General features: G+C 65.7%; 58 protein-coding genes and 1 tRNA gene (1 of these 59 running past the window's edge). 29 read left to right on the top strand and 30 right to left on the bottom strand.

Translation table 11 applies throughout. From position 1 onward, the window contains the following. The 3 genes in view from FQU96_RS12970 to FQU96_RS12960 are tightly spaced (each overlapping or abutting the next) and all read left to right on the top strand, a layout consistent with a single transcriptional unit that may run on beyond the window. Window positions 1-235, top strand: partial view of an SURF1 family protein gene (locus tag FQU96_RS12970; protein WP_255468017.1) — the end only. Its footprint begins 647 nt before the window's first position; the window shows 235 of its 882 coding nt (coding positions 648-882); its start codon lies beyond the left edge, outside the window; it ends in the stop codon at window positions 233-235. After that, window positions 235-1,611, top strand: coding sequence for an ATP-binding protein (locus FQU96_RS12965; protein WP_255468016.1), 1,377 nt, complete (start codon window positions 235-237; stop codon window positions 1,609-1,611). Before FQU96_RS12970 ends, FQU96_RS12965 begins: the two co-directional genes overlap by 1 nt. Beyond that, window positions 1,601-2,134, top strand: coding sequence for a response regulator transcription factor (locus tag FQU96_RS12960; RefSeq protein ID WP_146541699.1), 534 nt, complete (start codon window positions 1,601-1,603; stop codon window positions 2,132-2,134). Before FQU96_RS12965 ends, FQU96_RS12960 begins: the two co-directional genes overlap by 11 nt. 134 nt (window positions 2,135-2,268) lie before the next feature. On the opposite strand, the gene FQU96_RS12955 is transcribed toward FQU96_RS12960, so the two are convergent. Continuing rightward, window positions 2,269-2,362 (bottom strand) — tRNA-Ser (locus tag FQU96_RS12955). 478 nt (window positions 2,363-2,840) lie between these two features. Between FQU96_RS12955 and FQU96_RS12950 the strand changes: the two genes are divergently transcribed. The 8 genes from FQU96_RS12950 (at window position 2,841) to FQU96_RS12915 (ending at window position 11,137) form a co-directional block, all read left to right on the top strand. Continuing rightward, a complete protein-coding gene (locus tag FQU96_RS12950) occupies window positions 2,841-4,070 on the top strand; it encodes an ABC transporter substrate-binding protein (protein WP_146541698.1) in 1,230 nt (409 codons plus the stop codon). A 216-nt stretch (window positions 4,071-4,286) separates the two neighbouring features. Next, window positions 4,287-5,153: a branched-chain amino acid ABC transporter permease gene (locus FQU96_RS12945; RefSeq protein WP_146541697.1), complete on the top strand. Its 867-nt coding sequence runs from the start codon at window positions 4,287-4,289 to the stop codon at window positions 5,151-5,153. Further along, window positions 5,150-6,313 carry a branched-chain amino acid ABC transporter permease gene (locus FQU96_RS12940; protein WP_255468015.1) on the top strand — a complete coding sequence of 388 codons (1,164 nt, stop codon included), beginning with the start codon at window positions 5,150-5,152 and terminating at the stop codon, window positions 6,311-6,313. Before FQU96_RS12945 ends, FQU96_RS12940 begins: the two co-directional genes overlap by 4 nt. Next, window positions 6,310-7,029: an ATP-binding cassette domain-containing protein gene (locus FQU96_RS12935; protein WP_146541696.1), complete on the top strand. Its 720-nt coding sequence runs from the start codon at window positions 6,310-6,312 to the stop codon at window positions 7,027-7,029. Before FQU96_RS12940 ends, FQU96_RS12935 begins: the two co-directional genes overlap by 4 nt. Before the next feature lie 9 nt (window positions 7,030-7,038). Next, window positions 7,039-7,746, top strand: coding sequence for an ABC transporter ATP-binding protein (locus FQU96_RS12930; RefSeq protein WP_178130485.1), 708 nt, complete (start codon window positions 7,039-7,041; stop codon window positions 7,744-7,746). Window positions 7,747-7,776: 30 nt separating this feature from the next. After that, window positions 7,777-9,300 carry an amidase gene (locus FQU96_RS12925; RefSeq protein ID WP_146541694.1) on the top strand — a complete coding sequence of 508 codons (1,524 nt, stop codon included), beginning with the start codon at window positions 7,777-7,779 and terminating at the stop codon, window positions 9,298-9,300. Between the two features lie 90 nt (window positions 9,301-9,390). After that, a complete protein-coding gene (locus tag FQU96_RS12920) occupies window positions 9,391-9,690 on the top strand; it encodes a putative quinol monooxygenase (protein ID WP_146541693.1) in 300 nt (99 codons plus the stop codon). Window positions 9,691-9,859: 169 nt separating this feature from the next. Further along, on the top strand, window positions 9,860-11,137 hold the full coding sequence (locus FQU96_RS12915) for a hypothetical protein (protein ID WP_146541692.1): 1,278 nt from the start codon (window positions 9,860-9,862) through the stop codon (window positions 11,135-11,137). Between the two features lie 112 nt (window positions 11,138-11,249). On the opposite strand, the gene FQU96_RS12910 is transcribed toward FQU96_RS12915, so the two are convergent. From FQU96_RS12910 to FQU96_RS12890, 5 genes are all read right to left on the bottom strand, one after another. Beyond that, the gene (locus tag FQU96_RS12910; RefSeq protein WP_146541691.1) at window positions 11,250-11,540 is read right to left on the bottom strand and encodes a hypothetical protein; all 291 of its coding nucleotides are present in this window, start codon (window positions 11,538-11,540) and stop codon (window positions 11,250-11,252) included. A 29-nt stretch (window positions 11,541-11,569) separates the two neighbouring features. Further along, on the bottom strand, window positions 11,570-12,187 hold the full coding sequence (locus tag FQU96_RS12905) for a glutathione binding-like protein (protein ID WP_146541690.1): 618 nt from the start codon (window positions 12,185-12,187) through the stop codon (window positions 11,570-11,572). Between the two features lie 78 nt (window positions 12,188-12,265). Next, entirely contained in the window at window positions 12,266-13,468 is a 1,203-nt protein-coding gene (locus FQU96_RS12900) for a cytochrome-c peroxidase (RefSeq protein ID WP_146541689.1), read from the bottom strand. Then, window positions 13,468-13,887 (bottom strand): FixH family protein, encoded by a 420-nt coding sequence (locus FQU96_RS12895; RefSeq protein WP_146541688.1) that lies wholly within the window; start codon window positions 13,885-13,887, stop codon window positions 13,468-13,470. Before FQU96_RS12895 ends, FQU96_RS12900 begins: the two co-directional genes overlap by 1 nt. After that, a complete protein-coding gene (locus FQU96_RS12890; RefSeq protein WP_218574707.1) occupies window positions 13,884-14,708 on the bottom strand; it encodes an amidohydrolase in 825 nt (274 codons plus the stop codon). The genes FQU96_RS12895 and FQU96_RS12890 overlap by 4 nt, the downstream gene beginning before the upstream one ends. Before the next feature lie 180 nt (window positions 14,709-14,888). Between FQU96_RS12890 and FQU96_RS12885 the strand changes: the two genes are divergently transcribed. Together FQU96_RS12885 and FQU96_RS12880 are read left to right on the top strand one after the other, a co-directional pair. Further along, complete coding sequence (locus tag FQU96_RS12885) at window positions 14,889-15,275, top strand: PRC-barrel domain-containing protein (RefSeq protein WP_146541687.1); 387 nt, start codon at window positions 14,889-14,891, stop codon at window positions 15,273-15,275. Window positions 15,276-15,536: 261 nt separating this feature from the next. Then, window positions 15,537-15,824 (top strand): hypothetical protein, encoded by a 288-nt coding sequence (locus FQU96_RS12880; protein ID WP_146541686.1) that lies wholly within the window; start codon window positions 15,537-15,539, stop codon window positions 15,822-15,824. 4 nt (window positions 15,825-15,828) lie between these two features. On the opposite strand, the gene FQU96_RS12875 is transcribed toward FQU96_RS12880, so the two are convergent. From FQU96_RS12875 to FQU96_RS12865, 4 genes are all read right to left on the bottom strand, one after another. Next, window positions 15,829-16,812, bottom strand: a complete 984-nt coding sequence (locus tag FQU96_RS12875; RefSeq protein ID WP_146541685.1) for an EamA family transporter — start codon at window positions 16,810-16,812, stop codon at window positions 15,829-15,831. Window positions 16,813-17,052: 240 nt separating this feature from the next. Then, window positions 17,053-17,370, bottom strand: a complete 318-nt coding sequence (locus FQU96_RS12870; protein ID WP_146541684.1) for a hypothetical protein — start codon at window positions 17,368-17,370, stop codon at window positions 17,053-17,055. 175 nt (window positions 17,371-17,545) lie between these two features. Further along, window positions 17,546-17,689 (bottom strand): hypothetical protein, encoded by a 144-nt coding sequence (locus tag FQU96_RS42185; protein ID WP_178130484.1) that lies wholly within the window; start codon window positions 17,687-17,689, stop codon window positions 17,546-17,548. 132 nt (window positions 17,690-17,821) lie between these two features. Further along, complete coding sequence (locus FQU96_RS12865; protein ID WP_146541683.1) at window positions 17,822-19,165, bottom strand: sorbosone dehydrogenase family protein; 1,344 nt, start codon at window positions 19,163-19,165, stop codon at window positions 17,822-17,824. Between the two features lie 115 nt (window positions 19,166-19,280). Between FQU96_RS12865 and FQU96_RS12860 the strand changes: the two genes are divergently transcribed. The 5 genes from FQU96_RS12860 to FQU96_RS12840 all read left to right on the top strand — a co-directional run bounded on the left by FQU96_RS12860 (window position 19,281) and on the right by FQU96_RS12840 (window position 22,470). Continuing rightward, window positions 19,281-19,610, top strand: coding sequence for a DUF1330 domain-containing protein (locus FQU96_RS12860; RefSeq protein ID WP_146541682.1), 330 nt, complete (start codon window positions 19,281-19,283; stop codon window positions 19,608-19,610). Further along, window positions 19,610-20,161 carry a chromate transporter gene (locus FQU96_RS12855; RefSeq protein ID WP_146541681.1) on the top strand — a complete coding sequence of 184 codons (552 nt, stop codon included), beginning with the start codon at window positions 19,610-19,612 and terminating at the stop codon, window positions 20,159-20,161. The genes FQU96_RS12860 and FQU96_RS12855 overlap by 1 nt, the downstream gene beginning before the upstream one ends. Then, on the top strand, window positions 20,158-20,700 hold the full coding sequence (locus FQU96_RS12850) for a chromate transporter (RefSeq protein ID WP_255468014.1): 543 nt from the start codon (window positions 20,158-20,160) through the stop codon (window positions 20,698-20,700). The genes FQU96_RS12855 and FQU96_RS12850 overlap by 4 nt, the downstream gene beginning before the upstream one ends. Window positions 20,701-20,781: 81 nt before the next feature. Then, a complete protein-coding gene (locus FQU96_RS12845; protein ID WP_146541680.1) occupies window positions 20,782-21,660 on the top strand; it encodes a Ku protein in 879 nt (292 codons plus the stop codon). Beyond that, a complete protein-coding gene (locus tag FQU96_RS12840; protein WP_146541679.1) occupies window positions 21,661-22,470 on the top strand; it encodes a glucose 1-dehydrogenase in 810 nt (269 codons plus the stop codon). 17 nt (window positions 22,471-22,487) lie between these two features. Here FQU96_RS12840 and FQU96_RS12835 read toward each other — a convergent pair whose 3' ends face one another. Then, the gene (locus tag FQU96_RS12835) at window positions 22,488-23,117 is read right to left on the bottom strand and encodes a glutathione S-transferase family protein (RefSeq protein ID WP_146541678.1); all 630 of its coding nucleotides are present in this window, start codon (window positions 23,115-23,117) and stop codon (window positions 22,488-22,490) included. 242 nt (window positions 23,118-23,359) lie between these two features. Here FQU96_RS12835 and FQU96_RS12830 point away from each other — a divergent pair, with 242 nt between their 5' ends. Both FQU96_RS12830 and FQU96_RS42640 read left to right on the top strand, forming a co-directional pair. Continuing rightward, a complete protein-coding gene (locus tag FQU96_RS12830) occupies window positions 23,360-23,791 on the top strand; it encodes a response regulator (protein ID WP_178130483.1) in 432 nt (143 codons plus the stop codon). A 59-nt stretch (window positions 23,792-23,850) separates the two neighbouring features. Beyond that, window positions 23,851-26,367, top strand: a complete 2,517-nt coding sequence (locus tag FQU96_RS42640; RefSeq protein WP_255468013.1) for a PAS domain S-box protein — start codon at window positions 23,851-23,853, stop codon at window positions 26,365-26,367. 28 nt (window positions 26,368-26,395) lie between these two features. Here FQU96_RS42640 and FQU96_RS12810 read toward each other — a convergent pair whose 3' ends face one another. Both FQU96_RS12810 and FQU96_RS12805 read right to left on the bottom strand, forming a co-directional pair. Then, window positions 26,396-27,112 (bottom strand): glutathione S-transferase N-terminal domain-containing protein, encoded by a 717-nt coding sequence (locus FQU96_RS12810; protein WP_146541676.1) that lies wholly within the window; start codon window positions 27,110-27,112, stop codon window positions 26,396-26,398. 121 nt (window positions 27,113-27,233) lie between these two features. Beyond that, complete coding sequence (locus FQU96_RS12805) at window positions 27,234-27,602, bottom strand: YciI family protein (protein ID WP_146541675.1); 369 nt, start codon at window positions 27,600-27,602, stop codon at window positions 27,234-27,236. A 103-nt stretch (window positions 27,603-27,705) separates the two neighbouring features. Between FQU96_RS12805 and FQU96_RS12800 the strand changes: the two genes are divergently transcribed. The 6 genes from FQU96_RS12800 to FQU96_RS12775 all read left to right on the top strand — a co-directional run bounded on the left by FQU96_RS12800 (window position 27,706) and on the right by FQU96_RS12775 (window position 34,027). Next, window positions 27,706-28,035, top strand: coding sequence for an iron transporter (locus FQU96_RS12800; RefSeq protein ID WP_218574706.1), 330 nt, complete (start codon window positions 27,706-27,708; stop codon window positions 28,033-28,035). Then, window positions 28,032-29,549 carry a PepSY domain-containing protein gene (locus FQU96_RS12795; protein WP_146541674.1) on the top strand — a complete coding sequence of 506 codons (1,518 nt, stop codon included), beginning with the start codon at window positions 28,032-28,034 and terminating at the stop codon, window positions 29,547-29,549. The genes FQU96_RS12800 and FQU96_RS12795 overlap by 4 nt, the downstream gene beginning before the upstream one ends. Beyond that, window positions 29,546-29,869, top strand: a complete 324-nt coding sequence (locus FQU96_RS12790) for a DUF3325 domain-containing protein (RefSeq protein ID WP_146541673.1) — start codon at window positions 29,546-29,548, stop codon at window positions 29,867-29,869. The genes FQU96_RS12795 and FQU96_RS12790 overlap by 4 nt, the downstream gene beginning before the upstream one ends. Before the next feature lie 9 nt (window positions 29,870-29,878). Beyond that, window positions 29,879-30,400 carry an RNA polymerase sigma factor gene (locus tag FQU96_RS12785; RefSeq protein WP_218574705.1) on the top strand — a complete coding sequence of 174 codons (522 nt, stop codon included), beginning with the start codon at window positions 29,879-29,881 and terminating at the stop codon, window positions 30,398-30,400. A 71-nt stretch (window positions 30,401-30,471) separates the two neighbouring features. Then, window positions 30,472-31,449 carry a FecR family protein gene (locus FQU96_RS12780; protein ID WP_146541671.1) on the top strand — a complete coding sequence of 326 codons (978 nt, stop codon included), beginning with the start codon at window positions 30,472-30,474 and terminating at the stop codon, window positions 31,447-31,449. A gap of 124 nt (window positions 31,450-31,573) precedes the next feature. After that, entirely contained in the window at window positions 31,574-34,027 is a 2,454-nt protein-coding gene (locus FQU96_RS12775) for a TonB-dependent siderophore receptor (protein WP_218574704.1), read from the top strand. Window positions 34,028-34,049: 22 nt separating this feature from the next. Here the strand turns inward: FQU96_RS12775 and FQU96_RS12770 are convergent, their stop codons facing one another. The 13 genes from FQU96_RS12770 to FQU96_RS12710 all read right to left on the bottom strand — a co-directional run bounded on the left by FQU96_RS12770 (window position 34,050) and on the right by FQU96_RS12710 (window position 46,867). Further along, entirely contained in the window at window positions 34,050-34,325 is a 276-nt protein-coding gene (locus tag FQU96_RS12770) for a YdeI/OmpD-associated family protein (protein ID WP_255468012.1), read from the bottom strand. A 298-nt stretch (window positions 34,326-34,623) separates the two neighbouring features. Then, window positions 34,624-35,844: a porin gene (locus FQU96_RS12765; RefSeq protein ID WP_146541670.1), complete on the bottom strand. Its 1,221-nt coding sequence runs from the start codon at window positions 35,842-35,844 to the stop codon at window positions 34,624-34,626. A 616-nt stretch (window positions 35,845-36,460) separates the two neighbouring features. Then, window positions 36,461-36,715 carry a hypothetical protein gene (locus FQU96_RS12760; protein ID WP_146541669.1) on the bottom strand — a complete coding sequence of 85 codons (255 nt, stop codon included), beginning with the start codon at window positions 36,713-36,715 and terminating at the stop codon, window positions 36,461-36,463. 71 nt (window positions 36,716-36,786) lie between these two features. After that, complete coding sequence (locus FQU96_RS12755; RefSeq protein WP_255468011.1) at window positions 36,787-38,088, bottom strand: serine hydrolase; 1,302 nt, start codon at window positions 38,086-38,088, stop codon at window positions 36,787-36,789. An 83-nt stretch (window positions 38,089-38,171) separates the two neighbouring features. Beyond that, window positions 38,172-38,696: an ASCH domain-containing protein gene (locus FQU96_RS12750; RefSeq protein ID WP_146541668.1), complete on the bottom strand. Its 525-nt coding sequence runs from the start codon at window positions 38,694-38,696 to the stop codon at window positions 38,172-38,174. Between the two features lie 19 nt (window positions 38,697-38,715). Then, window positions 38,716-39,789 (bottom strand): HupE/UreJ family protein, encoded by a 1,074-nt coding sequence (locus FQU96_RS12745; RefSeq protein WP_178130481.1) that lies wholly within the window; start codon window positions 39,787-39,789, stop codon window positions 38,716-38,718. A gap of 5 nt (window positions 39,790-39,794) precedes the next feature. Continuing rightward, entirely contained in the window at window positions 39,795-40,343 is a 549-nt protein-coding gene (locus tag FQU96_RS12740; RefSeq protein WP_146541666.1) for a hypothetical protein, read from the bottom strand. Then, complete coding sequence (locus FQU96_RS12735; RefSeq protein ID WP_146541665.1) at window positions 40,328-41,827, bottom strand: Gldg family protein; 1,500 nt, start codon at window positions 41,825-41,827, stop codon at window positions 40,328-40,330. The genes FQU96_RS12740 and FQU96_RS12735 overlap by 16 nt, the downstream gene beginning before the upstream one ends. After that, window positions 41,824-42,525, bottom strand: coding sequence for an ABC transporter permease (locus tag FQU96_RS12730; RefSeq protein WP_146541664.1), 702 nt, complete (start codon window positions 42,523-42,525; stop codon window positions 41,824-41,826). Before FQU96_RS12730 ends, FQU96_RS12735 begins: the two co-directional genes overlap by 4 nt. Then, on the bottom strand, window positions 42,522-43,241 hold the full coding sequence (locus FQU96_RS12725) for an ABC transporter ATP-binding protein (protein ID WP_146541663.1): 720 nt from the start codon (window positions 43,239-43,241) through the stop codon (window positions 42,522-42,524). Before FQU96_RS12725 ends, FQU96_RS12730 begins: the two co-directional genes overlap by 4 nt. An 84-nt stretch (window positions 43,242-43,325) precedes the next feature. Continuing rightward, window positions 43,326-44,204, bottom strand: a complete 879-nt coding sequence (locus FQU96_RS12720; RefSeq protein WP_146541662.1) for an N-acyl homoserine lactonase family protein — start codon at window positions 44,202-44,204, stop codon at window positions 43,326-43,328. A 258-nt stretch (window positions 44,205-44,462) separates the two neighbouring features. Continuing rightward, window positions 44,463-45,569, bottom strand: a complete 1,107-nt coding sequence (locus FQU96_RS12715; RefSeq protein ID WP_146541661.1) for a cyclase family protein — start codon at window positions 45,567-45,569, stop codon at window positions 44,463-44,465. A 218-nt stretch (window positions 45,570-45,787) separates the two neighbouring features. Continuing rightward, window positions 45,788-46,867, bottom strand: a complete 1,080-nt coding sequence (locus FQU96_RS12710) for a cyclase family protein (RefSeq protein ID WP_146541660.1) — start codon at window positions 46,865-46,867, stop codon at window positions 45,788-45,790. A gap of 173 nt (window positions 46,868-47,040) precedes the next feature. On the opposite strand from FQU96_RS12710, the gene FQU96_RS12705 reads away from it, so the two are divergent. After that, window positions 47,041-48,132 carry a GTP-binding protein gene (locus FQU96_RS12705; RefSeq protein ID WP_146541659.1) on the top strand — a complete coding sequence of 364 codons (1,092 nt, stop codon included), beginning with the start codon at window positions 47,041-47,043 and terminating at the stop codon, window positions 48,130-48,132. A 29-nt stretch (window positions 48,133-48,161) separates the two neighbouring features. Here FQU96_RS12705 and FQU96_RS12700 read toward each other — a convergent pair whose 3' ends face one another. The 3 genes from FQU96_RS12700 to FQU96_RS12690 all read right to left on the bottom strand — a co-directional run bounded on the left by FQU96_RS12700 (window position 48,162) and on the right by FQU96_RS12690 (window position 51,265). Further along, entirely contained in the window at window positions 48,162-49,724 is a 1,563-nt protein-coding gene (locus tag FQU96_RS12700; protein WP_146541658.1) for an amidase, read from the bottom strand. A 249-nt stretch (window positions 49,725-49,973) separates the two neighbouring features. Further along, window positions 49,974-50,405 (bottom strand): hypothetical protein, encoded by a 432-nt coding sequence (locus tag FQU96_RS12695; protein ID WP_146541657.1) that lies wholly within the window; start codon window positions 50,403-50,405, stop codon window positions 49,974-49,976. Between the two features lie 92 nt (window positions 50,406-50,497). Further along, a complete protein-coding gene (locus tag FQU96_RS12690) occupies window positions 50,498-51,265 on the bottom strand; it encodes an N-acyl homoserine lactonase family protein (RefSeq protein WP_178130480.1) in 768 nt (255 codons plus the stop codon). Window positions 51,266-51,313: 48 nt separating this feature from the next. On the opposite strand from FQU96_RS12690, the gene FQU96_RS12685 reads away from it, so the two are divergent. Next, on the top strand, window positions 51,314-52,495 hold the full coding sequence (locus FQU96_RS12685) for a hypothetical protein (RefSeq protein ID WP_146541655.1): 1,182 nt from the start codon (window positions 51,314-51,316) through the stop codon (window positions 52,493-52,495). 24 nt (window positions 52,496-52,519) lie between these two features. Then, window positions 52,520-53,722, top strand: coding sequence for a hypothetical protein (locus tag FQU96_RS12680; RefSeq protein ID WP_146541654.1), 1,203 nt, complete (start codon window positions 52,520-52,522; stop codon window positions 53,720-53,722). 34 nt (window positions 53,723-53,756) lie between these two features. Here FQU96_RS12680 and gatB read toward each other — a convergent pair whose 3' ends face one another. Continuing rightward, window positions 53,757-55,208, bottom strand: a complete 1,452-nt coding sequence (gatB, locus tag FQU96_RS12675; RefSeq protein WP_146541653.1) for an Asp-tRNA(Asn)/Glu-tRNA(Gln) amidotransferase subunit GatB — start codon at window positions 55,206-55,208, stop codon at window positions 53,757-53,759. Window positions 55,209-55,367: the final 159 nt, after the last annotated feature.

Below are 55,367 nucleotides of genomic sequence, written 5' to 3'. Positions count from 1 at the left end.
GCCCAATCCGGGTGGATGGCCGATCGGCGGTCTGACGGTTGTCGCGTTCAGCAACAACCACCTGGTCTATGCCCTGACCTGGTTTGCCCTCGCATTCATGCTCGGCGGCGCGCTTTTGTCCGTGGCGCGCCGGGAGTGGCGTTGGCGCAAGGATGGCCTAGAGTCAGGGTCGTGTACCGCTTCGAACCCCGTTCATGACAACCGGCATGGGGTTGCCGTCCCGGATCGCCGATGATGAGCCTGTTACCCACCGCCGATGGAGACACCCAGAGACCGTCGCGGCGTACGGAAGAAACGCCGGACGCGCGCTGGAAGTCGATCCTGGCGTCGTCGGGCGCCCAAGACACCACGAACCGGAAAAACATGGCGCTGCTGATCCAGCTGCGCTGGACAGCCGTCATTGGCCAGGTCGTAACCGTCATCGTCGTGCACGGGTGGCTCGGCATCGCCCTGCCGCTTGGCCCGATGGCCGCCGTGATCGCGGCCCTGGTGGCGCTCAACCTGGCAAGCCTTGCCTGGATCCGCACGCGCACCGACGTCAACAATCGTGAGCTGCTGCTGGCACTGATGTTCGATGTCGCGGCGCTCACCGCCCAGCTCTATCTCAGCGGCGGGGCGACCAACCCGTTCACGTCGCTCTACCTGCTGCAGATCACGCTCGGCGCCGTCCTTCTCGACGCTCGCTCGACGTGGTCGATCGTGGCGCTCACCGGCGCGAGCTTTGCCGCCCTCGCCGTCTTCTACCGCCCGCTCGACGTTCCGCGCCAAGGCCTTGCCGACCCGTTCAGCCTTCATGTCGTTGGCATGTTCATCGGCTTCCTGCTCAACGCCGTCCTGCTCGTGGTGTTCGTCACCCGCATCAACCGGAACCTGCGTGAGCGCGATGCCCACCTGGCCGCACTGCGCCAGCACGCCGCCGAAGAGAACCACATCGTCAGGATGGGGTTGCTGGCGTCGGGGGCTGCGCACGAGCTCGGCACGCCCCTGGCGTCGATGTCCGTGATCCTGAGCGACTGGCGGCGCATGCCGGCGCTGACATCGGACCAGGAGGTCGCCGAAGATCTCCGCGAGATGGAAGCGTCGCTTCAGCGCTGCAAGGCCATCGTCACGGGCATCCTCGTCTCGGCGGGTGAAGCGCGCGGTGAAGGGTCGTCGGCGACGACGGTCAACACCTTCCTCGCCGAACTCGCCGAGGAATGGCGCACGGCACGGTCGGTGACGACGTTCACCTTCACGAACGCTTTCGGGGCCGACCTGGCGATCGTTTCGGACGCGGCGCTGAAACAGGTGGTGTTCAACGTCCTGGATAACGCGCTTGACGCATCGCCGGCCTGGATGGCGCTGACAGCCGAGCACCGGGCCGACGTTCTGGTCTTGCGCATCAGCGATCGAGGTCCAGGCTTCTCGTCCGAGATGCTCGCACAGCTCGGCAAACCCTATCACTCCAGCAAAGGCCGCCCGGGCGGAGGACTGGGTCTGTTCCTCGTCGTCAATGTCGTGCGCAAGCTGGGCGGTCAGGTCACAGCGCAGAATCGTGCACATGGTGGGGCGGAGGTGACCTTGACGCTGCCCCTGGCGATGCTCGCGATCGGAGGCGAACATGCCAAATGACCGGGTGCTGCTGATCGTCGAAGACGATGCGAGCTTCGCACGAACGCTCCGGCGCTCATTCGAGCGCCGGGACTATACGGTGATGGTTGCCGCCGGACTCGACGATCTGCGCACCGCACTGGCGGTGCAGTCCCCCGGCTATGCCGTGGTCGATCTGAAGCTCGCAGGCGTCTCGGGCCTGGCCTGCGTCGAGGCACTGCACGCCCACGATCCGGACATGCTGATCGTCGTTCTGACGGGCTTCGCCAGCATCGCGACCGCCGTGGAGGCGATCAAGCTCGGCGCCTGCCACTACCTCGCCAAGCCGTCGAGCACGGACGACATCGAGGCTGCGTTCCGCAAGGCCGCGGGCGACACCGAGGTCGCCCTGGCCGAACGGCCGACCTCGATCAAGACGCTGGAATGGGAACGGATTCACCAGACATTGATCGAGACGGATTTCAACATCTCCGAAACAGCGCGGCGCCTGGGCATGCACCGACGGACCCTGGCCCGCAAGCTCGAGAAGCGTCCAGTGAAGTGACACGGGCCGGCAGCTCCGTGCCGGCGTACAGCCGCCAGGACCGGTCGCGCGGGAAGGACGCGACGGCTTCACCGTAACCGACACTCGGCGGGTGCCCAGAAGTGCACCTAAGTCATTGATTTTCCGCAATAAAATGGCGGAGGGGAAGGGATTCGAACCCTCGATACAGGTTTAAGCCCGTATAACGGTTTAGCAAACCGCCGCCTTCAGCCGCTCGGCCACCCCTCCGCGGGAACCGTTCAAGACCCGAGCAACCTATAACCACGCCGGATGCGCGGTCGTTCTAGCCTTGCGGGTTCTGGCCTGTCAATCGAACCGGTTCTTCATCCACCGCCCTGATCACACGGGCTCAGGCCGAACGGCGCGCCCACGTCCTCCGAATTTTCGACCGCCACCCCTAAGTGCGGCGAGGAATTTTGTGGCCGACGATCGCCAGCAGCTTCCTCGCGTCGCTCGATGACGCCACGGCGTGTCAGGGGACGCGCGGCCGGCATCGATGATCATGCGTATAACCGGGCGTTGCAGTCGCCAGCTTGACGCACAACGTCACCGCGCGGCGTTGCTGTCGGCTCGTTACCGGCTGCTCTCTTGACCGACGCGATTCACGCGCGCAGGCTCCCGTCCCGCGACCATCCGCGTATCACCACCGCGTCCTTCCTGGCATTCTATTTGCTGGACTTTGCCACGCTGCAAGGAGCCCTCGTCCATGTCCGTCAATCGTCGACGTCTTCTGACTTCCGCTGCCGCCGGCATTGGCGCTGCTTCCGTCGGACCCTTCTTCATCCGCGACCTGCGCGCCGAGGATGTCGTGAAGATCGCCGGCATCCACGACACGTCGGGCGGTCTCGACATCTACGGCAAGCAGATGGTCGCGACCATGGATCTCGCCGTCAACGAGATCAACGACAAGGGCGGCGTGCTGGGCAAGAAAATCAAGCTGATCAACTACGATCCGCAGTCCAACATCCAGTTCTACACGCAGTACGCCACCGAGGCGGCGACCAAGGAGAAGGTCGCGGTGGTGCATGGCGGCATCACCTCGGCCTCGCGCGAGGCGATCCGGCCGCTGCTGAAGCGCTTCAACACGCTCTATTTCTACAACACCCTCTACGAAGGCGGCGTGTGCGATCGCAACATCTTCTGCACCGGCTCGACGCCGGCCCAGACGCTCGAAAAGCTGGTGCCGTACCTGATGAAGAAAGCGGGCAAGAAGATCTACACCATCGCCGCTGACTACAACTATGGTCAGATCACCGCCAAGTGGGTGAAGAAATACGCACAGGACAACGGCGGCTCGGTGGTACAGACCGACTTCTTCCCGCTCGACGTCACCGATTTCGGCCCCACCATCAAGAAGATCCAGGCCGCCAAACCCGACGCCGTGATGTCGGCGCTGGTCGGCGCGGCACACATCTCGTTCTATCGCCAGTGGGCGGCCGCCGGCATGAACAAGCAGATTCCGCTGGCCTCCACCACCTTCGGCAACGAGGTGGTGATCACCTCGCCGGAAGAGCACAACGGCATCCTGGTGGTGTTCGGCTATCTCGAAGGCATCGACACGCCCGTCAACAAGGCGTTCGTCGAGACCATCCGCAGCAAGTACAGCATCCCGCACATGACCGAACTGGCGGCCATGACCTACCACGGCGTGCACATGTGGGCCGAGGCTGTCAAAAAGGCCAACTCGATCGACCGCATGAAGGTGATCGAGGCGCTGGAAAGCGGCCTCACTTTCACCGGCCCCGCCGGCAAGACAACGCTGGACGCCAAGACGCACCACAACATCCTCGACGTCTATATCGGCGAGGCGCGCGACAAGAAGTTCGTGGTGCTGGAGAAGTTCCCCGTACAGATGCCGGCCGATACGGCCGCCGTGTGCGATCTGAAGAAGAACCCGAACGACAACAAGCAGTACGTCATCGACGTGAAGACGTGATGCTCCCTTCTACCCGCGAAGGGGGAGAAGGTGCCCCGTTCGACGCTTGCGTCGAAGCACCTGGGGCGGATGAGGGGCGTTTTGATCTGTAACCGACGAGGACAGGGTAATGTCGGCTGCTGAGTGGGTTGCAGACCGCGAAGCCCCTCACCTTCCCATCGCCGGCGCGATGGGCCCCTTCCTCTTCCCGCCTGCTCGGGGAGAGGAGCCCTAGCTATGGACTACGCCGTCATCCTGGCGCTGCAGATCGGCAGCGCCATTGCGAGCCTGGTGCTGATCAGCCTCGGACTGGCCGTGATTTTCGGCATGATGCGCATCATCAACCTGGCGCATGGCGAGTTCCTGATGCTGGGCGGCTATGCCGCCATCACCGCCTACAACAACGGCGTCAATCTGTGGATCGCGATGCTGCTGGTGGCACCGCTGACGGTCGGCCTGTTCGGCATCGTGGTCGAGCGCCTGATCATCCGCCACCTGTACGGCCGCATGATCGACACCATGCTGGCGACCTGGGGGCTGAGCCTGGCGATGATCGGGTTCGTGACGGTGGTGTTCGGCAACACGGTATCGGGCATCTCCGCACCGCTGGGCAGCCTGACCATCGGCGCCTACCGCACCGGCGCCTATGAGCTGTTCCTGATCATCGTCGCGGCGCTGCTGCTGGTGGTCGGCTGGCTGGTCCTGCGCTACACGCGACTGGGGCTGATCGCACGCGGCACCATGCAGAACGCGGCCATGGCGGCGGCGCTGGGCGTCAGCCCGTCGCTGGTCTACGCGGTGACCTTCGGTGTCGGTGCCGCGCTGACCGGCCTGGTCGGCGGCCTGCTGGCCCCATTGTCAGGCGTGGTGCCCACCATCGGCGCCGCCTACATCGCCAAGGCATTCATCACGGTGATCAGCGGTGGTGCTGCGATCCTGTCGGGCACCGCCATCGCCTCGGGCCTGCTGGGCACCATCAACACCGCGATGACGTTCGCCTTCACGTCCGTGCTGGGCGAAGTCGCCCTGCTCGTCGCCGCCGTCGTCCTGCTGCGCATCCTGCCGCAAGGCATCACCGGCCGCTTCTTCCAGAGGTCGCTGTGAGCCGCGCCCTGCCCATCATCGGCAACGTCGCCGCGCTGCTGGCAGGGCTGGCGGTGCTGTTCGGGTTGCCGGCGTTTGCCGAAACCTACGTCATCATCAACGCCACGATCTTTGCCAGCTTCGCCATCCTGGCGCTGTCGCTGGCCCTGATCTGGGGATACGCCGGGATCCTCTCGTTCGGTCAGGCGGCGTTCTTCGGCCTGGGCGGCTACACCTACGCCGTCGCCGCCATCAATTTCGGCGACACCACGGGTGCGGCGGCGCTCGCCATCGCGCTGCCGGCGCTGTTCGCCGCCCTGCTCGGCTACTTCATGTTCTGGGGCCGCATCAGCGATGTCTATCTCGGCGTGATCACGCTCACCGTATCACTGATCCTCTACCGCTTCGTGAACCAGACCGCGGGCGAGGAATGGAACATCGGCGAGGCACCGCTGGGCGGCTTCAACGGCATTCCCGCCACGCCGATCCTGAACTGGCCGGGCCGCCCGGGCGAACAGCTGGCGCCGGAGAACATCTTCAGCCTCGCGGTCGGGTTGCTGATCCTGGTCTATTTCGGCTGCAAGGCGCTGTTGGCCACGCGCTTCGGCCGCATCGTGGTGGCAATCCGCGAGAACGAAACGCGCGTCGCCCTGCTGGGCTACGACACGCGCCTGTACAAGCTCGCGGTCTTCGTGGTCGGCGGCGCGCTGGGCGGCTTGTCGGGCCTGATGTTCGCCAATTCGGTATTCGTCAGCCCCACCATGTTCAGCCTGCCGGTCAGCGGCCAGATCATCATCTGGGTCATCATCGGCGGCCTGGGCACGCTGATCGGGCCGATTGTCGGCTGCATCCTGATGCAGATCCTGACCAACTGGCTGGGCACGCTCAACCAGGTGCCGGGCTTCGGCTGGGTCGACCCCAACCTGGTGCTGGGCGTGATCCTGGTGGTGTTCGTGCTGCTGGTGCCCAAGGGCCTGACGGCGCTGGTGACGGATGCGTGGCGGTGGATCATCCCGTCTCCCCGCACCGGCGGGGAGGTGGACGCCGCGCCGCGGCGGCCGGATGAGGGGCTTCGCGATGCCAACCCTTCTGGCGAGGTTGCCCAAACGCAAAGCCCCTCATGCGGCCCTTCGGGCCACCTTCTCCCCGCCTTCGCAGGGCGAAGGGAGGAAACCCCATGACCGCCCCGATCCTCGAGACGCGCGGGCTCACCATGCGCTTCGGCGGCGTCGTGGCGGTGAACGGCGTCGATTTCCGGCTGCAGGAAGCCGAGCTGCGCTGCCTGATCGGCCCCAACGGCGCCGGCAAGAGCACGTTCTTCAAGTGCCTTACCGGCCAGCTGCGTCCCAGCGGCGGCGATGTCTTGTTTCGTGGCAACAGCATCGCCGGCAGCGACAGCCACGCGATCGCCCGCCATGGCGTCGGCATCAAGACCCAGGTGCCCAGCGTCTTCGATGGTCTCTCCGTGCGCGACAATGTCTGGCTCGCCGCGGCGCGTACCAATCCGGGGCGGCTGGCCGAGCGGAAGACGGACGAGGCCCTGCAGCGGGTCGGCATCGGCGCCATCGCCCATCGCATCGTGGGCCAGCTGGCGCACGGCCAGCGCCAGCTCGTCGAGCTTGCCATGGTCGTGGCGCCCGAGCCCGACCTGATCCTGCTCGACGAGCCCGCCGCCGGCATGACCGACGATGAAGTCGATCGCCTGGTCGGCCTGATCAAGGAGCTCAACAAGCGCCACGCGCTTGTCGTGGTCGAACACGACATGCAGTTCATCCGCCGCGTCGCCAAGACCGTGACCGTGTTCCACCAGGGCGGCATCCTGGTCGAGGGCGACGTCGCCGACATTCTGGTCGATGCCCGCGTGCGCGACGTCTATCTCGGCAAACAGGCAGCGTGATCGGAGGCGATGATGCTGCGCGTCACCGGTCTCGCCTCGGGCTACCAGAAGATCCCCGTCGTCATGGGCATCGACGTCACGGTGGATGATGGCGCGTTCGTCGGCGTGCTGGGCCACAACGGCATGGGCAAGAGCACCCTGCTCAAGACCCTGGTCGGCCAGCTGCCCGCCACCGCCGGCCGCATCGAATTCGCCGGCAGCGACATCACGCGGGCCCCGACGCACATCCGCGCGCGGCTGGGGCTGCGTTACGTGCCGCAGGGACGCCAGATCTTTCCCGGCCTGTCGGTGCTCGACAACCTGCGCATGGGTGCGGCCGGCGCCGGGCTTGCCGACGAGGTGATCGACGGCGTGCTCGAGGAGCTGCCGCGGCTGAAGCCGATCCTGGGCCGCGCCGGCGGTGTGCTGTCGGGCGGTGAGCAGCAGATCCTGGCCTTGGCACGCTGCCTGTGCGGCCGCCCGAAGATGATGCTGCTCGATGAGCCGACCGAAGGCATTCAGCCATCGATCATCGAGGAAATCATCGATATCCTGCTGCGGCTGAAGAGCAAGAGCGGGCTCACCATCATGCTCGTCGAACAGAACCAGGATTTCATCCGCCGCCTGGCCGATCGCGTGCTGATCATCCAGAAAGGTCGCATCACGGGCGAGGTTGCGCCCGAGCGCCTGGGTGATCCGGCCTTGATTGCCGAGTTCGTCGGCATGGAAGCGACGTAGGTTTTCTGCAACCGACAAGGAGGGACTGCCATGGGTAGCGTCAAGATGCCGACAGCGGCCGAACTCAGCGCCGTGGGCAAGCAGCTCGGCATGAATCTGTCGGAAGCCGACATCGCCTTCTTCCAGGAGACGATGGCCGGCAGCGTCGCGGCCTACAACCTGCTGGAAACGCTGCCCGATAACCTGCCGGCGGTGAAATACCCGCGCACGCCGGGCTACCGGCCCGAGGGCGAGGAGAACAAGTACAATCTCTGGTACGTGAAATCAGAGATCAAGGGCGCGCCGTCGGGCAAGCTCGCCGGCAAGCGCGTGGCGATGAAGGACAATGTCTGCGTCGCCGGCCTGCCGATGATGAACGGCGCCTCGACCCTGGAAGGCTACGTGCCCGACGTCGACGCCACGGTCGTGACACGGGTGCTGGATGCCGGCGCCACGGTGGTCGGCAAGGTGCATTGCGAGTACTTCTGCTTCTCCGGCGGCAGCCACACCAGCGCCGCCGGCCCGGTCCATAATCCGCGCAAGTACGGCTACTCGGCCGGCGGCTCCTCCTCGGGCAGCGGCGCCGTGATCGTCACCGGCGAGGCCGACATGGCGATCGGCGGGGACCAGGGCGGCTCGATCCGCATGCCGGCGGCCTATTGCGGGATCGTCGGACTGAAGCCGACCTGGGGCCTGGTGCCCTATACCGGCATCATGCCGATCGAGCTCACCATCGACCACACCGGACCGATGACGGCCAACGTTGCCGACAATGCCCTGATGCTGGAGGTGCTGGCCGGTCCCGACGGACTCGATCCGCGCCAGATGGGCTGCACCACCGACACCTACACCAAGGCGCTGGGCGGCAGTGTCGCCGGCATGAAGATCGGCGTGGTCAAGGAAGGCTTTGGCCATCCCCAGTCGGAGAAGGTTGTCGACGACCTGGTGCGCAAGGGCGCCACGCGCTTCAAGGAGATGGGCGCCACGGTCGAGGAGATCTCCATTCCCTGGCACCTTACCGGCATGGCGGTGTGGTCGGCGATCGCCAGCGAGGGCGCCACGGCCCAGATGATGAATGGCAACAGCCATGGCTTCAACTGGAAGGGTCTCTACGTCACCAGCCTGGTCGATGCGCATTCGGCCTGGAAGAGCCGTGCCGACGAGCTGTCGGACACGTTGAAGACCACGATCCTGTTCGGGCAATACGCGCTCAACAAGTATCGCGGCCACTACTACGCCAAGGCACAGAACCTGGCCCGCAAGCTGGTGGCGGCCTACGACACGGCGCTGGCCAAGTACGACCTGCTGCTGATGCCGACGCTGCCGCTGCGGGCCACGAAGCTGCCCGAGCCGGGCGGCCCGCGCATGGACATCATCAATCGCGCCTTCGAGATGCTGCCCAACACCGCGCCGTTCGATGTCACCGGCCACCCGGCCATTACGGTGCCGTGCGGCATGAGCGACGGCCTGCCGGCCGGCCTGATGCTGATCGGCAAGCATTGGAACGAGTCGACGATCTATCGCGCCGCCGACGCCTACGAAAGGAGCCACGACTGGAAGAAGGTGACCGCGTAGTTAACCCTTCATGTCGAGCGCAGCGGGGCATCTCCTTGAAACGGGGCCTCCTCGCTGCGCTCGGGGTGACAGCACATTCAAGAGTCCCCCATGATCACCATCACTGCCATCCTGCGGGCCCGCAAGGGTACGGAAACGACATTGCATCAGGCCCTGCTGGCGGTGGCCGCCAATGTCGCGCGCGACGAGCCGGACACGATCGACTTCTTCATCGCCCAGGGACGCGACGATCCCACGATCTTCACCACCTACGAACGCTTCACCGATGAAGCCGCCATGGACCGGCACAACGGTTCCGATGCCGTCGCCGCCTTCTTCAAGGTGGCGGCGCCGATCCTCGATGGCGACGTGATCCTGCACACCTGCCGCGAGGTCAGCACCAAACGCTGATCATCGGGTATTTTGCCTCCCGAAAGACATCTGCCTGTAGCGCTGCCGGGTCACTTTGGCGGGAGCGACTGCGGGTTTTTTGGGCTTGTTCTTTTCGTGTGGACCATGGCTATGTTGCGTTTCGTTTACCGCGTTTGCCCGCCACAGGAGGCCTCAGGTGCGGAGGCTGTTGACCACTGCGCTTGCGTTCGGCCTCGCGATGGCTGATCCCGTCGATGTGCTGGCCCAACCGGATGTCGCCGGTGCCCGGGCTGACGATACGGTCTATCTGGTCGATGGTTACCTGCCGCGCTTTTCGCTGAAGAAGGCGATGAACAAGCGCTACGGCGTGGCTTTCGACAAGCTGCAGACCACGATCCTGCAGCGCCAGATGAACGGCGAAGCGCTGACCTGCTCGACACAGATCCTCACCGAGGCCCACTGGCTGATCCAGTACACCAACGAGACCGCGCGTATCGACCGGCGGTTGGAGGACCTGCGCCGCAGCCTGAACTATCCGGCCACGCGCCAGCGACAGGCCGAGTTGCAGTCGCCTGAGGATGGCTCCTGGGGCGGTTGCTACGAGGAGTGGTTCCTGCGCGTGCACGCCAGCGCCGATCCCATGAAGGTTCTCGCACGCCAGGGCGGGCGCCCGGCCCATCCCCTGAAGTTCCTCGAGCCCGTCAACACGCCGCAAAAGGTCGCCACCTATCTGCGGCCGCTTCTGGTGTCGCAGGTACAGCACAACGGGCGCAATCATCGCAAGGAACTGAACCTGATGATCGCCGGGCTGGGACAGATCCTGTTCCTGCCTGAGCTCGCGTACATGTTCGATCCCTCCTTCCCGCGCGAGGAAATCGCGCAGGGCCTGCGCGATTTCATGGACAAGGAGTGGCAGGATCCGGAGACCGGCTATTGGGGACCGTGGTACGAGATCGACGGCAAGATCGTCAAAACCGAGGACCTCAGCATCACGTTCCATATCGCGAGCTATCGCGCCGGCCAGATCCCGCGCATCCGCGAGATGGTACGCACGACGTTGCGCATCCGCGACCGGCGCTATCCGTTCGGCTGGCACGACCGCGGCACGCAGAACAACCACCATGCCTATGACGTGGTGCGCCTGCTGCGCCTGGGCTGGCCGCACATGTCCGACGAGGAGAAGGCCAACGCCTGGGCCGAGATTCTCATCATGATGGCCCGCGCGCGGCGGCTGTCGATGAACACCCTGGCCGAGTTTGACGCCAGCCCCTACAGCAGCGTCGACGAAGCCTACTATTTCGGCGTGTCGCTGTTCGACGAGCTGGGCTACTTCCGCGACTCCAAGCGCTTCTGGGCCTTCTGGCCGACCTGGAAACCCGACGATTCCGAGGAGCTGCGGCAGAAGATCCTGGCCAACATCGAGCGGCTGGGCGTCCGCACGCCGATGATGCATGAAGCCAAACGCAAGCTGCTGGCGACCGATTGACTATCTTTGGACCGCGCGCGTCCACGCGCGCATCGGCGCGTCAGCGCCGACGATGTCTCGCTCTGCGCTTCGCGCCGAGCGAGTGCGGGCGTGGACGCCCGCGGTCCAAAAACTAACGCGTGCGCTCCAGGTCGGCGATGCGCCGCTCCATCTGGCGCATGCGCCCTTCCAGGGCTGTGACCTGATCGGCCACGTCATTGAGCCGGGTGGCGGTCCGTTCGCTGTCGACCGCCAGGGAACTCAGGGCATTGCCGATCGCCAGGACCAGAAGGTAGTGCTGCCGTTCGGACATCGACTCCTTCTGGGCATGCGCCGGGCCAATCACGAGTCTCTCCCAGGCCATGCCGCCCACGGTCGCTGTCGCCACCCCCAGCGCGAACGCAAAAAGCACGCGGCGTGACATGTAGCCTCCTGAACCTCGGATGTCGCGTATCACGGTACCGCCATGCCCTTCTTCACCGCCGCGCGCTGGCCCATCTGATCGAACCAGCGACGCACATGGGGGAATTCGGCGAGATCGATCTTGTGCCACTCATGACGGGCCGCCCACGGATAGGTGGCGATGTCGGCAATGCTGTACTCGCCGCCGCCGCACCACTCGACCGCACCCAGCCGCTTGTCGAGCACGCCGTAGAGCCGGCGCGTCTCGTCGCTGAAGCGCTTGATGGCATAAGGCACCTGCTCGGACGCGAAGCGCACGAAATGGTGCGTCTGGCCCAGCATCGGGCCGAAGCCGCCCATCTGCCACATCAACCACTGGATGGCGTCGAAGCGCTTGGCGCGATCGGCGGGCAGGAAGCGGTTGGTCTTGTCGGCCAGGTACAGCAGGATGGCGCCCGACTCGAAGCAGGCATAGGGCTGCCCACCCGGCCCGTCGGTGTCGATGATGCCGGGAATCTTGTTGTTGGGACTGATCTTGAGGAAGTCGGGCGTGAACTGCTGGTTCTTCGTGATGTCGATCTTGTGCACGGTGTAAGGCAGCGCGCACTCTTCCAGCATGATGCTGATCTTGCGCCCGTTGGGCGTCGCCCAGGTATAGAACTCGATCATCGTCCCCCCGACTTGTCGCGACCTGCAGGATGTCGCGACACTAGGCCATTCGCCCCACCCCGGCAATCGGGCAGGCGATCACCCGCGGCACGCCGGGTCGGTCACGGATGTCCGGCGGCGGAAGGGTGGTGACTCGTCGGACAAGGTCTTCAGGAACGCGATCAGATCATCGATCTCGCCGCTGTCCAGGCGCAGCGGCTTCAGGATCCGCTCGCCGTCGGCATGCAGGCGCTCCTCGTTCAGTTCGGAATAGTGCCGCACCACAGAACGCAAATCGGGCAGCGAGCCGTTGTGCATGTAAGGCGCCGTCCGCGCCACGTTGCGCAGCGACGGTACCTTGAACTCACCGAAATTGCGATGCTGCAAGGCGACATGCCGCGTGCGCAACCGCGTGTTACCGCCGGCATCGTCGTTGTGAGGTCCCAGCAGATTGAAAGGATCGGCCTGCAGCCGACGAATGCCGTCATGCCGACCGGGGTCGACACCGCCGCCCGGCCGGAAGAACGGCACGCCGATGTCGGCGAACTCGCCGTTGGTGAACAACGGCCCGACATGGCAGACGGAGCAGTTGCCCCTGCCCATGAAGATCGCCAGGCCACGGCGTGCATCGTCGGGATAGCGCCGCATGGCCTCGCGGTCATCGCGTGCCAATGCGTCGCGAAAATCATCGAAGGGCGTGCGGCCACTGACGAGCGTCTCCTGGAATGCCGCCAGCGCCTTGCCCGCGGCAATCAGCACAGCCTCGTCGGCCATGAACGCCGGCGGTTGACCGAAGACGCGCTCGAAGCGGCAGGCCAGGTCGTCATCGGCGCGCACGCGCTCGGCGATGCGCGATGCCGAGGACGCCATCTCGCGCGGTTCCAGCAGCGGTCGCACGCTTTGAGCCCACAGCGAATCGTGGGCACCGTCCCAGCCGTACCACCGATTGACGCCGACGTTCCACAGCGCCGGTGTATTGCGATCGACTGTCTGTTTGCCGACGCCACGCGCGAAGCCGTCGGTCCAGTCGAGCGACGGCGTGTGGCACCAGTCGCAGGCCATGCCACCGTCGCCCGAGAGCCGACGGTCGAAGAACAGCCGCTCGCCCAGGTCGATCGCCGCCGGTTGGCCCGACACACGATTGCTGGGATCACGCGACGGCGGCGATGGCCACGGCCCATGCGAGAGGACGCGCCGGCGTTCGGTATCGGTGAGCGCCGTCGATTGCGCCTGCAGCGACGCCAGCGGCAGGCATGTCAGCGCCGCGGTCAGGATGGCCATCGCCGCGCGCCGGATCACCATCACTCCACCACGATCTCGTCCATAAGGCGCTCGACACTCTCGCCACTGCGCAACTCGACGATCAGTCGCCACTGGCCCGGCATGTGAAACAGCAGACCCTCGACGCGATAGCGTCCGCCGCCCAGCGGCGTGACGCTGGCGCGGTAGTTCATGCCGTGACGATGTGCCGGCATGTCTGCGTCCACGGTGAGCGACTCCACGGGCTTGGCGCCCTCGCCCGCGCACACCGCCAGCTCGACCGCGAAATGCGCGCCGACGGCAATGGTCCTTGGTTCGGTGCGATACGCCACGACACGGCCCGGGGTCCGCAACACGCCCGACGCCTCACCGATCAACGGCGGTTCGCACGCCTGGCTCGCATGGACAGAAGCGACAGCGATCGACGCCACGCCGGCAGCCAGCATGCGCGATCGCCTCATCGTCCCTCCATCATGCGGCCGAACACCGCGTCACCGGTCCGCCAGGCGATCCTTTCCGCGACCCCCTTCGGCAGGTCGGCAAGCCAGGTGCGTGAGAAGTTGGCGTGCTCTCCGATATAGTGCCAACGCTCGGGCGTGAACGTGTCGGTGCCGACCATGAAGCGATCGGGGAATTCCAGGAACGCCGCGCGCCACGCAGCATCGAGCTTCCCACCGGCGGCATGGTCGCTGCGGAAGGCAAGATCGCACCAGAGGTTGGCATGCTTGCGCAGCATCGCGCGCACCGTCTCCGGCGGCGCGAAGCCGGCATGCGCCCACAGGATGCGCGCGGTGGGGTCCTGCGCGAACAGCCGATCGACGGCATCGGCGTCAGAATGCGCGTGCAGGAACAGCCCGTACTGCTTGGCCAGCTGCACCAGGCGACGCATCACCGGCAGGTCGGCGTCGGCCCCGTAGATGTGGAACTCGCCGATCGCAACATAACGGTACTTCTTCAAGCGTTCTTCGACGTAGCCGACCACCGACTCGTCGCGCATCCAGGTGCCGATCTCGCCGCGCGTGCGATAGGGCCGCAACTCGGGCACGATGAGGTCGGGTGCGGCAGCATACAGGCGCTGCGTACCTTCATCATCGGAGCTCGAGACCATGGCGCGCTTCAACCCCGCATTGCGCAAGATCGCGACGGCTTCCGATACCGGTACGCTTTGCCACGCGTCGTGACTGTAGTGCAGATGCGCATCGAAAATCGGCAGAACGTCGGCGGACCGTGCCGGCCCCCATACGAGCGCCAGCAGGCTGGCCGTTGCCAGGATTCGCATCATTGGGGCACCCCACGGCTCCGTACCTTCTTGCTTGCACCCAGCGTACCACGACGCTGCCGATGCGCGCGACGGGCACGGCAGACCGGCTCATCACCAATCAGTGCGTCGTCTGACACACGCCTCGGGGGAACCACGGCTTTCCGCCGCCGTTGGTTGACAGCCACTACCTTGGAGCGGGCCATGGACCGCAAGACCGCGGCGCTGAGCGCGAAAGCACAAATGACGTCGGGACCGCTGATCGCCGCCGACAAGGTCGAAGGCACCAGCGTCTACAACAAGGCCGGCGAGAAGCTCGGTACGGTCGACCACATCATGTTGGACAAGGCCAGTGGCCGGGCGATCTATGCCATCATGTCGTTCGGCGGCTTTCTGGGGATCGGCGAAAAATATCACCCACTACCCTGGAAAGAGCTCGTCTACGACGATGACAAGGGTGGCTACATCGTCAATCTCGACAGGCGACGGCTTGAGGGCGCCCCCTCCCACGCCGGCGACGACTTCCAGTGGACACCCGACTACGGCCGCTCCGTCGACCAGTACTACGGCGCCCGCTCCTTCTGGGACTGAGCGTTCCCACATTCGACACACGAAATGCAACGACGGCGGCGCCGGCGCGTTATACCAGCAACCTTGCTCGTCGCCCCTCGGTCGGCGGAAGAGGCCAGGCCGGGCGCGTGGTTGGACACCTTCGGACGCGCCCGGCCGACCTGCGATCCGGCACCGTCGTATTTTTCAGTAGTCCCCTTGAAGAACGCGTCATCGGGACCCAAATCGCGCTCCGCCATGGCATGATGTCCCTGGCGAGCTTGCGCGGAGACGCATGCGATCATGATCGAGCGTATTGCCCGAGCCATGTATGCGTCGGAGCACCTGGTTAATCGTGCTACCGGCCAACCCCTGGCATGGGAAAACCTTCCACCGGCCGTTCGACTGCGATGGCGCAAGCGCAGTCATGCGGCGATCGCGGCCATGCGGGAGCCCGAGCCCGCGATGATCGCCGCCACCAGTGCTGCCGTCAGTACCGACGGCATCGGCCAGCTGCCACCGAATGCAACAGCGAATGACGTCTGGCGCGCCATGATCGATGCCGCCTTGCGCCTCGAGGACAAGCGGTAGTCCGTCACGATCGAGATGCCGTCGGCAGACGCTCCGAGTCTTGGTGGAGGCGCGCCGCTGGTTGGCGCTCGGGTGACCGCTTGGGGGCCGCTGTCCGGTCGACGCGCCAGACGACAACGACGGCCCCCACCACCAGAGCGAAGCCAACCAGGAAAGGCCAGCTCAGCTCCTCGCCGAGGAATAGCCAGCCCAGCGCCACGGCAATGACCGGATTGACGAATGTGTAGGTCGCGACGAGCGGTGCCGGCGCGTGATCGAGAAGCCAGATATAGGCGGTAAAGGCGATCAACGAACCGGCAACCACGAGATATGCCAGCGCAGCCCATGACACGGCCGATATGTCGTCGATGGTGACCGCCTCCCAGTCGCCCGTCCAGAGGCTCAAGAGCAGCAGTACCACGCCGCCGCTCAGCAACTGCATCGCCGCGAAGTCGATCGCCGGCGTCGCGGAACCCTGGCGTTGTGACACAACCGATCCCGTCGCCCAGGAGAACGCCGAGGCCAACAACAACAGCACGATGACCGGATCGATCGCCCCACCGTTGGCCGCGCCGCCCTGCCAGGCGATGAACGCCACGCCGACCAGGCCGGGAAGCAATCCTATCAGGCTCATGGCGCCGGGGCGGCTGTCGGCCGGCCGCAGAAAGTTGATCACCACGATCCAGAACGGAATTGTGGCCAACATCACCGCGGCCAACCCTGTCGGCACGTGCTGCTGAGCGTAGGCCAGGACGCCGTGGCACCCGGCGAACAGCAGGACGCCGCTCAATGACGCCCATCCCCAGGTACTGGCCGACACCAGCCCGGGCCGCCGCAGTTGCACGAAGCCGAAGAGGATCACGCCGGCCACGGCCGTGCGCACACCCATCAGCAGGAGCGGCGGCAAGGACTTCAGACCCAGCGCCACCGCAAGATAAGTGGATCCCCAGACGACATAGATGGCCGCGAAGGCGGCAATGAACCGGCTCTGCCTCCACAGATGGACCATGGCGACCTCCGTATCCGGTTGGGCAGCACTAACCAGGTAACGGGTTAAGCCTGTGAGGTTCCCGCGCCACGGCGTGCGCAAAAAACCCCGCCGCATGCGGCGAGGCGTACAGCGGGGCGAGTCGTCATGCAGGGAGGACAGCTTGGGGGAACTGTCTCCCAGGAGGCCCGGGGAACGGAACCTCCCGAATCGCAGAACGGCCCCAAATCCCGAAAGTTCCAGAAACGGCCGGCGCGTAGGTCAGGGCCGCGATGTCTCGCGATGCGATGAATAGGCCGCCTGACGTCGCGCGTCGCGCAGACGCACGAAACGGACGAAGCCCTTGATGGCGAGCTTGACCGATTGAACTTCGGCCGGTGACGGGACCGGTCCGGTGTTACGCAGAATCTGCCGTAGCGCGAGAAGCCGTTCGCGCTCCTCGGCATATCGTGGTTGATCAGGCGTCTGGTCCAGCCACGCCGCGACAGCCTCCTCCGCCTGTGCGACAGAGAGAAGCTTTTCGGGGCCGGTGCCGATGCCCCACAATGCAGGCCGAATGAATTGTCCGCGCTCGGACATAGGATCTCTCACGGTCCCGGACTTCCCGGATACGGCGACCGATCACGTCGACAGCCGTATCCGGGGCCCGTGGAATGGCTACGCTCGACCCACCTTCATCAGGCTTCCCGGTCGATACCGGTGCAACGTCGATCAACGTTCACCCGTTGCGAGCCATTTGGTCGCATGCTCCTTCTCACTTCGGGCTGTCCGTCCTGCCGGGTGCTGTATCGCTCGGAACCTCGGCGGTGCTGGGTGCCTGCGCTTTCTTGCCGTCCAGGACCAGCAAGACGCCGACCACCAATATCAACGCGACAAGCGACCCGAGAACGAGTCGCATGGACTGTCCTGGCGTTCCTGAGGCCATGGGTACCTCCTGCAGTGCCGACAACCCGTGTTACGGGACACGCGGCCGCATGGCCCGCGCATCGTCCGGTGAACGCGGTGGCGTGAGCGCTGTTCCCTGGAGCGTTCAGCGTCCTATCGACGTCACCCGCCAGATGACGTTGCCGACATCGTCGGCCACCAGCAACGCTCCAGTACGATCGGTGACGACGCCGACCGGACGGCCGAAAGCGGCATCATCGTCGCTCAGAAAGCCGGTGAGAACGTCCACCGGCGCCCCCGACGGCCTGCCGCTGGCGAAAGGCACGAAGATGACCTTGTAGCCGCTGCGCGGCTTGCGGTTCCACGAACCGTGCTGGCCGATGAAGGCGCCGCTGCGGTACATCGCGGGCAACGACGTCCCCGCGCCGAACACCAGCCCCAGCGATGCCGTGTGGTTGCCCAAGGCGTAGTCGGGTGCGATTGCCTTGGCCACCATGTCGGGCCTCGGCGGCACTACGCGCGCATCCACGTGCTGGCCCCAATAGCTGAACGGCCAACCATAGAAGGCTCCCTCCTTTACCGAGGTGAGGTAGTCGGGAACCAGATCACTGCCCAGTTCATCGCGCTCGTTCACCACCGTCCACAGAACGCCGGTCTCGGGCTGCCATGCCATGCCGTTGGGGTTGCGCAGGCCTGAGGCAAAGACGCCGATCTGGCCGGTCGCGCGATCGATCCGCAGGATCGCGGCGCGGCGCGCCTCGTTGTCGAGGCCGTTTTCACCGACATTGCTGTTGGAGCCGACCGTGACATAGAGGTGCGCGCCATCCGGACTGGCGATCAGAGCCTTGGTCCAGTGATGGTTGAGCGGTCCGGCCGGCAGGTCGGCAATCTTGGTGGCGGGCGCGTCGATCCGGGTGGCGCCTACGGTGTATGGAAACCGCACCACCGCATCGGTGTTGGCGACGTAGAGATCCTGGCCGACCAGGGCCATGCCGAACGGCGAATTCAGACCGGTGATGAACGGGGTCTTCACCTCGGCAACGCCGTCACCATCGGCGTCGCGCAACAGGGAGATACGGTTGGCGCTGGGCACGCCGGCACCGGCCCGGTTCTGCAGCAGGTCGGCAATCCAGCCCTTCACGCCGCGGCCTTCCTGCGGTCGTGCCGGTGCGTTGGTCTCGGCGACCAGGACATCGCCGTTGGGCAGCACATAGAGCCAGCGCGGATGATCAAGTCCGGCGGCAAAGGCCTGGACTGACAAGCCGGCCGCCGGTACCGGCTTGGCACCCTGCGGCCACCCGCGCGCTGTGGCGATACTGACGGTGGGAACCAGGGATCGCGTGGGCTGCGGTAACGTCGGGTTGGGGCCGACGGAGGCTTCATCGGGCAGCTTGGCCGTATCGCCGCGGATCAGGAAAGCAGCCGCTGCCGCCACGATAGCGATGATCGCCACAGTCCCCAGAAGCACCTTCTTGATGATCGGGCGCATCGCCACTCCGCCTCACGATGGAACCGTAGGCCACCTATACGCGCAACGCGATTGCGATGCGCCGGTTGCCGCATCAAGGTCATCGTCGCCGCGCGAGGCTGACCGTGGGACCATCATGACTGCATACGTGATTTCGGATGTCGAGTTTCTCGATCCGGCGCAAGTCGACCGCTACCGAACCCTGGCCCAGGGCACCATCGCCCGCTATGGCGGCCGCTATCTCGCGCGCGGCGGCGCCGTCGTGCCGGTCGAAGGCGGCTGGGCGCCGAAAAACATCATCATCGTCGCCTTTCCGTCGATGGAACACGCGCGACAATGGTACCGCTCGCCCGAGTACGCCGAAGCCCTCGTCGTGCGACAGACGGCGCTCGATCGTCGGCTGATCTTTGTCGAGGGCGTGCCGCCGGACAGCACTGACGGCGCGAGCGTCCCGGAGGCGCCGTGATGGGTACGCCGTCCGAACGCCAGGTGAGCCGGACCGACCTGTTCCTCGCCTTCCTGAAGATCGGCATGCTGGGCTTTGGCGGCGTGGCGCCGTGGGCACGCCACGTGATCGTCCAAGAGCGCCGCTGGCTGACCGACAAGGACTACGCTGCCCTGCTCGGTATCGGCCAGGTGCTGCCCGGGCCCAATACGATGAATGCCGCGATCATGATCGGCGATCGCTTCCAGGGCGCCGGCGGTGCCGTTCTTGCCGTGCTGGGCATGATGGCGATGCCGCTGGTCATCCTGGTGGCACTGGCGTCGCTGTACGCCGCGTTCGCGGCAGTACCGGAGGTGCGCGTCGCCATCGCCGCCGCCGCTTCGGCCGCCGCCGGACTGGTGATCGGCACGGCGGTGAAGATGGCGGTGAAGCTCAAGCCGACGCCGCTGGCGCTGGTCTTCGGCGCCCTCTCCTTCGTGGCGATCGGGCTGTTGCGCCTGCCGCTGCTGCCGACGGTGCTCGCGTTGATGGCGCTCAGCGTTCTCGGCGCGGCGTGGGGGCGCCGGGCGTGAAAGACCATCCTCTGCTGCAGATCGCACTGACCTTCGCCTCGCTGTCGCTGGTCTCGATCGGCGGCGCCAATGTCGTGGTGCCGGAAATCCATCGACAGGTCGTGGACCAGTTCGCCTGGATGAACGATACGACCTTCGCCAACCTGTTCGCGATCGCCCAGGCGGCGCCTGGTCCCAACGTCCTGCTGGTCAGCCTGGTCGGTTGGCACGTGGCCGGCACCGCTGGACTGGCGGTGGCGACCATCGCCATCCTGCTGCCCTCGGGCCTGCTGGCATTCGCTGTCAGCCGGCTCATCGCACGATGGTCCGACACCCGCTGGATTGCCATCGCCAAGGCCGGGCTGGTGCCGGTGGCTGTCGGCCTGATCCTGGCCAGCGGCGTCGTCATGGCGCGCGCCGCCGATCACGATGTGCTGGCTGTCGCCATCACGGCCGCCACGGCCATGTTCGTGATCCTGAGCGATCGCAATCCGCTCTGGGCGCTCGCCACGGCCACCGCGGTCGGCGTCGCTGCCTTCCGCCTCGGGCTGTCGGTGTGACGCCGGTCGCTGCTGCCATGCAACGCCATCCCGCGCTCCGCGTTAGGTCTTCCGTACGGAATCGACGGAAGGGAAACCGCCATGGCACGACCGAGCTGGCAGGGGCATTTGCGGCTGTCGCTGGTCACCTGCCCGGTGGCGCTGCACAAGGCGACCACCGAGGCCCACGACATCCACTTCCATCTCGTGCATCCCAAGAGCCACAACCGCGTCCGGATGGTCGCCAAGGATCCCGATCGCGGCGAAGTGGCGCGGTCCGAGCTGGTCAAGGGCTTTGAGTTCAGCAAGGGCAAGTACGTCCTGCTCGACAAGCGCGACCTGGAATCGGTGAAGCTGGAGTCGACCCGCGTCATCGATATCGAAGAATTCGTGCCGCTGGCGTCGATCGACCGCATCTACTGGGACGCGCCCTATTACCTGCTGCCCAACGGCAAGACCGGGATCGACGCGTTCGCGGTCATCCGCGCGGCCATGGAAGACCAGGACAAAGTGGCGATCGGCCGCCTGGTCATGACCACCCGCGAGCGGGTCTGCGCCATCGAGCCACGCGGCGACGGCATGCTGCTGACGACGCTGCGCGCCCATGACGAGGTGCTGGCGATGAAAGACGTCAGCAGCACCAAGGTGCCAAAGCCCGACAAGCGCATGCTGGACATCGCCGGCAAGATCATCGACCAGCTGGCCGGCGACTTCGATCCGTCGCATTTCACCGACCGCTACGAGGAGGCGCTGCGCAAGTTGATTGCCGAGAAGCGCAAGGGCAAGCCGGTCCAGGTTGCGCCACCTGCCGAGTCGGAGGACGACGGCAAGGTCGTCAACCTGATGGACGCCCTGCGCCGCAGCCTGGACAGCGACGGTGAAACCAAACGGCGGGCCGACCGCTATCTGGCCGCCCAGACGCGTCGCAAGCGCGCACCCAGTCGGCGCCGGCCCCGCAAGCCGCGCCGCAAGGCGGCGTGAATGTTGGCGCGCGACCGCCTTCTCGAGGGACAAGGCGCCATCGTGACGGGCGCCAGTTCGGGTATCGGTGCGGCTATCGCCAGTGCCCTGGCCGCAGCCGGGGCCGCGGTCGGCGTCAACTACCGCAGCGGTGCCGATGCCGCCGACGCTCTGGTGCGCGAGATCCGCGACGCCGGCGGCCGGGCGATCGCGATCGGTGCCGACGTATCCAACGAGGATGCCGTGAGCCGCATGTTCGATGCCTTTGCCGATGCATTCGGCCGCATCGACATCGTCGTGGCCAATGCCGGCCTGCAGAAGGACGCGCCGGCCGCCGACATGACGCTGGCGGACTGGCGTGCTGTCATCGATGTCAACCTGACCGGCCAGTTCCTCTGCGCCCGCGAGGCCATCCGCCGCTTTGTCGCTCAGGGACCGTCCCCAGGCTCGCCGGCGTTGGGCAAGATCATCTGCATGAGTTCGGTGCACGAGATGATCCCCTGGGCCGGGCACGTGAACTACGCCGCATCCAAGGGTGGCGTCATGCTGATGATGAAGACGCTGGCCCAGGAGGTGGCATCCCGGAAGATCCGGGTGAACGGCGTCGCACCCGGTGCGATCAGGACGCGAATCAACGAGTCCGTCTGGTCCGATCCAGACCAGGCCCATGGGCTGCTGAAGCTCATTCCCTATGGCCGCATCGGTGAGCCCGACGACGTCGCCAAGGCGGTGCTATGGCTGGCCTCGGATGAGTCCGACTATGTGACGGGTACCACGCTTTTCGTCGACGGCGGCATGGCGCTCTACCCGGAGTTCCGCGACAACGGCTGAGGCGCGCGGTGCCACGCTCAGGCGCGCGCGCTCGGCCGGGCGGCGATCGTTTCACGCCAGCGCGTCAGGTGTACGGCGTCAGTCGGCACCGCTTCCTTGATCGCGCGTGAGAAGTCGACAGCGATGTAGCCCGCGATATCGGCGATGGTGAACCGGTCGCCGGCGACAAAGGCGCTGTCCGCCAGCCGCCGGTCCAGGTCAGCAAAAAACTGCCGGACGCGCTGGCGCCCGCGTTCCGCCAAGGCCGGGATCTGCTCGTAGTTGACGGGACCGGTGATCGCCCTGCCCTGCAAGCCGCGCGCCGTGTTGCGAAAACACTCGGCGACCGCCATGAAGCCATTCATCTCCATGTCGCGATGCCACATGGCAATGACGGCGCGCTCCTTGGCGTCCCGCCCCATCAGGTTCGGCTCGGGAAAGACAGCATCGAGATACAGGCTGATGGCATTCGAATCCAGCAGGCAGGTGCCGTCGTCGAGTTCGAGCACCGGCACGGTGCCCTGCGGGTTGATCCTACGGAAGGCGTCGCTGAGCTGCTCGCCCTTGGCAAGATCGACTTGAATCGTCTCTATCGTGATGCCCTTCTCGGCAATCAGCATGCGCACGCGCCGTGGACTGGGTGCCGTGGAGCAGTCATAGAATTTCATGGCGTTTTCCCTGCCATCAGTGATGTACTCAGCGTCGAGGCTTTTTAGCCTATCGATCCTGCACTATATCCATGCGTCGGCTGCTCTTGCAGTAAGGGAACCGCATCGCACCAATGCGGTTGTCCGGAGGAGCCGCGCTGGGGTTCGCTGTCTGCGCACGTAGTGATGTCCGCATCGGATAAACGAGATACGCAGATGGCATCACACGGTGATAGTGACCACCATTGTAGCGGTGAATGACGATGCAGGCACGTACCAGCCCTTCCCGTGACGCGAACAGGCTTGTTGGCAGCCGTATCCTCGTCGTCGAAGATGAGTTCATCCTCGCCTGGGAGCTGGAGCGTGAGCTTTACGCGGCCGGCTGCGCCAGCGTGCGGCTGGTAACCCTGGTCGAGGAGGCGCTTCGGGAGCTGCGCTTCTGGCAGCCCGATGGGGTCCTGCTGGACCTGCGCATGCGCGATGGCCTGTCGTCGCTGCCGGTGGCCGATGTCCTGCACGACCTCGGCGTGCCGTTCGTGATCGTGACGGGCCAGAATCCGGATGCCGTGTCCGAGCGACACCGCGCCCGGCCCTTCCTGCACAAGCCGTGTCCAACGGCCACCATCCTGGCGACCTTGAGCCGGATCATGGATGAGCCTGTTTCGACGGACGACCAGGTATCGCATCAGTCCTAGGAACCTGCGGCGTCCGGGGGCGTTATCGACAAATGCCGGCTCAAGGGGGGCCGTTTCTGATGGCTGACGCTTCTGTGGCGGCGGTTCGCGATTTCGAGCGCCTGATCAACGAGCCTGCTACAGTTCAAGACATGGCCAAGGCGCTTCAATTACCTCCCGGTACCGAACTCGGCGATGGCTACTTCGGCCAATTGCTGCAGGCGTTGCCGACGGCCGTTTACGCCACCGACGCCGAGGGCCGGATCGTTTTCTATAATGAAGCCGCCGCTGCACTGTGGGGATACCGCCCCACCTTGGGTGAAAGCGCATTCTGCGGCTCCTGGAAGCTGTACTGGCCCGACGGCACGCCCTTGCCGCACGACGAATGCCCGATGGCCCTGGCACTCAAGACCAAACAGGCCGTGCGCGGCATGGAAGCGGTTGCCGAGCGGCCCGATGGCACCCGCGTGCCGTTCGTCCCCCATCCAACGCCACTATTCGATGCTGCCGGCATTCTGGTCGGTGCCGTGAATATGCTGGTAGACATCAGCGACCAGCAGCAGATCGAGCAACGGCTGCGCGAGAGCGAAACACGTTACCGCAGTATCGTCGACAACGTCAGCGTTGCCTTCTGGGAGGAGGATTTTTCCGCCGTCGTCGAGATGCTGGTTGGTCTGCGCGCTCAGGGCGTCAACGATTTGCACGACTATTTCCAGGCGCACCCCGACCAACTGGCCGAGGCCATCCGCCGGGTGCGCGTCGTCGATGCCAACGACTTCACGATCGAACTCTTTGAGGCCGACGGCAAGCAGACGCTGCTGCGCTCGCTGAGCGACGTCTTCCTGCCCGAAACCGAGTTGATCTTCATCGACGAACTCGTGGCCCTGTGGGAGGGACGACGTCGCTTCACCGGCGAAACGGTGCTGCGGACGCTCAAGGGCAAGCGTCTCGACGTGATGTTCACCATGGTGTTCGAGGGCGAACGGGCCGAGCGCACGCTGGTGAGCATTCTCGACATTTCAGCCCGCAAGGCCGCCGAGCGGGCCGTCCTGGCGCAGACCTATCGCCTGGAGAAACTGAACCGGGTCGCGCGGGCCATCAGCAGCGATCTCCAGCTGGACCACATCGTGCAGACGGTGACCGACGCGGCGACCGAGTTGAGCGGCGCCCGGTTCGGAGCATTCTTCTACAACGTCATCGATGCACAGGGCGGGCACTACCAGCTCTATGCCCTCAGCGGCGCGCCCCGCGCTGCTTTCGAACGATTCGGCATGCCGCGCGCCACCGCGATATTCGCGCCGACGTTTCGCGGTACCGGCATCGTGCGCTCCGCCGATATCCGCCGCGATCCGCGCTACGGCAAGAACGTGCCGCATCACGGCATGCCGGTCGGCCACCTGCCGGTCGTCAGCTACCTTGCGGTTCCCGTCATCTCGCGATCCGGCGAAGTGCATGGTGGCCTGTTTTTCGGGCACGATCATCCCGGCGTCTTCACGCGTGACTCGGAGGACATCGTGGCCGCGATTGCGGCGCACGCGGCGATCGCGCTCGACAACGCCCGGCTGCTGCAATCGGCGCAGGCCGAGGCAACCTTCCGTCGTCGCGCCGATGAAGCCTCGCAGCGCCTGGCCGCGATCGTCGAGTCGACCGACGATGCGATCATCAGCAAGAACCTCGACGGGATCATCACAAGCTGGAACCGCAGTGCCCAGCGGCTGTTCGGCTACACGCCAGGCGAAGCGATCGGGCAGTCCATCATGCTTCTCATTCCGCCCGACCGTCACGACGAGGAGCTGACGATTCTGAGCCGCATCCGTCGCGGCGAGCATCTCGACCACTATGAGACCATCCGCCGACGCAAGGATGGTTCGCTCGTCGAGGTCTCGCTGACGGTGTCGCCGGTGCGCGATGCCGACGGAAGGATCGCGGGCGCATCGAAGATCGCCCGTGACATCACCGATCGACGCCGCGCCGAGGAGCAGCAGGAGCTGCTGGTGCGCGAGATGAGTCACCGCATCAAGAATCTGTTCGCCGTCACCAACAGCGTCGTGGCGCTGAGTGCCCGGTCGGCCCGCACGCCGCAGGACATGGCGACCGCCGTCCAGGGCCGGTTGAGCGCGCTGACCCGTGCCCACGACCTGGTACGGCCCAGCCAGGCACAGCAACGATTTGGACAGCATGCCAGCCTGCAGGCGATCATCCGCACGACCCTGTCGCCCTATGTCGAGGCTGCACGATCCACGCTGCATGACCGCATCGACATCTCGGGAACGGATGTGCCGGTCGGTTCTACCGCGATCACCAGCCTCGCGCTGATCCTGCATGAGTTCGCCACCAACGCGGCGAAGTACGGTGCACTGTCCCTGTCGACGGGAAGTGTCACCGTCGACTGTACCGTGGTCGGTGACGACATGCTCATGACATGGCAGGAGCGCGGCGGGCCGCCGTTGGCAGGACCACCCGAGAGCGAGGGATTCGGCGGCCAGCTCGCGAGGCGGATGGTGGCAGGTCAGTTCGACGGTGAAGCCACCTGGGACTGGCAACCCGAAGGCGTCGTCATCCGCCTGTCGATTCCCCTCGCGCGGCTCGCGACGTAACTTCCTTACGAAGTGCCCGAAGAGAGGCTCAGCGCACCGTCGCGGCAGTTTGGCCGAAGAGGATGCGGCGTTCCTCCTCGCTGTGTACCGTCTGCGGCCGGCGCAACTCGGCGCCGACGTCCTTGCCTTTGCGCACCGCGGGTCGCTGTCCCATGGTGTCGCGGAACCAGCGCCGCACGTTGGGAAACGTTTCGAGGTCCTGCTTGAGATTCTTGTACGGCACCACCCACGGCCAGATCGCCATGTCGGCAATCGAATAGGTGCCGGCGACGAACTCGCGATCAGCCAGCCGCTTGTCGAGCACGCCGAACAACCGGTTCACCTCGTTGGTGTAGCGGTCTTGGCCGTAAGTCAGCCGCTCGACCGGCGTAAACTGCGGCGCATAGACGTTGAAATGCGTCGCCTGCCCTGCCATCGGTCCCAGGCCACCCATCTGCCAGTTGACCCATTGCAGCGCATCGTACTTCCCGCGCAGGTCGTTCGGCAGGAACTGGCCCGTCTTTTCGGCGAGATACTGCAGGATGGCACCCGACTCGAAGACCGCCACGGGCGCGCCACCGCCGGTCGGGGCATGATCGACGATGGCCGGCATGCGGTTGTTGGGGCTGATCGCGAGGAACTCCGGCTTGAACTGCTCGCCGGCGCCGATGTTGACCGGCACCACGCGATACGGCAGCGCGCATTCCTCCAGCATGATGCTGATCTTCCAGCCGTTGGGTGTCGGCCAGTAGTAGAGGTCGATCATTTCCTGGAACTCCGGAGACTCGCAGTCATGGGTGGCACTCGCGCGCCTGAATCCTAGTACCGACTATCGCTAGAGTGTGACTCGGGATGACAGCTGTATCAGGGACACGTGATTCCGAGTACTAGGCCGCGTTGAACTCCGCCACCGGTCGGATTTCCAGCGCTCCCGACAGCAGGCCAGCGGCCTTGCGTGGCGCTTCCAGAAGATGGGCGATCTCGACCGCCTCCTCACGCGTCTCGCAGTCGACGATGTAGAAGCCCAGCAGCTGCTCCTTGGTCTCGGCAAACGGCCCGTCCACCACGACCGAATCCGCGGCCTTGAGCGTTGCCGCGGCCGTCGTCGGCGTCAGACGCGCCACCGGCCCCAGCTTGCCGCGCGCCTTGAGGTCGCGCTGGATCGATCTGAGCTCCGACATCATGGTCTCATGCCGCTGCGGGCTCAGCGCCTCTGCCTCGGCCTGGGAATTGTAACAAAGGATGGCATAGCGCATGCGCAACTCGCGGGTATTCCGTGCGGGTGCGGGAGTATGCCCCAGCCGCCGTGCAGCCGCGACCACAAGAATATTGCAAATCACTCGCAATTGCGATTAGTGCATGTCCGTCATGAACGCCATCGTGCACGCGCGCGACCGCCGGCAGGCCGGTGGTCGCTGGCAGAGGACCATTGCGCTCGGAGCCCGCATCGCGGCGGCATCCGTCGGTGGCTACGCTCTGGCCGCGGCGTGCGCCGCCTTCCTGGCGCGCGCCCTGCCGATGAGCCGGGTGGAAGCCGCCACGATGGCGACCTTGATCGCGCTGCTCGCCATGCCGGCGGCCGCAATCTGGGCCTTCGCAACCGCGACAGCCGGTCGCGCGCTGGGAGGTGTCGTGGCGGCGACGCTGCTGCTGGGCGCCGCCGCCTGGCTACTGGGGCCACCGTCGTGAACCGCAGCCTGCGGCAATCGATGGCGGGCCTGCACACCTGGTCGGGACTGGTGATCGGCTGGCTGCTGTTTGCCATCACCCTGACCGGTACGGCGGCCGTCTTCAGCTCGGAGACCAGCGGCTGGATGCAGCCCGAGGTCGCGGGCCGCGGTGAACCACGCCAGGCGGTGGAAAAGGCCGTGGCCTGGTTGCGGCAAGCGCAGCCCAAGGTGCGCGGTTGGTTCCTGGCCGTCGACGAGCGCACTGCCACGGTGCATGCGCTCTACGAGGATCGCACCGCGCCGCGCGGCTACCGTACCGCCAGCTTCGATGCCGCCACCGACACCCCGACGGCACGCCAGACGATGGGCGGCCAGTTCTTCTATCGTTTTCACTTCGAGTTGATGCTGCCCAACCCGTGGGGGCGGATGCTGGCATCGGCCGCCGCGATGGTGATGCTGATCGCCATCATCTCCGGCATCATCATCCACAAACGCATCTTCGCCGATTTCTTCACCTTGCGGCCCACAGGCGGCCAGCGCGGGTGGCTCGACGCGCACAACGTGTTCGGTGTCCTGGCCCTGCCCTTCCACCTGATGATCACGTTCACGGGCATCGTGCCATTGTTCAAGACCACGCTGCCGTGGGGGATCATCGCCAACTACGGCAGCGACAATGCGACCGCGTTGGCCGAGTTCTATCCCAGCCTCGCGCGGCGTGCGCCGACAGGTAACCCTGGCACGCTCGCCGACATCGGTCCGATGCTCACCGAAGCACAGCGCTATTTCGGCGGCGGCCGTATCGGGCGCGTCAACATCGCCAACCCGGGTGATGCCGGTTCCGTCGTCACCATCATGCGCAATGATGCCGATCAGCTTGCCTACATGGCACAGGCCGTCAGCTTCGACGGCCCGACCGGCAGGCTGCTCGGCGCCCACACCGAAGCGCGACCGGCGCGCAAGACGTTCGATGTTCTGTACGGCCTGCACATCGCACGCTTCGCGCCCGAGGTCAGTCGCTGGCTCTACTTCCTGTGCGGGCTGGCGCTGGCCGGCGTGATCGCCACCGGACTGAACCTCTGGCTCAAGGCACGCGCGCCGAACCAGGGTGTCGGTCACTGGCTGGTGGCACGCATGAACGTCGGTACCGTCGTCGGCCTGCCGATCGCCATGCTCGGCTTCCTGTGGGCCAACCGCGTGCTGCCGGCCGGATACGGGGAACGCTCGGCGGCCGAGGTCAACATCTTCTTCTGGCTGTGGGCTGCCGCCTTCCTTTACGCCCTGCTGCGCGCGCCGCAGCGGGCATGGGGTGAGCTCGCGTCCGTCGCGGCGCTGGCAGCGGGTTTGTTACCGTTCGTCTCCTATGCGCTCACCGGCCGCGGACTGTGGCAGGCAGTGACCGATGGCGATCGGCTATTCCTTGGTTTTGACCTGGTGCTGTTTGCTCTGGCGGCCTTGTGCGCCGTCATTGCCCACAAGGCTTTCGCGGCGGACAGTTCCCTCCGGCTGACGCGCAAAGGGCCCGCGGCGGCATGACCGCAATCGCCACGTTGCCGCTGGCATTCTCGGGACTGGCCCTGTTGAGCCTGTCGATGGATCGCCACGTGCGGCAGGCCGCGATGCGCCGGCATGGTGTGCGCCGCCCTGCCGGCTGGCTTCTGCTGGCACTATCGCTGGCGGCGGCGCTGGTGAGCGACAACTGGCGGTTCGGGCTGGTCGAATGGACAGGCATCATCGCCGCCGCGGCGGCCCTGGTGGTGCTGGTGCTGGTCTACCGGCCGCGTGCACTGCTGGGAGCTGCCGTCGCCGGCACGGCCCTCGGCCTGGCAGGCTGGGCCTATGCCTGCCTGCGCTGAATGCCGGTGATGTCGGATTTGCGTGACCGGCTCCTGGCGATCTTCGCCGAGCATCGCGCGGCGCTGACCCGCTTCCTGACGCGCCGGTTGGGCAGTGCCACCCTGGCCGAAGACCTCACCCAGGAGACCTGGGTCCGCGTCGCCACGGCGAGCACCGTCGGTACGACCGCGGCCGACAACCCGCGCAGCTATCTGTTCCGGATCGCCGCCAATCTCGCGATCGATCATCAGCGCCACGCCCATCGCGGCGTCGAGATCGAGGCACCGGCACCGGTGCTCGACGCCGTCGCCGATCCGGCACCGTCGCCCGAGATCGTCGCCCTTCATCGCAGCGAAATGGCGCGCCTGCTGCGTGCCGTCGACCAGCTGCCGCCGCGCTGCCGCCAGGTGTTCCTGTTGACCAAGGTCCATGAACTCTCCTACGCCGAGGTAGCCGTTCGTCTTGGCATCTCGCGCAACACGGTCATGGTTCACATGGTCAACGCGCTCGCCGCCCTCGATGCGCATCTGGCGCCAAGCGACGACGCCTAATGCTGCCCTGCCGCCTCGATCGTTCAACAGAGGAAGGGCGTACGCATGGGTAGTACAGCGACAGCGGCGGCATGACGAGCGAACAACCTGACACGGCAATGACCGCGGCACGGCACTGGTTCGTCCGGCTGCGGGATACCGATGCCACCGAGGCCGACCGTGCCGCCTTTGCGCGCTGGCTGGCCGAGGATCCGGCTCATCCGATCGCGTGGCAACGGACCCAGCGCCTATGGGCAAGGCTCGACGACCTCACGCCGCTGCTGCGCCGCCGGCTGCCGGATGTCGCCGAGGACATGCGCGTCGAGGTATTGCCGCCGCGCCGATCGACCGCCCGCACGCGGCGGGCCTGGATGCAGGGCGTGGCGGCGGCGGCCCTCGTCCTGGCGGGCGGCGGTTATGCGGTCATGACGCCGGGGCTGCTCGCCGACTACCGGACGCACACGGCGGAGCGGCGCACGGTGGCGCTGCCCGACGGCTCCTCCGTGGAGCTCGGCAGCAACACCGCCTTGTCGCTGGCCTTCGATGCCCAGACGAGGCGCCTGGTCCTCCACGCGGGCGAGGCTTTCTTCCAGGTGACCGCTGACGCCGGTCGCCCCTTTACGGTGGAAGCAGGTCAGGGCGTGACGCGCGCGCTGGGCACAGCTTTCAACATCAAGCGGCAGGCCGATGTGGTCATCGTGTCGGTCATCGAGCATGCCGTCGCCGTCGCTCTGGAGGGGCAACCGGCGGTTACCGTGGGTCAAGGCCAGCAGGTGCGCTACGAAGGCCAGCGGGTCGATGCCATCCGGCGGGCCGTGCCGGCCGATGTACAGGCCTGGCGCCAGGATCGCCTGATCTTTCGGGAGGCGCCGCTGCGCGATGTGGTGGCCGATCTCGAGCGCTATCGCAGCGGCCGTATCGTGATCACCGATGCGCGAGTCGGCCGCATCCCCGTCAGCGGCGTCTTCCACACCCGGCAGACCGATGCGGCGCTCGCCACCATCGCCGATACCCTGCCCGTGCGGGTGACCCGAGCCACGGACCTGCTGGTGCTCATCCGGCCGCAATGATGATCGCTCCCACCTGCCGGCGCGAAAAATTTCCCTCGCAGGCTAATTGTCGACGTACCGGTCCTTCGTATTAGCAATAGGACGCAAATGCGTCGCAATCGCATATGAACAGGGGCGGCAGACCATGCGCAAAGGACCAGGTGGACGGCAACAGTCCGCGGCATCATCGCGGCGAACGCCGCTCGTGGTGGGCGCGCTGGTGGTGGCATTGGCCGTTTCCATGGGGTCTCCCGACGCCCAGGCGCAACAGGACGGCGGCGCCCCATCCGCACAGCAGCCCGGCGTACACCGTTTCGACATCGCGGCGCAGCCTCTGACGTCGGCCCTGGTGCAGTTCTCCACCACCACCGGCCTGCAGGTCTTCTATGGTGCCGCTATCGCGCGCGATCTGACGTCGCCTGGTGTCGCCGGCTCGTTCACCCCGGTGGAGGCGCTGCGCCGCCTGCTGGCCGGCACCGGCCTTTCCTATCGCTTCACCAACCCGACGACCGTAACCCTGCAGGCAGGGCCGCAAACCGGTTCGGCCGACGGCACCACGACGCTGGCGCCCGTCACCGTCGATGGCTCGCGCGGCACGGGTGGTGGCGGGCAAGGCTATGTCGCGCGCCAGGGAACGTCGGGTACCAAGACCGACACGCCGCTGATCGAAACGCCGCAGTCGCTCTCCGTCGTCACGCGAGACCAGCTGCGCACCACCAAGCCGGCATCGGTCGCCGACGCGCTGGCCTATGTCCCCGGTGTCTCGACCCAGTCGCCGGCCTTCAGCCGCATGGCTGACGACCTCATGATCCGCGGCTTCAATGTCGCCACCGGCAATTTCGGCATCCTGCTCGACGGCATGAAGCTGCAGTCCAACGTCTATGACGGCGCCATCGAGCCCTATGGCCTGGATCGCATTGAAGTGCTGCGCGGCGCCTCGTCCACGCTCTACGGCCAGCTCGGCCCCGGTGGCGTCGTCAACGCCATCAGCAAGCGACCGACCGCAACGCCCCTGCATGAAGTCAACGTCGAGTACGGCAGTTACGACCGCAAGCAGGTCTCGGCCGATTTCGGTGGGCCGATCGGCAGCGACGGTAAATGGTCCTATCGTCTGACGGGACTGTGGCGCGATGCCGACAACTGGGTGCGCCACGTCCCTGACGACAAGCGCTTCATCGCCCCGGCGCTGACGTTCAAGCCTTCGGAATCGACGTCGCTGACGGTGCTGGCGAGCCTGCAGCAGGTACGCACCAAGTTCGCGCCGCCCATGCCGTACGCCGATCTGCGCAATGGCCGTGTCCCGCGCGATCTCTTCATCGGCGAGCCTGGCTACGACCGCTACGAGAGCGATGTCTATACGGCCGGCTACCTGTTCGAGCACCGGTTCAACGACACCTTCAAGCTGCGCCACAGCGCCCGCTATTTCCATGCCGATGCCCGCTGGGACTACCTGATGTACGGCGCGCTGCGCGCCGACGGCAGTCTGACCCGCTCGGTCAGCGACCGGCGCGAGAAATCGACCGGACTGACGACCGATACGTCACTGGAATCGACCTTCTCCACCGGCCCGCTGCACCACACCTTGCTGTCGGGTATCGACGTCTATCGCCGCACTTACAATTCGCATCGTTATCGCGGCACGGTGGCGCCGCTCAACAACGTGAACAACCCCGTCTATGGCCGCACGCCTCCGGTCGTGAACTTCAACCAGGACCGCGGTTCGGACAACACGAGCCTGCAGGTGGGCTTTTACGTGCAGGACCAGATCAAGGTTTTCGATCGATGGATCCTGCTGTTGGGTGGTCGCTTCGATTGGAACGACAGCGAGTCGAAGAGCTACCTGACGCGCAACACGACGCGCCAGAAGGATCAGGCCGTTACCGGCCGCGCCGGCCTGGTCTACCTGTTCGACTCCGGTATCGCCCCCTATGCCAGCGTCAGCCAGTCCTTCGCACCGACGCTGGGCACGACCCGCAACGGCGACGCCTTCAAGCCCACCAAGGGCCTGCAGTATGAAATCGGCGTGCGCTACCAGCCGCCGGGCAGCACGCTTCTGCTCAGTGGCGCGGTCTATGACCTTACCCAGACCAACGTGACGACAGTCGATCCCGCCGACCCGACCTTCCTCGTGCAGACCGGCAAGGTGCGCTCACGCGGTGTCGAACTCGAGGCGCGGGCAAAGCTCGGCAACGTCAACCTGATCGCCGCCTACAGCTACACCGACGCCCGCATCATCAAGTCCAACGAGCCGAACATGCGCGGGCACGCGCCTGACCTCGTGTCGCCCCACACTTTTTCGCTGTGGGCGGACTACACGCTCGACGATCTTGGCCTCAAGGGCCTGAAGGTCGGTGCCGGCGTGCGCTACGTCAGCGCCGCCAATATCGCCGGTTATCCCAACAACGTGCCTGGCCGTACGTTGATCGATGCGCTGGTGAGCTACGACCTTGGCGCCCTCGGTCCCCGGCTCGATGGGGTGTCGCTCGCGATCAATGCGCGCAACCTGTTCGACAAGAAATACATGACCTGTGCCGGTGCCGACGGCTGTCGCTACGGCGATCCCCGCACGGTTGGGGCGACACTCAGCTATCGTTGGTGAAAACCGCCGGCAGCCGCGTCGCTTAGTGGCGGCCGCGGCTCGCCGCGCGCCAGGCCATGCCCATATAGACGTCGCCCGCCTTCAGCTCGTCCAGCATCTGCGTCAGCCGCTTCCGCCGCGTCGCATCGAGCTTCGCCTTGTTGATCCACATGAGATAGTCATTGCGCTGATAGGGCGGCCGGTTGCGATAGGTGTCGACCAGACCGGCCTGCTCCAGAGCCGCCCTGACGGCCGCCGGCATCGGTTGCCGTGGCCGGGTCAGGCCGCGACCGGCCTGCTGTGCTGAAGTCTTGTCCATGGAAGGCACCGGATGACGTTCGCGTCGGCGCATCGTCCCGCACTGACATGCGCGATGCAACACGCGCACGCGTGAAGAACCTGTCGAGCGCTCCAACCGCACGGAACCAGAGCACACTGGGCACACGCGCCATGGCTCCGTGCAATCTTCAGCTCAACAGGTTCTTCGTTCCGCCCGGAATAGCAAGCCCCCGGCTCAACGGGTTCGCCACTCGGACGAAATTCTGCCTGTTTCCCCCCGCTCGACAGTAGGATCGCTATCGAGCGGGCGGGATTTTATGTCGACCTGCCAGTGCAGATCAGAACGTCAGCACGGTACCCATGATGACGGCCCAGGAGTCAGCCTTCTCGCTCTTGGACTGACCCGAACCCATCACGTAGCTGACGCCACCGACCAGCTTGATGCCCGGCGACAATGCGTAGTTGCCGCCCACTTCGAACATGTCGATCTTGTCCCGGCCGGCGCGGTTCTGCGCCGTGAGCGACGTCACCGACTTCTCGTCGTTGCGACCGCCCCACCAGCCGGCCGACACCTGCCAGGGGCCGGTTTCGTACATGACGCTGGCAGCATACCAACGGGTCCGGTTGTTGCCTCGCAGACCGTTGTTGTCCTGGCCGACACCACCGCCGATGGTGAAGCCCGCGAAGCCGACCTGCGCGCCGCCGGCCCAGCTCTTCCACCGGCCGTTGACCGACGGATTGGCGTTGCCGTTGACACCGGCTTCGCCGCGATCGAAGCCCGCGGTGAAGTAGCCGCCGTACAGCGCCAAGCTGACATCGCCGAACTTGTTGAGGTAGTTGACGCCGACATCAAGCCCGTTGTGGTACGCGTTCAGGTTCTTCGGGCAATTCGAGAAGTTGCCGCCGCCGGTGTTGGAGGCGCAGGTTGCCACGGAAGCCGTTCTCGAGAAGCTCGGTGTGTACGACACGCCGACCTGCAGACCGGCGAAGCGCGGTGTGAAGTACGAGAGCTTGTTGGCGTCACCCGAGCTCTGGCCCATCGCCGCACTCATGCCGGGCGTCACCGTGGCGGCTCGGCCGGCGTTGTTGGACGACGAGAAGCCGGAGCCGCGGTGACTCATGTTGGGGTCCTGGAAGCCCCAGCCGGTCAGCGCTGACGGCGCTGCGTACACCATCTTATACGATGCGTCGTTGGTGCCGCCGAACTCGACACGACCCCAGTCACCGAATGCGAAGAGATACTCTTCGTCCATCTGGTCATTGGTCGACGTGCTGCCGCCGCCGTTCGACCAGCCTTCCAGCTCAATGCGCACGCCGATGGTCGTGCCATTGTCGAGCTTGGTTGAGCCCGTGAACCAGATCTCACCCTCGTACCGGAACGTTTCCGGGCGATAGCTCTGGCCGGTGGTGCCGGAGACATCACGGTCAATGTGACCGAGAGTGATGAAAGCCTGGAAATACCCGCGCAGTTCTAGCTTGATCGGATCGGCCGCCATCGCTGGAGCAGCAAGCAAGCTACCCGCAACCAACGCTGTCGATCCTAACAATGCTCTTTTCATGCTGCTGCCCCCAAACGATACAGACCGGCGCGAACGCGCCGTTAGGAAACGATGCGAGGAATCCTAAAGTGAACTCCCTGCAATCGTCGCTACACTATGGTTGTTACCGCTTTATTGACGTTGTGTGGCAATCGCACACTCCGACAATGTGAGCCCATTGACGCGCAGACGGTGATCGAACTGCACGATGACCTCGGCGGTAGTTCATTGGCAGCACTTGGTCTGCGCCGTGACAAAGACAGGCTGGCACCGGTGTTCGCCGACCCGCTGCTGCAGTTCTGCAAATCTGCAACAGACTGCATCGTCCGACTCGCCCGTGACAGTCTGAAATATCCCCGACGTAGGCAAATACGGGAAGCCACGCGTCATTCCTGCTGCCGAGACAGCATGAGGACGAGACATGCTTCCTCCACCACCATGAACATCTGAGTGTTCACCGCTCAGATAACACCGTTCACATAATCATGCCACGGCTCTGCCGCAAGGCCGTCACAATGAAAAAATTTCTATGGGTGTAGATGAGAGAAACTCACCAGCGCGGCTGCAGCGTCATATCCCATGCAACCGGGAGTACGACAGGCAATTTGGCCGCGCGACGATGCGACGCGCACCCCGATCAAACCGCCCGTGCCGTACGATCAAGCGCTGCCAGCAGACGACGCCATTCAATGGGGTTGTTGGCAGGATAACGGACCCAGTCGCGCCCGACCTTCAGGTCGGCGTGGACGTCGCCGGGCTTGCCGTGAAAATGCAGCCAGCCTGTCGACTTCCGATAAAAGATGCCGCGCTTGCGTTCGGTGAGCCACGGGCGGGCACGAATTTGCACTAACAGGTTATCCAACAGATCGAGTGTTTCAGGTGCGGCATGCATGGCGGTTTCCGGACGTTGCAGACGACGGAAGCGGTGCCCTGCTGTGGTCCGGCGTGCCTGTTCCGTATGTGTCAGTTCATCACGGCCTGGTACACCAGTTCACGCATCAGGTAGCGATACGGCAGACGTTGCGCCGGCGCCTGCATCATCAGGATGGCGAACAGCTTCTCTTTCGGATCGATCCAGAAATAGGTGCCGTAGGCACCGCCCCAATAATAGTCGCCCACCGAGCCGTGCAACGGATTGCGGCCGACATCGGTACGCACCGCGAAACCCAGTCCGAAGCCCTGCCCCATGTCGGGACTCGGCAGCAAGGCCTGGAAGGCGGGCCACATGTCGGCGCCGACCTTGGCACCGGGCGGCAGATGATCCGCCGTCATCAGTTCGACCGTCTTGCGCGATACCAGGCGCACGCCGTCAAGCTGTCCGCCATTGAGCCAGAACTGGCAGAAGCGGGCGTAGTCCGCCGCGGTCGAGACCATGCCGCCACCACCCGACTTCCAGGTGAGATCGGCGGTGACGGCCGGGATCGACGGCACCTGGCCGGACGTCGGGTCCTTCTGCGGCAAGGCCGCGCGGTCCTGCCGGCCCGCCTCGGCGGCAAAGCCGGTATCGGCCAGCTTCAGCGGCTTGGTGATGCGCTCGGCAATGAAACGGTCCAGCGGCATGCCGCCGACAACCTCGACGATGCGGCCCAGCACGTCGGTCGACATGCCGTACTCCCACACAGTGCCGGGCTGGTGCACCAGCGCCAAGGTCGCCAGCTTGGCCACCATCTGCTCGTTGGTCTGCCCAGGATCCATGAGCTTGGCGTCGAGATAGGCCTGCTTCAACGGTCCGCGGCCGGCAGCACCATAGGTGAGGCCCGATGTGTGACGCAGCAGGTCCTGCACCGTCATTTCACGGAGCATCGGCTGGCGCACCACCTCGACACTGCCGTCGCTGTTACGCTTCTCGATGCCGACTTGCAGATCCTTGAACGCCGGCAGGTAGCGCGATACCGGATGGCCGATCGACAGCCTGCCCTCTTCGGCCAGGATCATGATGGCCAGTGACACGATCGGCTTGGTCATCGAGGCGATGCGGAAGATCGCGTCGGTTTTCATCGGCGCCTTGGCCTCGCGATCACGAAAACCGAATGCCTCGAGATAAGCGACCTTGCCATTGCGGCCGACCAGCACCACCGCGCCCGGGATCTCGCCCTTGTCGACACCCATTTTCATTGTCGACGACAATCGCTTCAGCCGCTCACCCGACAGGCCCACTTCCTCGGGCGCTTTGGCCAGCGGCAAACCCTGGGCGCGCGGTGCGGTCGGCGTCGCGGCGACAAGGCCAACAACGGCCGCTACAGCAAAAGCGCGCATCACGTTCATCGTCTTCTCCCCCTGTCCCCGCCGCGAGCGCCGGGTCCGATTCTTGGCATTGCCCACAACAATATTCCCGTGAGGGCAGGCCTTCAATTGCAACCGTTGCCCGGTGCCGCAGGTGGCGAGCGTCGCGACTCGTCGTCAGCAACGTCAGGCGGCCAGACGATGGTGAAGCGCTCGAACACGGTCTGGATATCGTCGTCGAACACGAATCCCTCGCGCTCGGCTTGTCGGGCGAAGTAGCGGCGGTGGCCGTCAAGCCAGTCGGCACGCGTGCGATCGCCCTCGCCCTCGTCCCAGGCAAAGGCCGCGTCGACCTCGATCAGCCGTTTGACCGTCACGTCAGTCGTGCGCCAGATACAGCGCGGCACGCCCGCGCCGTCGAGCACGACCACGTGTCCGCCCACTCTCGGCGTCGGTTCACCCCCGACAGTGACGTCGCGCAGCAAAGACGCCGTGGCCCGCTTGACGCCCGACAGCACCAACGCCAGCAATTGGTCGGCCAGCGCCGGACCGTCACCAAAAGCCGCGACGTCGTAGTCGGCGCGCGCGTCCAAGCCGGCGGCAGCGGCAAATGCCTGCCAGTAGGCGTCTGTCGCTGGTGTCTTGCGCATGAGCCTGCTCGCCTGACCTTCAAAAGAACACGCGTTGCACGAACCAGAAGCTGCCCATGACCGCCACCAGCAGCGAGGCGACCTGCGGCAGACGCCGCAGCGCCGCCGGCCGGCTGGCCCAGGCGAGCAGCGGCAGGAACACGGCGATGAACGCCACCTGCCCCAACTCGACCCCGACGTTGAAGCCCACCAGCGCCTTGACCAGCGCGGCGCCGTCCAGCTTGAGCTCGGCCAATGCGCCGGCGAAGCCGAGCCCGTGCACCAGACCGAAGCAGAAGCTGACCAGCCAACGCCGCCATTCGCGGCCGGGCCAGACCAGATTCTCGACCGCCACCCAGACAATCGAGGCCGCGATCAGCGGCTCGACGATCCCCTCCGGCACGTCGACCAGGCCGAGCACGGCCAGGCTGAGCGTAATGCTGTGCGCCACGGTGAATGCGGTGACGATCTTCACCACGCTCCAGATGCTGCGGGTGTGAGCCAGCAGCGCGACCAGAAACAACAGATGGTCGATGCCGCCGAGAATGTGCTCGATCCCCAGCCACAGGAAATCGAGCCAACCGCTCGATGTGGCGCCGGCGGCCAGGTCGACTGTCACGACGCGCTTCGCATCGGGCGCGTCGCCACCCAGGACGCGCTCGTGGCTGCCCTGTGGCGTGCGGATCGACAGGATCGTCTGGTAGTGCTCACCGAACAGCGCGCGCCAGTCCTCGCGCACGGTGAGCCGGCGCGGCGCCGCCGGGCATGTCAGCGACAACGCAAGCTGCACCCTGCTTTCGCCCTGAGCGCCCTGGATACGCAACCGGCCGGGCCGGCAGGCCGCACCGTCGGCCTCGACGACGACCGCCTCGCGCATCACGGCCGCCAACGCCTCGGCGATCGGCTGCCGGCCATCGGCGGCGCCGTTGAGCATGTCGCGGCCAACATCCGGCAGCTCCGACACCACCACGTTCAACGCATAGGTCAGGCGATCGCCCTCGACCGACAATGTACCCAATCCCGTGGTGGTCACATGCGCGCGCGCAGGCACGATGGCGAGCAGCGTCCACAAAAGGACCAGCGCGAGTGTGCCGCAACGCGGTCGAACAAGCATGCGCATCACGGCTGCCCCACCACGGCATCCCATGCATCGGCGACGTGCTTGGGCACCAGCCACAGGGTATCGTCGCCAACGACACGCGTATAGCGGGCGAGGCCCAGAGGGTTCTCGACACCGAAAGCGATGGTGAACGCCGCCGCGTTGACATCGACGACGCTGACCACCAGTACCGGCGGCGCCAGGCCGAGGTCGGTGGCCGGCATGCTGGCCGCCTCCTCGGCGGTGAAGCGCCGCTCGGGCTTGGCGTTGCGCAGCAGTTCCAGGGCCTGCTCGATGCGCGCCGCGCGATCGGGCGCGATGTCGGTGGGTGGGTCACCCGTGCTCCACGCGCCCTGCGGCGAACGGCGATAGTGCCGCTGGTGACCGCCTGCGTCGATGACCAGCGCCCGCACGTCCTGCGGCGCGCGCCCGGCGAGAAATCCGCTGGGCTCGAACCGCTGCAGCCCCGCCTCTGGCCGTTCGCCGCGCATGGCGACCACGCCGACGAAGCCGGCCGCCACCAGCGCCAGCGCCGCCCAGGCTGCGCGTTTGGTCAGCGACGCCGCCACCACATCACTGCTCCCGCCAGCACGATCAGGCCCGGCAGGCCGATCACCGTCACCAGGAAAATCCATCGCATCTGCGCGTTGGTGAGCGCCACCGTCGGCAATACCTCGACCGGCGGTTTCATGGTCGGCGCGCTCTCCTCGCGCATCAACCAGGCAATGCTGCTCAGCGCCAGGTCGGCGTTCGACAGATAGGGAAAGAACGAGTTGCTGATGAAATCGGCATCACCCGCGACCAGCATCCGGAACGGGCGCGTGCCACCGGGCAGCGTGCCTTCGCTGGCCACCGCCAGCGCGCGTGGTCCGCGCGGCGCACTGGCCGCCTGGCGCTCGACCGCCAGCCGGTCGGTGACCACATAGCTCGATGCGCTGCTGGAAAAGAGCACGCTGCCGGTCACACCCGGCGCCGGCACGGCCCGCACCGGGCGCATGCCGGGGTAGAACGTCACCGCCAGGAAGCGCGTGATGGGATGTCGGGCATACTGCGTAACGGCAATCATCTGCTCGTCCGTATAGTAGTGCCCGGTGGGATCGACCACGACGCCATCGTCGACCGCGGCACCGGCGGCGGCCAGCAGCGCCGCCAGCCGCGGCTCGATGCCGTAGTCGGGCTCGAACAGGAAAAGCGCACTGCCGCCGCGCCGCAGATACGCCCCCAGCACCTCGGCCTCGGACGGCGCATGCTGCGTGCGCGGGTTGGCGTCGACAACGACGCTGCAGTCCTCGGCGATCGCCCGCGCGCCGGCGACCGTGATCTTGCGCACCTTGATGCCGAGCTTGTCGAGCGCACGGCGCAGGCGGCCGACGCCGTGCTGCTCCATCTGCACCACCGCCATGCCCTGGATGTCGTGGCTGTGCGAATGGGTACCCTCGAAATGCGTGTGGAACTCGAAATTGTCGATGTCGTACTCGCCGTGATCGGAGACAAAGCATACGGTCTTGGCGTCGGCCCGGGTGACGCGCAGCAGGGCCAGGGCGATCTCGCGGTCGTCGGTGGTCGGCACCTCCAGCCGCCTGCCGTCGCTGATCAACAGGGCGGTGTTGTACAGCTTCACGCCGTAGTGGTTCGCCGCCGCCGGGTTCTGATCGGGGTCAATGGTGCGCACCTTGAGCCGCGGGTTGAGCCGTCCCATCAGCTCGACCATGACCACGGCATGGCGCGCCGCCGGATTGCCCTTCTGGTAGAAGTAGACCAGTTCGACATCCTGCTGCAGCGTCGCCACGACGCGTGTCGCTTCGGGCGACGGCGTGAAGGACCGCTCGCGCGTCAGATCCAGGTGCAGGTCGTTGCGATAGAGCGCCACGTTGGCCGCCAGCACCACGCCCGTTGCCGCCAGCACGGTCAGAGCCCGCCCGCTCCACCGCCGCCAGCCATGCGGCGTCGGCGGCAGGCGCAGGCCGGCCACGAACAGGGCGACCAGCGCCACCGCGATGCCCAGCACCCACAGCGCACCCGGCCACAGCGATGCGTCGGCATGCTCGCTCATCGCTCGGCCAGCCAGCGCGTGGTCAGGAACAGCGCCAGCATCGCCAGCGTCACGAAATAGCCGATGTCGGAGACGAAGACCGATCCCGTCACCATGGGCCGGAAGTGGCCGATCAGCGACAGGTTGATCGCCACCGAATCAAACGGCGCCGGCAGCAGGTAGGCCACCGAGTCGGCAAACCACAACATCAGCGCCAGGCCCAGCGACAACGCGGCCGATACCACCTGGTTTTCGGTGACGCTGGACGTCATCAGGCCGATCGCCACCAGCAGCGCGCCATGCAGCATCAGGGCCAGGTAGCCGCTGTAGATCGGGCCCCAATCGGGCTCGCCGTACAAGCCCAGGATCACGGCGTAAACCAGCGAGCCGGCATACATGCCGTACACCAGCGCCAGGCCGGCCAGGAATTTGGCGAGCACGATCCAGATCTCGCGCACCGGCGCCGTCAGCAGCAGCTCCAGCGTGTCGGCGCGACGCTCCTCGGCAAAGGCGCGCATCATCAGCACCGGCACCAGCAGGATCGACAGCACGTACATCTGATGGAAGATGTAGATGAGGTTCGCGGTCTTGGTCGCGAACAGGGTCAGCGCGAAGCTGTAACCCAGCACCAGCAGGAAGACGGCGGCCAGCACGTAGCCGATCGGCGACGTGAAGGTCGCATGCAGTTCCTTGCGCAACAGGACGGCCAGCGCGCTCATGTCAGGGACAGGAACCAGTCTTCGAGGTCGGGCGTGTCGGCAACGCTGCGCACGCCCAGCAGCCGCCCGCCGAGCAGGATCGCAACCCGGTCGGCGGTCCGGCCGACCTCGGTCAGGATGTGCGAGCTCATGATCACCGTGTGGGCGCCGGCGAGCGAGCGGACCAGTTCGCGTACCTCGATGATCTGGCGCGGATCGAGCCCGTTGGTCGGCTCGTCGAGCACCACCACCTCCGGCGCATGGATCAGCGCCTGGGCGATCGCGACACGCTGGCGGTAACCGCGCGACAGCGCGCGCGTCGGCTTGCGCAGGACATCGCCCAGGGCCAGGCGTTCAACGACACGGTCGATCGACGCCCCAAGGTCGGCCGGCGCGATGCCGCGCAGGCGGCCCATGAACGCCAGGAACTCGTGTACCCGCATGTGGCCGTACAGCGGCGCCGCCTCGGGCACGTAGCCGAGCCGGCGCCGGGCCGGCAGCGCATCGCGCACCGTGTCCAGTCCCGATACCGTCAGCCGCCCTCGCGTCGGCGCCAGGTACCCTGCCAGCATGCGGATGAAGGTCGTCTTGCCCGACCCGTTGGGGCCCAGCAGCCCGAACACCTCGCCGCGCCGGATCTCCAGCGACAGGTCCTGCAGCGCCGTGACCGGGCCGTAGCGCTTGGTCAGCGCCTCGGCAACCACGGCGAACTGTTCGCTGTCGGATCCGTTGTTCATGTCAATGCAAGCCGGGAACCTACCCGAGACGACAGCGGCCCGGCGTTGACCGGGCCGCGTATCATCATTCGATCCGCGCGATGCTCAGTCGTAGAACTCCGGCGCTTTCTTGGTCGCCTTGAAGATCTCGGCATCGTGCGCAATGAAGAGCTGCGCCTTCTCGACGTCCCGGATGTGGCGAATGCGGGCGTAGCTCTTGTACATGTCGCCCGGGCTTTGCGTACCGGGGATCGGCGGGATCAGGTTCTTCTCCAGGCTCTCCTGCATGTAGACCACGTCGCTGGTCAGGATCACCGAGCCGGTCTTGGGCAACTTGACGACCATGAACTGGCTGCCTGGCGTATGGCCGGGCGCCCGGAAGAGGCGGATGGATCCGTCGTTGAACAGATCGAAATCGCCATCAAGGCGCATCACGTCCATCTTCTTGGTGTCCGCGAAGTCGCCCGGAATATAGTAGACCGAGAAGCCGACATCGGGCCACCACGCCGCCTTCATCTCGACGTCCTGCACCACCAGGGTCGATTTCGGGAACTGGCCGACATTGCCCGCGTGGTCCAGGTGCATGTGGCCGACCACCAGGTATTTCACGTCCTCCGGCTTGAGGCCGATCTTGGCGAGCTGCACCGGGATGGCATCGTCCTTCGTCATCTTGAGGCCGAAGCCCTTGGCCAGCGGGCCCCACCATCCCTCAGGGTCGGTGATGGTCTTGTCGTTGTTGCCGCAGTCGAACATCACCACGCCCTTCGGGTGCTTGATGATGTAGAAGCTGACCGGCATGTAGTCGATATTGCCGGTGCCGCCGATCTGCAGCGCCGCCTTGGGGAAGCCGCCCATCGAGCCCGACGTGAAGACGTAGAGCTTCGGCCCTTCTTGCGCCTGCGCCGGCTGGCTCAGCAGGGGCAGCGCCGTCAAACCCAACAGCGCCGCAATGGAGACAAGAGTCCGGCGGATGCCCTTCTGCATGGCGACCTCCTCCCGGGCTGCGAGCGAAGGCCACAGCCTCTTCGTTACCGAGTGGTAATTCCCTCAGTATGCAAAGGAATAGTCCGCCCCATCGTGCTCCCGGTCAAGATGCCGGTGCGGTTGTATCCCACGAGCGCAAATACCCGCACTCCGGGCTGGCTTCCCCTCGGCCAGACATCAGTCATCGTTCACCGCGGGTTCCACAAAAAGAAAGGCGCTGTTCGCGACAGCGCCTTTCCCACGGAATCGCGAGCGCGATCAGGTCATGGCCAGCGGGCCGCCATTGGAGCCTGTGCCGCCTTTGATTGGCGCCGGCGAGAAGACGTAGACGAACTGGTACTTGTTGTCGGCGATCAATGCTGTGAAGTCCAGGTTCTCGTGATTGTAGATGCCGTTCTTACAGATCACCTCGGCATGAACCGCGAACGCCAAAGTCTTGTCGGGATTGGGCACGACCTCGGTTGCCCAGGTATCGGCGCCGATCACGGTCGCGCCCTTGTCAATGATCCACTTGGCGACCTCGAGGCCGATGCCGGGTTCACCGCTGTTGAATTTGTCGTTGTTCTTCATCCACAGCTTGCCCCAGCCGGTGTTGAAGAACAGCCCGTCGCCTTCCTTGATATCCTCTTCCTTCATGTTCTGCTTCTGCATCGCGGCGCGCAGGTCGGCGAGTTTGATCTCCTCGCCCGCTTCCAGCATCTTGCCCTTGAGCCCCTCGATGTCGAAGAGATGAGCGCGCGTAAAGAGGGGCTTGCAGTTCTCGATCCCGAGCCTGGTCAGTCCGGTGCTGACCGACAGGCCGCCCGCCACTGTCATCTCCTGCAACGTGACGCCGTTGTAGAAGCGCATCTCGTTCTTGTCGCCGTCTTTGCCCATCTGGACGCCAATATGGCCCAGGCCATCGAATTGGGTGCCGGTCTGCCCGATCTCGGTCGACAGGTATTCGTCGAAGTAGATCAGCTTGTTGGCGCCGAACGGACCACCGGTCGGTGCCCCGGGGATGCGCAGCGTGAAGGCGCGATCGCCGAACTTCGGCATGGCAGCTTCATAGACGCGGCCGATGCGATAGATCTTGCCGTCCTTGATCCATTTAGCGCTGTCCAACACCTTCGCCGGCGTAATGTGGTTGGAGGCACCCGCCTGATCGTCCTTGCCCCATTTCGGGTGCGGCCACCATGGCTTGTCGCTCATCGCAGGCGTCGCCTGGGCGAGCTGGATATTCTGCGCCGAGGCGAACTTGTGCCCCATCGCGCCGAAGGCGGCCGCGGCACCGCCGACCAGCGTTGCCGCTTTCAAGAAGTCACGGCGGTCAGCCACGGGCGTGTCGTCCCCGCCGGACTCGCGGCGAATGTCGTCCTTGTCCATGATCGCTCTCCTCCCGGCCGCCTGGGTGCGTGTATGCGTTGACACGCGGTCGGCCCGTTTCGAAATCTCGACTGCAAAACAGCGGCCGTCAACGGACACAACTTGCGCAACGCCGAAAGATCGTCGACGTAATACTATTGCAAATATTGCGACTATGTTCCGGCACCAGGAAGAAGGGCATCGCGAACGCAACACCCTTCCCGCGTGATGTCCGTCCCTCACGTCACGGCGATCGGCCCGCCGTTGGAACCGGTCGCACCTCTGACGGGCGCCGGTGAGAAGATGTAGGCAAACTGGTGTTTGCCGTCGGCGATCAGCGCCGTGAAGTCCAGGTTCTCGTGGTTGTAGATGCCCTGCTTGCAGATCAGTTCACTGTGCACCGGGAAGACGAGGTTCTTGTCGGGGTTGGGCACAACCTCGACAGCCCAGCAGTCGCCGCCGGTGACGCAGGCGCCCTTGTCCACCACCCATTTGGCAACCTCCAATCCGATGCCGGGCTCGCCGCTGTTGAACTTGTCGTTGTTCTTCATCCACAGTTTGCCCCAGCCGGTGTTGAAGAACAGCGCGTCGCCTTCCTTGATATCCTCCTCCTTCATGTTCTGCTTCTGCATGGCCGCACGCAGGTCGGCGACCTTGACCTCCTCGCCCGCTTCCAGCATCCGTCCCTTCAACGCCTCGATATCGAACAGATGGCCGCGCGTGAAGATCGGCTTGCAGTTCTCGATTCCGAGCTTCTTCAAGCCATAGGCGGTGATCATCTCGAACTCGGTGACACCGTTGTAGAAACGCATCTCGGTCATGTCGCCATCCTTGCCCATCTGGATGCCGATGTGGCCCAGTCCGTCGAACTGCGTGCCGGTCTGGCCGATCTCGGTGGCGACGAACTCCTCGTGACCAATCAGCCGGTTGGCGCCATATGAGCTGCCCGTCGGGGTGGTGCGCAGGTTGAAGGCGCGTTCGCCGTATTTCGGCATCGCCGATTCATAGACGCGGCCGATGCGATAGATCTTGCCTTCCTTGATGCCCTTGATGGCGTCCAGCACCTTCGCCGGCGTGATCCAGTTCGAGGCGCCCGACTGATCGTCCTTGCCCCACTTCGGATGCGGCCACCATGGCTTGTCGCTCAGCGCCGGCGCCTGGGCGACCGGGGTACTCTGCGCCGAGGCGGGTGTCGCCCCCATCGCGCCCAGGAGGGCGGCCGCACCGCCAACCAGTGTCGCTGCTTTCAGGATATCGCGACGGTCGGCATCCGGCGCTTCGTCTTCCGTCGCCTGGCGACGCAGCTTGCTCATGTCCATGATGGCTTTCCTCCCGGCCGGTCGTGGGCCTGTGTATTGACATGCTGTCGACCGGCACCCAGTCTTCGTGCGAAGTTCGCACGGGTCAACAGAAGCAAGTTGCGCAACATTGAACGAACACGTCGCAATACTGTGGTCGCTTAAGTAATGGGCGACGCGGGAGGGGTACATCGATGAGCCTGTTCGATCCCGACAAGTCCGCCGGCCGCATGCCGGTGGCGTTGATCACGGGCTTCCTCGGCAGCGGCAAGACCACACTGCTCAACCACATCCTGCGCGACCCGCGCATGGCCAGGAGCCTGGTGCTGGTCAACGAATTCGGCGAGATCGGGCTTGATCATCTCTTCGTGCAGTCGGTCGACGGCGACATGGTGCTGATGAAGTCGGGCTGTGTCTGCTGCACCATCAAGGGCGATCTCGAGCGCACGCTGCGCGACATCGCGCGCCAGCGCCAGGCCGAGGCGCTGCCGCCGTTCGACCGCGTGCTGATCGAGACCACGGGCCTGGCCGATCCGACACCGATCATCGCTCTGCTGCTCAACAATCCCATGACGGCGCACGACTATCGCCTCGATGCGGTGGTGGCGACCGTCGACCTCGTTCACGGCGCAGCCCAGCTCGATGCGCAACCCGAGGCCGTGAAGCAGGCCGCGGTCGCCGACCGCGTGCTGCTCACCAAGGGCGATATCGCCTCTGCCGAGCAGCGCGCGGCTCTCGATCCGCGACTGGCGACGCTCAATCCGGGCGCGCCACGCTTCGAGATCCAACAAGGCGTCGTCGATCCCGCCTTGCTGTTCGACGCCGGCCCGTTCGATCCGGCCGGCAAGACCGACAAGGTCCGCGACTGGCTGGCGGCTGAAAACGTCACGGCGCACGAACAGCATGGCCACGATCATGATCATGATCATGACCACGTCCACCACCACCATGGGCATGCGCCCGCCGATCTCAATCGGCACGACGCCAGCATCACGAGTTTCTGCCTGACCTGGGACCAGCCGCTGGACTGGGACGTCTTCCACCGCTGGCTCTCCGCAGTGCGCGCCAACTGGGCCGATCGGCTGCTGCGCGTGAAGGGCGTGCTGAACGTGATCGGCGAGGATCAGCCGTTGGTGCTGCACGGCGTGCACCACGTGTTCCATCCGCCGACATTGCTGGCACGCTGGCCCGACGACGACCGACGCTCGCGCCTGGTCTTCATCACCCGCGATCTCGCCCGCACCGACGTCGAGGCGAGCTGGCAGCAGATGCTGGCAATGGCGTAGAGCCCATCCCATGAAGCGCGTATGAAGCGCTACAGCTTCGGCGGTACGAACCCACCAAAGGTCTGTTCCAGCAGCTGCGCGAAGCGCAGCGTCGTGTGATCCTCCAGGAACGGCCCGAGGATCTGCACGCCGATCGGCAGGCCGGCCGGGGTACGGTCGATCGGCGCGACGCTGGCAGGCAGGCCACCGGCCAGTGCCAGACCGGCCCACACGATGTTGTTGGTGTAGGATTGGCTCTGGCCGTCGACATCGAGCCGGCGCGCGGCGCCCTGGTTGTGGTCGTGCGGGTAGGCCACTGTCGGCATGACCGGGCACAGCACCACGTCGACCTGCTTGAACAGGGCCGCCCATTGCCGTTGCTGGACGGCACGCTGCCGGCCCGCGGTAGCAACATCGCGCCACGCGGCATTGGCGCCGCGCACGTAGATCGCATCGAGGCTCTGGTCATCGGGGCCCATCTGGGCAGCCAGCGTGCGCATCCGTTCGTAGAACGCCGGCGGCTGGCCCTGGCTCAGGATCGGGGCCAGCAGATGCATGTATGTCCGCGTCGCCGCAGCCAGGTCCGGCAACAGTGTGCTCTCGCGCGCCACGCTGACGCCGTCCTTGCCCAGCCGATCGGCCAGGCCCGCGATCGAGTCGCGGACCGCCGTCGACGTGGGACACAGCGGATGGGTGTCGATGACCAGCACCTTGAAGTCGCGCAGCGCCTCATGGCGCGGCGGCGGCAGTGCCAGTTTCCACCCCACCCCGTCGCGCAGCTCGTCGGGCCCCGCCATGACCTGAAGACCCAGCGTCACGTCGGCCGCCGTGCGCGCCATCGGGCCACACACCGAGAGCCCGTCGCCCGCCGTCGGAATCGCCGGCGCACCAGGAAAGGTATGGCCGCGTTGCGGCACGATGCCGTAGGTGGGCTTGTGCGCGAACACGCCGCAATAATGCGCCGGCGCGCGCAGCGATCCGCCGATGTCGGAACCGGCCTCCAGCGCCACGTAACCCGCCGCCAGCGCCGCCGCCGAACCGCCTGAGGAGCCGCCGGGCGTACGGCTGACATCGTAGGGATTGTTGGTCGTGCCGTAGATCGGGTTGGTGCTCTGCCAGTCGGCCAGTGCCACCGGCACGTTGGTCTTGCCCATGATCACGGCGCCGGCCGCCTTCAGGCGCTGCACCACGAGCGCATCCTCGGGCGGCCGCCAGTCCTTGAAGGTCGGGATGCCCCAGGTCGTGGGCAGGCCGGCCACGTTGTAGGCCTCCTTGACCGTCATCGGCAGGCCCAGAAGCGGACGGCGCTCGCCGCGCGCCAGTGCCTGGTCGGCGGCCTGCGCTGCCTGCCGCGCCCGCTCGAAGTCCCGCACCACCACCGCGTTGATGCGCTTGTCCAGTGCCTCGATGCGCGCAATCGCCTGGTCCAGCAGGTCGACCGCCGATACCTTGCGCGCCGCAAGGTCCGCCACCAGATCGCGCGCACTGCGGTATGCGGCATCGACCGGCGGCGCCTGCGCGAACGCGCGCGATATCCCTCCTGTCCACGCGACCGTGGCCGCGGCGCCGGCCAAAAACGCGCGACGGTTCACCCAATCCGGAGGGGCGTCCATGCTGGTCTCCCGATTTCGACGCCCTACTCTGCGGCCGACGCGACAACGCCGCCAGTTCCAGATTCATGATCACCCGGCCGACCTGGCGACGCCCCCTAGTACCGACTATCGGCGGAGTGTGACTCAGGATTGTCATCCCGAGCACAGCGAGGGATCTTTCGATGCAGGCGCATTCGTGCGTCACTCTCAGAAGATCCCTCGCGCTGCGCTCGGGATGGCGGCTGGATCAGGGACGCGTGATTCCGAGTACTAGCGACGTCCCACGTCGATCGCCTCCACGACCACGCGAGAGCCACCCTGGCCTGATGCCGGACCACGCTGGATGGTGGCGACAAGATGATAGGTGTGCCCGGCCTGGACGGTGACGGGCAGGTCGATATCGGTGGCCGGCGCGAAACGCCGGCGATCGGCCGGGAAGAAGTCCAGTCGCAGAATTGTCGTGCCAGGTGCCACGCGCACCCGCTGGCACGGCTGGCCCGCTGATGCCTGGGCGCATGGCGCCAACTGACCGCCGACGGCTTTGATCACCAGCGTGCCGGCGTTCCGCGGTCCGGGTCCAATCACCGCGGTGTTCTGCAACGGGCCGGCGGCCACGTCGTTGACGGTGGCGGTGCGGAGGCCTTGTTCCGTACATGCGCCCAGCAGGGTCAGCATGGCGGCGATTGAAGCGATGTTCCTCATCACGACCTGACGGATAGGAGATATCATAGTCGTGCGGACGCGATGGGCGGCCGCAACCAAGACCCAACGATAGACCGGCGCGGGCGTTCCCTCTAGAAAATCGCTTCAGGTGCCTGGGGCACCGTCCGCCAGAAATCGGCGTCGTGGCCGAAGAAGATGCGAGCGCCGCCCTGCTCCAGCGCCGCCAGCCGGTCGAGCGAGGCCAGCATGGCCTCGCGATCGTAGACGAAGCGCGGCAACCGGCGCTCCCGCAGCGAGCGGCAGAAGTAGCAGGCGTCCCCTGCCAGCACGACGTCACCCGAGTCCAGCCGCACGCGCAGCGACTGGTGGCCGGGGGTGTGACCGTGCGTCGGGATACAGACGACGCGGCCATCGCCGAACAGGTCGTGCTCGCCATCGGCCAGGATCAACGGGTGGCCGTGATCGATGTCCTGCTTGAAAAAGCCGACCTTGGCGGCAACCTCGGGTATCGATGCTGCCGCCCATTCGCGGCGCTGCACCACCACGGTGGCGTTGGGGATCAGCTGGTTGCCGCCACAGTGGTCGAAATGCAGGTGCGAATTGACGATGTAATGCACCTTGGCGGGATCACGGTCGATCGCTTCCAGCCGGGCGCTGACCTCGTCGCCGGGCCTGAAGGCGTCGAAGCCGAAGATGCGGGCCACCCGCTCGCCCAGCCGGCCGGCGGCATCGGATTGCAGTTGCGGGTGCATGCCGGTATCGAACAGCACCGTACCCTTGGGATGTTCGATCAGGTACGACGGGATGGGCAGCAGCACGGTGCCGTCCTCGCCCTCGATCATGTCCTTCAGGCGCCCCGTGATGCGCCCGCAGGTCATAGCATAGAGTTTGACCGTCATGGCTCTCGTTTCCTTCCCTCCGTCGTCCATAGCACATAAGCTCGCGCCATGATCCGGATCGGCATTGCGCTTGCGGCGCTTGCGGTATGCGCTGCTGCCTCAGCACAGCCGACGCCGCGCACCACCCTCGACGTTGCCGTCCCCGCCAACGATGGCTTTGTCCTGAACCCTTACGGGGCACCGGGGCGTCTGGCGATCGCCCGCGACGGCGTCCACTACGTGTTGCAGCACAGCTTCAAACCGATACCCAATGCATCGCCGCCGACGAGCGAAGGCAAGGTCGACTTGTTGGCGCTGGCCCCTGACGGCGCGGTGAAACAGCGCCGGCCCGTGCCGATCGAGCACAGCATGGGCTTCGTCGGTTTCGATCTCGACTCGCTGGGCGTCGTGGTGACGCGCTCGGGCGAGCTCGTCATCTTTGCCAGCGGTTTCAAAGGAGCCGCGGCCGCCCGAGCCAGCGCGACACTGTTCCGGTTCGGCCCCGATCTCGGCCTGAAGAAGACGACGCGCCTGGGCCCGCCGAATGCCAAGTCGGCCAAGGGCGACGACCTCGAGTCGTTCTACAGTGCCGGCGTCTATGTGCCGACCCCTGACAATGGCGTGCTGCTGGGTGGCGGTTTTGGCCCCGGCCCCCAGGCCTGGTGGATGGGCAAGTTCAACCTCGACGGCAAGCGCTTGTGGCAGGCTGGTCCCGGCAACGGCATTCCCGAGCGCGTCGCCGCGATTGCGCCGCGCAAGGGCGGCGCTTGGCTCAGCCTGGTCACCGAGATGCGCAAGGGGAGCGGCGAGCTCGAGTGGTTCCTGCGGCGCTACACCGCCGACGGCAAGCTGACCGACCGCAGGCGGGCGGCGGTGCCGATCCATGCCGCTGCTACGGTCCTGCGCAATGGTGCGGTCATTGCGCTCGACGCCGACGAGGGTAAACGAGAGGGCGAGCTGGTCTTCGTCGACGACAACGGCCGCGCCGAGCGCCGCGCGCCTTGGCCTTTCGCGCAAACGGTGTCGATGATCGCCGACGGCGATGGCATCGCCGCGATCGTCGAGACGAAGGTGGACTCCAAGACGGAGCGGTTCATCGTACGCGCCGACGCCAAGGGTGCGGTCCGCTGGCGCAGCGCCGCGGTTGCCGTCGACGAGATCGTCATCGCGCCGGATGGCGCTATCGCCGCCCTGGTCCGCGTCGGCAAGAGCGACGCCGTGCTACACTTGGTGCGCTACGCCGATCCATAGACGATCGCAGCCCGAGGCTTCCGCATGGACGCGCGCATGATCCGCCTGATCGCCCCGCTGATGTCAGCCGCGATGGCCGGCGCCGCACTCGCTCAACCGGCGCCCCGCGTGATGCTGGACGTACCCGTGCCGGCAGCCGAGCGCTTCCGCATCAATCACGAAGGACCGGGTGCCCGCCTTGCCGTCGGGCGCGACGGTACACACCACATCCTGGTGCATCAGTTCCAGCCGGCAGCGCAATCCTTGGAGCCGGCAACCGCAGCACGCATCGATCTCGTCGCGGTGGCATCCGACGGGGAGCTGAAACGCCGGCAGACCTTGCCGGCCACGGAGAAGATCACCTTCAACGGTTTTGCCATCGCGTCGCTGGGCATCGTGACCGCGAGCTCCGGCGATCACGCCGTGTTCTGGAGCGCCAACGATCCGGACATCCCGGCACGCGGCGGCCGCAGCCGCTTTGCGACACTGCTGCACCTGGCCGCCGACGGCGGCGTGAAGAAAACAAGCGCCATCGGACCGCCGAACGTGGCGCAAGGCCGCACCGATGCGCGCGCCTACTACGAGCTCTACGTTTATGCCCCGACGCCGGATAATGCGGTGCTGCTCGGCGGCGGCTTCGGCAGTGGCCCGTATGCCTGGTGGATGGGCAAGTTCAATCTCGACGGTGTACGTCTGTGGCAGGCAGGCCCGGGCAACGGCTTCCCCGAGCGTGTCGCCGCGGCAGCGCGGCGCGTCGACGGCAGCTGGTTGAGCCTGGTCACCGAGATGCCCCGCAGCGGCGGCCTCGACTGGGTCATCCGCCGCAACGCCGCGGACGGCACGGCGTTGTCCCGCACCCGGCTGCCGATGCCCGTCGGTTACGAGGCGGCGGTACTGCGCAACGGCAGCGTGCTGATCGCCAACGCTGGCGACGGCCGCGCCGCGGCGCAAGAGCTGGTTTTTGTCGACGATCGGGGCCACATCCGGCGCCGTTCGCCGTGGCCGTTCGCGCAGACGCTGCGACTGATCGCCGATGGCGATGGCCTCGCCGCCATCGTCGAGGACGACGCGGCATCCGATGGGCAACGCACCGTGGTGCGCGCCGATGCCACGGGCGCGATTCGCTGGCGCAGTGCGGCTGCCGACGTCACGGAAATCATGCGTACGCCGGACGGCCACATCGCCGCCCTCGTCCGCACCGGAAAGGACGGCGAAGGGCTGCGCCTGGTCCGCTACGCCGATCCGTAGACGTCAGCTCTCCCGCGGGCGGGAGAGGCAATCGCTACGCGTCCAGCGCCTTCTTCAGGATGTCGTTGACCGCCTTGGGGTTGGCCTTGCCGCCGGTGGACTTCATCACCTGGCCGACGAACCAGCCGAACATCGACGGCTTGGCCTTGTAGGCGGCGACCTTGTCGGGGTTGGCATCGACCACGGCCTTGACCGCGGCCTCGATGGCGCCGGTGTCGGTGACCTGCTTCAGGCCGCGCTCCTCGACCAGCACCGCCGGATCCTTGCCGGTCTCCTCCATCGCCACGAACAGATCCTTGGCGATGCGGCCCGAGATCGTGCCGTCGGCCATCAGGTCGAGCATCTTGCCCAGATTCTGGGCGCTGATCGGGCTCTCGCCGATGGCCACGCCGCGGCGGTTGAGCATGGCGAAGAAATCGCCGGTCACCCAATTCGCCGCCTGCTTGGCGTCGCGGCCTTTGGCCACGCCCTCGAAGAACAGCGCCGTCTCCTGCTCGGCCACCAGCACGCCGGCATCGTAGACGGAGAGGCCATAGTCCTTAACGAAACGCGCCCTCTTGGCATCGGGCAGCTCGGGCAGATCGGCTTTCCAGCGCGCGACGTCCTCTGCCTTCAACACCAGCGGCAGCAGGTCCGGATCAGGGAAATAGCGATAGTCGTGCGCATCCTCCTTGGCGCGCATCGACTGCGTCTCTCCCTTGCCGGGATCGAACCGGCGCGTCTCCTGTCGGATGGTACCGCCGCCCTCAATGACCTCAATCTGGCGGCGCGCTTCATACTCGATCGCCTGGCGCACGAAGCGGATCGAGTTCACGTTCTTGATCTCGCAGCGCGTGCCGTATTCAACGGTGCCCGCCTTGCGCACCGACACATTGACGTCGCAGCGCATGGAGCCTTCCTCCATGTTGCCGTCGCAGGTGCCGAGGTAACGCAGGATCGAGCGCAGCTTGGTAAGGTAGGCCGCGGCCTCATCCGACGAGCGCAGGTCGGGCCGCGACACGATCTCCATCAGCGCCACACCCGACCGGTTGAGGTCGATGTAGCTCTGCGTCGGATGCTGGTCGTGCAGCGACTTGCCGGCGTCCTGCTCCAGGTGCAGCCGCTCGATGCCGATGGTCTTGGTGGTGCCGTCCTTGAGCTCGATCTCGACGGCGCCCTCGCCCACGATGGGGTCCTTGTACTGCGAGATCTGATAGCCGGCCGGCAGGTCGGGAAAGAAGTAGTTCTTGCGGTCGAACACCGAGCGCAGGTTGATCTTGGCGTTCAGTCCCAGCCCGGTACGGACTGCCTGTGCCACGCAATGCGCATTGATCACCGGCAGCATGCCGGGCATGGCAGCGTCGACCAGCGACACCTGGGTGTTGGGATCGGCGCCGAATGCCGTCGGCGCGCCCGAAAACAGCTTGGCCTGCGACACGACCTGGGCATGGACCTCCAGGCCCATCACGATTTCCCAGTCGCCCGTTTCGCCCTTGATCAAAGACATGATTCGCCCGGTGGAAAGCGCAAGATATGGCGGTACTTAGGGCTTGTTGGAGCAGATGTCCATTGCATCCCTCCCCCACGCAGTGGGGGAGGTGGCCGAAGGTCTTCAGCCGCAACATGGGTAACAGTTTGTGCTCACCACATGGGTAACAGTTTTCTC

This window comes from Reyranella sp. CPCC 100927, from assembly GCF_007859315.1.
In the GTDB taxonomy this organism is placed as follows: domain Bacteria; phylum Pseudomonadota; class Alphaproteobacteria; order Reyranellales; family Reyranellaceae; genus Vineibacter.
Note: the sequence above shows the minus strand (reverse complement) of the source record. Positions and strands in the feature narration are given on the sequence as shown.

Excerpts from the sequence above, each read along its gene's own strand:
- FQU96_RS12830 (WP_178130483.1), top strand. The coding sequence starts at position 23,360 with ATGCAGGCACGTACCAGCCCTTCCCGTGACGCGAACAGGCTTGTTGGC.
- FQU96_RS12840 (WP_146541679.1), top strand. The coding sequence starts at position 21,661 with ATGTTGGCGCGCGACCGCCTTCTCGAGGGACAAGGCGCCATCGTGACG.
- FQU96_RS12845 (WP_146541680.1), top strand. The coding sequence starts at position 20,782 with ATGGCACGACCGAGCTGGCAGGGGCATTTGCGGCTGTCGCTGGTCACC.
- FQU96_RS12780 (WP_146541671.1), top strand. The coding sequence starts at position 30,472 with ATGACGAGCGAACAACCTGACACGGCAATGACCGCGGCACGGCACTGG.
- FQU96_RS12860 (WP_146541682.1), top strand. The coding sequence starts at position 19,281 with ATGACTGCATACGTGATTTCGGATGTCGAGTTTCTCGATCCGGCGCAA.
- FQU96_RS42185 (WP_178130484.1), bottom strand. The coding sequence starts at position 17,689 with ATGCGACTCGTTCTCGGGTCGCTTGTCGCGTTGATATTGGTGGTCGGC.
- gatB (WP_146541653.1), bottom strand. The coding sequence starts at position 55,208 with ATGTCTTTGATCAAGGGCGAAACGGGCGACTGGGAAATCGTGATGGGC.
- FQU96_RS12865 (WP_146541683.1), bottom strand. The coding sequence starts at position 19,165 with ATGCGCCCGATCATCAAGAAGGTGCTTCTGGGGACTGTGGCGATCATC.
- FQU96_RS12680 (WP_146541654.1), top strand. The coding sequence starts at position 52,520 with ATGGACGCGCGCATGATCCGCCTGATCGCCCCGCTGATGTCAGCCGCG.
- FQU96_RS12875 (WP_146541685.1), bottom strand. The coding sequence starts at position 16,812 with ATGGTCCATCTGTGGAGGCAGAGCCGGTTCATTGCCGCCTTCGCGGCC.
- FQU96_RS12805 (WP_146541675.1), bottom strand. The coding sequence starts at position 27,602 with ATGCGCTATGCCATCCTTTGTTACAATTCCCAGGCCGAGGCAGAGGCG.
- FQU96_RS12700 (WP_146541658.1), bottom strand. The coding sequence starts at position 49,724 with ATGGACGCCCCTCCGGATTGGGTGAACCGTCGCGCGTTTTTGGCCGGC.
- FQU96_RS12925 (WP_146541694.1), top strand. The coding sequence starts at position 7,777 with ATGGGTAGCGTCAAGATGCCGACAGCGGCCGAACTCAGCGCCGTGGGC.
- FQU96_RS12965 (WP_255468016.1), top strand. The coding sequence starts at position 235 with ATGAGCCTGTTACCCACCGCCGATGGAGACACCCAGAGACCGTCGCGG.
- FQU96_RS12870 (WP_146541684.1), bottom strand. The coding sequence starts at position 17,370 with ATGTCCGAGCGCGGACAATTCATTCGGCCTGCATTGTGGGGCATCGGC.
- FQU96_RS12695 (WP_146541657.1), bottom strand. The coding sequence starts at position 50,405 with ATGAGGAACATCGCTTCAATCGCCGCCATGCTGACCCTGCTGGGCGCA.
- FQU96_RS12760 (WP_146541669.1), bottom strand. The coding sequence starts at position 36,715 with ATGCATGCCGCACCTGAAACACTCGATCTGTTGGATAACCTGTTAGTG.
- FQU96_RS12855 (WP_146541681.1), top strand. The coding sequence starts at position 19,610 with ATGGGTACGCCGTCCGAACGCCAGGTGAGCCGGACCGACCTGTTCCTC.
- FQU96_RS12785 (WP_218574705.1), top strand. The coding sequence starts at position 29,879 with ATGTCGGATTTGCGTGACCGGCTCCTGGCGATCTTCGCCGAGCATCGC.
- FQU96_RS12950 (WP_146541698.1), top strand. The coding sequence starts at position 2,841 with ATGTCCGTCAATCGTCGACGTCTTCTGACTTCCGCTGCCGCCGGCATT.
- FQU96_RS12705 (WP_146541659.1), top strand. The coding sequence starts at position 47,041 with ATGAGCCTGTTCGATCCCGACAAGTCCGCCGGCCGCATGCCGGTGGCG.
- FQU96_RS12725 (WP_146541663.1), bottom strand. The coding sequence starts at position 43,241 with ATGAACAACGGATCCGACAGCGAACAGTTCGCCGTGGTTGCCGAGGCG.
- FQU96_RS12945 (WP_146541697.1), top strand. The coding sequence starts at position 4,287 with ATGGACTACGCCGTCATCCTGGCGCTGCAGATCGGCAGCGCCATTGCG.
- FQU96_RS12880 (WP_146541686.1), top strand. The coding sequence starts at position 15,537 with ATGATCGAGCGTATTGCCCGAGCCATGTATGCGTCGGAGCACCTGGTT.
- FQU96_RS12720 (WP_146541662.1), bottom strand. The coding sequence starts at position 44,204 with ATGCAGAAGGGCATCCGCCGGACTCTTGTCTCCATTGCGGCGCTGTTG.
- FQU96_RS12900 (WP_146541689.1), bottom strand. The coding sequence starts at position 13,468 with ATGGTGATCCGGCGCGCGGCGATGGCCATCCTGACCGCGGCGCTGACA.
- FQU96_RS12930 (WP_178130485.1), top strand. The coding sequence starts at position 7,039 with ATGATGCTGCGCGTCACCGGTCTCGCCTCGGGCTACCAGAAGATCCCC.
- FQU96_RS12765 (WP_146541670.1), bottom strand. The coding sequence starts at position 35,844 with ATGAAAAGAGCATTGTTAGGATCGACAGCGTTGGTTGCGGGTAGCTTG.
- FQU96_RS12835 (WP_146541678.1), bottom strand. The coding sequence starts at position 23,117 with ATGAAATTCTATGACTGCTCCACGGCACCCAGTCCACGGCGCGTGCGC.
- FQU96_RS12885 (WP_146541687.1), top strand. The coding sequence starts at position 14,889 with ATGGACCGCAAGACCGCGGCGCTGAGCGCGAAAGCACAAATGACGTCG.
- FQU96_RS12775 (WP_218574704.1), top strand. The coding sequence starts at position 31,574 with ATGCGCAAAGGACCAGGTGGACGGCAACAGTCCGCGGCATCATCGCGG.
- FQU96_RS12905 (WP_146541690.1), bottom strand. The coding sequence starts at position 12,187 with ATGATCGAGTTCTATACCTGGGCGACGCCCAACGGGCGCAAGATCAGC.
- FQU96_RS12770 (WP_255468012.1), bottom strand. The coding sequence starts at position 34,325 with ATGGACAAGACTTCAGCACAGCAGGCCGGTCGCGGCCTGACCCGGCCA.
- FQU96_RS12790 (WP_146541673.1), top strand. The coding sequence starts at position 29,546 with ATGACCGCAATCGCCACGTTGCCGCTGGCATTCTCGGGACTGGCCCTG.
- FQU96_RS12755 (WP_255468011.1), bottom strand. The coding sequence starts at position 38,088 with ATGAACGTGATGCGCGCTTTTGCTGTAGCGGCCGTTGTTGGCCTTGTC.
- FQU96_RS12690 (WP_178130480.1), bottom strand. The coding sequence starts at position 51,265 with ATGACGGTCAAACTCTATGCTATGACCTGCGGGCGCATCACGGGGCGC.
- FQU96_RS12890 (WP_218574707.1), bottom strand. The coding sequence starts at position 14,708 with ATGATGCGAATCCTGGCAACGGCCAGCCTGCTGGCGCTCGTATGGGGG.
- FQU96_RS12730 (WP_146541664.1), bottom strand. The coding sequence starts at position 42,525 with ATGAGCGCGCTGGCCGTCCTGTTGCGCAAGGAACTGCATGCGACCTTC.
- FQU96_RS12935 (WP_146541696.1), top strand. The coding sequence starts at position 6,310 with ATGACCGCCCCGATCCTCGAGACGCGCGGGCTCACCATGCGCTTCGGC.
- FQU96_RS12685 (WP_146541655.1), top strand. The coding sequence starts at position 51,314 with ATGATCCGGATCGGCATTGCGCTTGCGGCGCTTGCGGTATGCGCTGCT.
- FQU96_RS12895 (WP_146541688.1), bottom strand. The coding sequence starts at position 13,887 with ATGAGGCGATCGCGCATGCTGGCTGCCGGCGTGGCGTCGATCGCTGTC.
- FQU96_RS12750 (WP_146541668.1), bottom strand. The coding sequence starts at position 38,696 with ATGCGCAAGACACCAGCGACAGACGCCTACTGGCAGGCATTTGCCGCT.
- FQU96_RS12920 (WP_146541693.1), top strand. The coding sequence starts at position 9,391 with ATGATCACCATCACTGCCATCCTGCGGGCCCGCAAGGGTACGGAAACG.
- FQU96_RS12745 (WP_178130481.1), bottom strand. The coding sequence starts at position 39,789 with ATGCTTGTTCGACCGCGTTGCGGCACACTCGCGCTGGTCCTTTTGTGG.
- FQU96_RS12710 (WP_146541660.1), bottom strand. The coding sequence starts at position 46,867 with ATGGACATGAGCAAGCTGCGTCGCCAGGCGACGGAAGACGAAGCGCCG.
- FQU96_RS42640 (WP_255468013.1), top strand. The coding sequence starts at position 23,851 with ATGGCTGACGCTTCTGTGGCGGCGGTTCGCGATTTCGAGCGCCTGATC.
- FQU96_RS12715 (WP_146541661.1), bottom strand. The coding sequence starts at position 45,569 with ATGGACAAGGACGACATTCGCCGCGAGTCCGGCGGGGACGACACGCCC.
- FQU96_RS12960 (WP_146541699.1), top strand. The coding sequence starts at position 1,601 with ATGCCAAATGACCGGGTGCTGCTGATCGTCGAAGACGATGCGAGCTTC.
- FQU96_RS12735 (WP_146541665.1), bottom strand. The coding sequence starts at position 41,827 with ATGAGCGAGCATGCCGACGCATCGCTGTGGCCGGGTGCGCTGTGGGTG.
- FQU96_RS12910 (WP_146541691.1), bottom strand. The coding sequence starts at position 11,540 with ATGTCACGCCGCGTGCTTTTTGCGTTCGCGCTGGGGGTGGCGACAGCG.
- FQU96_RS12800 (WP_218574706.1), top strand. The coding sequence starts at position 27,706 with ATGTCCGTCATGAACGCCATCGTGCACGCGCGCGACCGCCGGCAGGCC.
- FQU96_RS12810 (WP_146541676.1), bottom strand. The coding sequence starts at position 27,112 with ATGATCGACCTCTACTACTGGCCGACACCCAACGGCTGGAAGATCAGC.